We start from the raw sequence: 57,671 nt of genomic DNA on the forward strand, positions 1-57,671 counted from the left end.
TTCAAATAGATTAGTAAGCATGTTTTCGGGTATATTAGTCATCGGTAGGGTCCTTTCTCTGGTGGCTTCAGCAACCCCGAGAATACCCTACTTTTTTGTTGCCTGACTAGGCTACAAATCTTGGTACACAAACAATTTTACGCCATCCTTAATTACTCAAAAAAAGCTGTTTGGCTGGACTTTTTCCACTCAAAAGAACAAATCCCCTCTAATACATTCAGAAACCCGTTTTCGGTATTTCTTTCGGACAGACCGAGCTAGGTGACAATTGGCCAATTCGTATATCGTACATCCTCTCATGCGTCCGCTGCATCGCTTCTACGAATGGGCGATACGGCTGCTGACAGCCGTCCACGGCGCCGATCTGATAGTTCTCCCCGTCGAAGCGGCCTAGCACGGCCTGGTCGTTTAACTGAAAATAATGAACGCCGATTAATTCCGGTATGGAAGCAGCCTGCTCGACGAAATATTGATACGCCAGTCCTCGATCAGCCTGTGTCGGAACGGCGCGAATGCCGTATGCCAACATGCCGGCATCCGCCGCGCCGAAGTGGAATTCGCCGATCATAAGCGGCCTATTCAGCTTACTGCCGATACGCTCGATGAACGCCCGATCCGGTTCGAATTGATAGCAATTAATCGAGAACACGTCGAACGCCTCGCACCCTTCCAATATATCGTCGCTCCCTACCCAAGCATATCGCATGCCAAGGTTCAAATGATGCGGATCAACTTCCTTGCAATACTTGGCCGGCACCTCCACGTATCGCCGAATCATAAGACGATTGAATGCCGCGAAGTCTGCATCGCGATCAGCGCTATCAGGCAACGAGTCCATGTTTACGCCGTCGTACAACTGCTCGAAATTCCCGAAGCTGCTGCCCCATGCCGTGTTCAATGCAGCGACAGATGCATTGTATTTCTCCTTCATCCGATCTACGAAGCGTTCCTTGCTCAGGAATCGGACGGGCGATCTGAGCATTTGCTCAGTTAGATTTAACCCATCAACGAACGCCCACTGCGGCTCGTTCCGCATGAAGTACCCAATAAGCCGGCGATCGTCCCGCATTCCAATTAACTGATTAGAGAACAGCGCCGCATTGGCATCGTACTCCGGATAGAATACATCCGGGAAGTCTCGGAATATCGTCTTCGCCGTAGTAGGAAAACGTTCCATTGGATACACGTAAGGCAGCTCCGAGCTGCGAATATACTCGGCGCTTGACCAGTTGCCGATCGTATTCATCCCCCACGATTTCATCCGATATTCCGTCAGGTCCGTCCATCTGTCCCGCCACTGCGCGCCGAATGCGCGAATCAAATTGGCGATACCGAAGCTGTACCCGCGGCTGGACCAAGCGTCGCGGAACTCCCCCTCTCGTGCAGGAAGCTCCGGAACCAGAGGCTCCATGCCTTCGAGTCGAGCAGTTTCCGCTGGATGGATGCAGTCCATGCCTGTGCTGAACAAAGCATAGCCGTCCGGATCGACGAACCACCACCGCTCTCCGTCATGCTCCGTTCGGAAAAATCCGGATGCTTCGAATCGCAGTTTCTTCCAACCGCCGTAAGGCGAAAGATTCGTGCGAAGAGGGGACTCCTCGCTTGATTGCGATGTTTCCCATTCCTCTCTTAACGCGCGGATGAGCTGAGCTTCGCTTTGCATCTTCCCTTCCCATTCCTTACCCAGCAGCTGCCCCAGTTCATCAATATATGGCGAAGGTTCATATGCAATCGGCTCTACGGCTTGGCGCAACGTTAAACCGGATACTTCCACCTTTCGCGGCGTAACGGATGGAATCGTCGATAACGCGAATCGCACGATTCGGTTTCGGTCGACGAATGCATCCCCCCGGAGCACCGATTGCATGACGCCCGGCGAACGATCGAGGAACAGCTTCTCGCCGTTCAGCGCCGACAACGGCAGAGCTATTCTCGTTGTTACCCTCGGCAATATGCCGTAATGAACGGCAATCCATCTGCCGGATGCATCTTCGAACGTGAACAACACGACGAGGACGTCATGGGATTCATGGTAGACGTCGGCAGCCAAATACGCATAGTCCTCCCACGCATTGACGGGACAAGCCTCCGCAGCAAGCTGCAAACCGCCGCCATTCGGCGACGTTAGGATTCGAAACCCGCTCTCGCCCTCCATTTCCATAACCGTACCTGGTTCCGGACGGAACGCCTCTATCGGAATTTGAAAGTCCATTCGCGATCAGCTCCTTGTCTATTCTTTCACCGCGCCGAGCACGATGCCTTTGACGAAATATTTCTGTAGAAACGGGTAGACGAGCAGGATCGGCAGCGCGCCGATAAAAATTTGCGCCGCTTTAACCGTCCGCTGCGACAGGTTCTCCATATCCTGCGGATTGATGCTCATTTTGCTGAAGTCCTGCTGTACGACAACCGTTTGCAGGAAAGTCGCAAGCGGGTATTTTTTTGTATCCATCATATAGATCAGGCCGTCGAACCACGAGTTCCAATGCCCGACCAGCGTGAATAGCGTAATCGTCGCGAGCGCAGGCATCGACACGGGCAAGTGAATGCTGAACAAGATCCGGAACAAGCCCGCCCCGTCGATGAGCGCCGCTTCTTCTAATTCGGCTGGTATCGTACGGAAGAAGTTCATGAGCAAAATCATATTGTATACGCTAAGCGCTGTCGGCAATATAAGCGCCCAGATCGTGTTAATGAGATGCAGCTCGGTAACAAGGATGTAACCAGGAACCAAACCGCCCGAGAACAGCATCGTGAATACGAAAAACCACATGTAGACGTTGCGGCTCTTGAACGCGGCATTGCGCTTGGACAGCGCATATCCGGCAAATACGATCACCGCCATGCCGATTGCTGTCCCCAACAAAGTCCGGTACAGTGAATAAAATAAAGCCCGAATGAAAGCCGGATTATTGATCGTTTTCTCGTAAGACTCCAACGTGAAGTCTACCGGCCATAGATTGACGATATTCGCCGTTGCCGCCGACTTTCCGCTGAAGGATACGGCTAGCACATGCATAAGCGGCAGGATGCACAGCAACGATAGCGCGATCAGGAAGAGATGATTGAAGATGCTGAACATTCGATATCCGGTAGATTTGTGATACATTCGCTCTCTCCTCTTTCTTTAGAAAATCCGATAGTTGCCGAACCGGTAAGCTAATCGGTACGAGACGATAATCAGAACGAAGCTGATGATCGATTTGAACAGTCCGACTGCCGTCGCGAAGCTGAAGTCTCCTTTAAGCATCGCCGATCGGTAGACAAACGTGTCTATGACATCGCCTTTACTGTAGACGAGCGGATTATACAGGTTGAATATTTGGTCGAAGCCGGCGTTAAGGACATTGCCTAGCTGAAGGGTCGCCACGACGACGATGATCGGCAGCATGACCGGCAACGTTACATGGATCGTTTGCTGGAATCGCGTCGCTCCATCTACTTCAGCCGCCTCGTACAGAGCCGGATTTACGCCGGCGATAGCCGCCAAATAAATGATCATCGCGAAACCGAATTCTTTCCATATATCGCTGACTACAATGATGAATCGGAACCAATCACCATCTCCCAGGAAGAAGATCGGCGCCATGCCGAACCAGTCTGTCAGCATTCGATTCACCAAACCGCCCTTGACCGACAACAGATCGATTAAGATGCCGCCTAGAATAACCCATGACAAGAAGTGCGGCAGGTAGACGAGCGTTTGGATGCTGCGCTTGATTCCGACCTTGCGAACCTCGTTGAGCAGCAAGGCGATACCGATCGGTACGAACAATCCGAATACGATCTTAAGTATGGAAATAATAAGCGTGTTCCAGATCACTTGCACGGACTCGTCGAACATAAACAAAGACTCGAAATGCTTGAATCCTACCCAATCCGACTTGAAGAAACCAAGCCATGGCTTATAGTCCTGAAAGGCCATTACGAGCCCGAGTATAGGAAAATAATGAAAGACGATTGCGATAACCGTAGCCGGCAAGATGAGCAAATGCAGCGGCCATGTTTTTTTAAGTCCCCTTAACCATTTCGACTCCCTATTGATCGCGGTAGGCGTTGTCGCCTGCTTTCCAATCCCGCTTTCCATGCGTATTTCCCCTCTCTCATTTCCCATGATTGCGCATTCATCTACTTCTGCTACTATTATATCAACGGGCCTGGAGCCCACCTATGATAAGGTCTTAACATCTATAACCACTCTCATAACCTCTTTGGTTAAATCCGAAATAGGCGGTGCCCAGCGTGATAAAATATAAAATATTTCAAAAGCTGCTCATTATGCTTGCTCTGCTTCTTATTCCCGCAACTCTATTATTTGCCTATGCGAATGAAGCAAGTAAACAAGTAGTCAAGCATACGCTCGAGGAATCGGCGGCCAAGCAGTTGGAATTTACGATGGGGCAGCTTGAACAGTCGCTTCGCCAGCTCGAAACCCAGACGCTGATGCTTGTCAACGATTCCACGATCAGAGGTTATGCCAGCTCATCGGATTTTCCGGAATATTTGAACCACCTGTTCATGCGCAAAACGATCGAGGAAAAGCTGGTGCTGCAAAGCCAGGCCGAGCCTCTCATTTCTGAACTAACGGTACACTGGCCGTCCATTGAGGAATCGATTACATCGGAAGGCACATTGCCCTACAATTACGAGCAGCTCGCCAATAAGCCGATGAACCGGTGGATCGTAGACAACAACGAGGGCTTGCTTTCATTCCGCTTATTGTTCTCCTTCCCGGCGATCGCGGCGCCCGATCTAAGCAATACCGTATCCGTCGTCGAGACTGCGATATCAAGCCGTTATTTGACCTCCGTATTGACCGGGCTTGACGCATCCGGCAACGGCACGTCGTTTTTCTATTTTCCTGGCGCGGACATTATTCGGAGCAGCAACGTTGATATGGATTTGGCCATGCATTTAATCGAACAAGGCGAGCTCGATACCGACGCAATCACTCATCCGAAGCTTTCCGTTATGGGGGCGGACGGCGAGCAATATTTGGTTCAGTTCGTGTTCAGTCCTTCGCTCGGCGGTACGCTCGTCAGTTACATTCGGCTGGACGAGTTTCTTGGGCCGCTGCAAAAAGTGAACTGGCTTGTCAATGGAAGCCTCGCCTTCCTTGCCGTCGCGGGCATCATGATTTCTTATTTGTTTTACAGCCATTTCCGCAAGCCGTTCGGCTATCTGGTACGGAAGCTCGAAGCGCTGGGCTCCGGCGATTATGCCAGCAGAGCCACGGTAAGGACGAACAACGAATTCGACTATTTGTTCGAGCGATTCAACGAGATGGCCTCGCGCATACAGTCGTTGATCGAGAACGTGTACGAGGAGAAGGTACGGACGCGGGAAGCCGAGTACAAGCATTTGCAGTCCCAGATCAATCCCCATTTTCTATATAATTGCTTGTTCTATATCGTGAGCATGGCGAACAAATCGCCCGCGGCCGTCGTTTCGATGGCCAAGAACTTGTCCGAGTTCTACCGGTATATCACCCGCAAGGCAGGATCGATAACGACGCTCGAGGACGAAATCCGGCTCATCGAAAGCTATTTGGAGGTGCAGTCGCTTCGCAACAAGCGGCTGTCTTACGAAATCGATATCCCTTCCGCCATGCTTAACCTTTCGGTGCCGACCCTTCTGCTGCAGCCGATCGTCGAGAACGCGATCGTGCACGGCATCGAACAGAAAAGGACGTCCGGAAGAGTTCATATCGAGGGCATTGCGCGCGGCGACCAGTACTTGATTCACGTCGACGACGACGGTCACGGGTTGCCGGGAGAGAAGCTTCAGTCGCTTATCGATAGCGTACACGGCAGCAGCGTTGCCGGCGATGGAATGGGCTGCGGACTAAGCAATGTCCATAACCGGTTAATGAACCGATACGGCGGCCATTCCGGACTAACTTTCTCGGTCAACGAATGGGGCGGTTTGCGGGTTACGCTTCATCTACAACTATCGCATAGGGAGCTGGGTCAAAGAGATGAACGTCTTATTAGTGGATGACGAGGATTACGTGCTTGATTTTTTGGAGGAGCAGATCCCTTGGTCACGAATTGGCGATATAACCATATATAAGGCCGGCTCGGCCGAGGAGGCTCTCGAGATTGCCCGGAACACCGAGCTGCAAATCGTCGTAACCGATATTAAAATGCCCGAGACGAGCGGATTGGAGCTGCTCGCGGTATTGCGCGAAGACTATTCTGACCTTAAGGTTGTGCTGTTATCCGGTTATTCAGAGTTCGAATATGCCCGGAAAGCGCTGCAGCACGGGGCTGCCGATTATTTGCTTAAGCCCGTGACCGAGGATGAAGTCGTCTCCTGCTTGCAGAAGGTTCTAGTCCTCATAGACGAGGAGAAGAGGCAAAGCGAGCACTTATCGGCCGCTAACGACATGGTGAAACTGGGCATTCACCGCATGCGCGAGCATTTGCTGCTTGATCTGCTGCTGGGCCGCAAATACGGGCCGGATGAGATGCAGCGGCATCTGCATGCCCTTCAATTGCCAATCGGACCGGATGAGGAGTGCGCGCTTGCGTTGATTCGAATTGAAACGGGAAGCGAGGAAGCAACGCGGGAAGACTTCGAGCTGTTCAGCTACGGCTTGCTCAATATGGCGGAGGAAATTTTATACGGCAAAATAAACGACATTCCGTCCCTTTGGTCATGCAAAGATTCCTATCGATTCATTGTCCTGCTGCTTCCCATCCAACGATTCGGTTCACATGAGCATCTGCAGCAACGTACCTGCGACCTGCAGCAGGCCGTTCTGCAATACATGAAACGGCCCGTTTCCATCCTGCTCACGAGCGCTTTTCCCTACCGGCACGAGCTATATCGTCAATACCTGCTGGCACTTAACGGCTTCGGCCGTTCTATCGGAACGCGCAGCGGCGTCATGCGGACACTCGATCAAGATGAGCCACGGAAGGAGCTGAAGCCGCTCGTGCAGCTTCATCAGTCGCCTACCATCCAGCAGTTGATGGAGACCGGACGCTGGGAGGAAGTGAATCGCAAGCTGGAGCTTATTATGGCGGAGTTGAACAGTCCCCCTTGCCAATCGCAGCAGCAGCTTATGGAGATCGTTTATTACTTGTTCAGCAGCTTCTCTTACATTGCGCACAAACAAGGAGATTCGTTCGCCGACCTTGTCGGTCATCCCCTGCAGCCCGAATCGTTTTATTTCAAATCGACGGATGCGATCATGGAGTGGGCGTTATCGATCATCGACCAGTTCAAGCGCTCGCTGCAGGAATCAACCCCTAACCGCAACCATATTATTCGCCAGATCCATGAGTATATCGCGCTTCATCTGCACGAGGACGTCTCTCTCACAAGGGTCAGCGAGCATGTCTATCTGCATCCCGTCTACTTGTCCCGATTGTACAAGAAGGAAACCGGCGAAAGCTTGTCTACTTACATCCTGCGCGTTCGAATGGAGAAAGCCGCGGAGCTGCTCATGGGCACGAACAAAAAAGTTTCCGATATCGCCAAGGAAATCGGTTATCAGAAAACGCAATATTTCATCCATATTTTCAAAGAATTCCATCAGCTTACGCCTCAGAACTTCCGCAATCGATAATATGCAAAAGGGCTGCCCCCGTAGAATCAACTCCTCCGGTGCAGCCCCTGTTTTGTCTTTACGGATTCACGCTCTTATACCATTCGTTGATTTCTTTCTCGATTTGGTCGCCGCCTTTGCTCTTCCAATCCGCAACGAAGGAATCGAATTTATCGATGGACTCGTTGCCGTAGATGATTTTGGCGAACGTCTCAAGCTCCATCGTTTTCAGGTTATCGCCTTTGTTTCTCATCGTCTCGGTCGGCGCTCCCAAAAATTCGGTTGGCGCGTTGATTCCGGCCATTTGATAGTTAAGTGCTCCAGCACGTACCATCTCCGGATCTTGAATCATAATTTCTCTATGCGCTCTCGTGGTTGGCTCTCCGCCGTTAAACATGTAATCATAGTTCGCTGATCCTTGGAAAGGGATAGCAGGTACGTTCCAGAACAAGTTGTATTTGCTCGATGATGCAGCCGCCTCAAGCGGCGTCGGGAACTTCTTAGAATCATATTCCGGCTTGCCGTCGACGATCGCGTAATCGTAGCCTTCAAAAAATCCGTCCTTGAAGTCGCCGGTTTCGAATTGATTGTCGTAAATTTTGTCCATGTACAAGAAGAATGCGTCCATATGTTCGAAATCCTTGTTGAACATCATCACTTTGCCTTCGTTGATATAGCCGGTATAACGAGCCGATTTACCGTCCGATCCCGTCGGCAACGGGTACGCTCTTAGCTTCGCGTCCGGGTTCGTTCCCGCTACGTCTCCGAGCGGCCAGCCCATCGCCCAGAATGGAGCGGCAATCATGCCCGACTTGCCTTGGATGAAGCTTTCGGTCGCTTTCACTTCGTCAATGGCAGCTAGCTCCGGATCAAGGTAGCCTTTTTTATACCATTCTTGCAGCTTGCCTAGGCCGCTCTTGATTTCCGGCTGCACGGACCCGTATTTCAAGCTGCCGTCGCTTCCTTGCTGCCAAGTGCCGGGAATGAACTTGCCCGTATAGGCGCCGAAGACAAAGCTTACGTCGGACATCCAATTGGAGAAGCCGTTTCTTCCGGACAAGCTGAAGCCGAACGTATCCTTCGTGCCGTTGCCGTCCGGATCTTGATTGGTGAATGCGTCCATCACCGTTTCGAATTCTTCGATCGTTGTCGGAGCCTTCAGGTTCAGCTTATCGAGCCAGTCCTGACGTACCCACAAGACCGGATTCGTTCCGTCGCCAGCCGAGAAGATCGGAAGACCTAGAAGCTGTTCCCCCTTCTTCACTTGATTCAGCGATGCGTTGTTTTCCTCATACAGCTTTTTGATCCGATCGCTGGCATACGCTTCGAAATCCTTCGAGATATCCTTCACCTTGCCCGACTGAATGAGATCGGCAATCAGGTTCTGATCCTGAACGATGAACACGTCCGGAAGTTGATCCTGCGTCGTCAGGGAAAGTCTAAGCTTCGTATGATAGGCGCCATTATCGGTCGTGTTCCACAGATCCTTGATTTCGATGCCCAGCTTTTCCTTCGTCCATTTGTTGTGAATATTGTTGTTAATATCCTCGCCATTGATGAACGTATAATCGGAACCTACCGGACGAGCGGTCGTGATCGTAATCGGCGGTTCGAATTTGCCGTCGGCGTTTTGTGCGGATTCCGTACCTTCTCCGGTCGCATTGGAATTGTTTCCGGCATTATCGCTTCCATTGCCTGATGAGCATCCGATTACCGTAGTCATAATACCAATCATCACTAACGCGATCCATTTATTATTTTTCAAAACGATTCCCCCTCATTTTCATTTCTGTGTACAAAATAATCGTAGCAAAAGAGGCGAAATCGCGTATATGCCCTAATCTAAACAATCATAACCTCTATTCTATCATAGTTCGTTAACCCGCTATTTTTTGTGCCTTTACGACCGATTGCTGTGCATAAATAACGCTGCGATTTGGAACAACAATAAAGTTGTTCATGAATCAATCTTCTCTAAAAACGGAGGTGAATGGCACAATGTCAGGAAGAAACAATAAGCCCGATAACGATGGACCTTCCAGCAGCCCAGACCGCTTGGACCAATACGGCGACAAGCTTGCTTCCCGCAATGAAGAGGAATTCCAATCCGCAGTCGATGAAGCTTGCGAGACGGAAAACAAATTCGAACAATAAAAGCAGGAAAACCTCACTGCCCGTGAACCCAGGTTCGTGGGGATGAGGTTTTCTTCTTATTATGCTAGCCGAACGACACATCTTTAACGAAATCGTTCAGGTCGAAATTCCCGCTCTCCGCATCCGTTACGAGCTTATCGTTGATTCGGACATTGATGAAACGGATGTCTGCAGCGATCCGCTCTTCGTCAAATCCGTAAATGCGCGATGGATTCTCGTTGCGGCCGTTGTATGTAATATCTCGGAACTCCACGTTTTCGATGCGGTTTCCTGCTACCGGATTGTAATCCTTGTTCCAAACGACGCGAATATCGAATAGCTGACCGAGCTCGAAATCCTCAACGCGGATATTCGAGTATTTGACGTTCCGCACCGTATTTTTGTCCCCGGCATTAATCGCCATCGCCCCCCAATAGTTCGGCTGAGGCTCGTGATGCTCGAGAATATCTATGTTTTCGAAAACGATATTTTCAATTGTATCGCCGTTCTTATGATAGTCGCCGTGTGTTCCGATCATAAGCGGATGCGCGACGTCAGCCCAGAACGTCGAATTGCGTACCGTTACGTTGCGGGTGTCGCCGACAAAGTCCCATCTCGTTCCGTATATCGCGATGCTGTCGTCCGATGTGCGGAGGAATACATCATCGATGACAATATTCTCGCTGGCCATCATATCGATGCCGTCCGACCAGCCTCTCGTGCTGAACGACTTGAAGTTCTCGATATGAATGTTCCGAGACTTGCCAATATAGATGCTGTAATGCGGCGGATCGAGCGTAATGATGCCTTCGACCCTGATATCGCTTGAGAACACAATCCGTACGCCGCGGAATGCCGAGAACCGATGGAAGTCCGACAAGTAGACGATGCCCCTGCCCTTTATCGTTACATTCTTTACGTTGTCGCAGAGGAAAGAGCCTACCACGACTGCACCTCCTGCAACGTATACCGTTGTGCCGGAAGGAATGCGAAGCAGCGTTTCCTCCAAGTAATGCATGCCCGGCGCAAAATAGATGGTGTCAGGCGCCTTGCCGCTTGTTTCGTTTGGCGTTGCCGCCAGACGGTAAATATCTTCCGTCCGGTGAATGGCCGGCTTTAGCATAAGTACGTTCGGATCGGTTGGCTGCGGCGGAGCTTGATCGATCTTGTTCGCGAACACGTGCAGGTTCGCAAAACGCTCACCGTTCACTTCAATAGCTAGCTTGCGCGGCCGGTCCAGCTTGAAGATGACCCGATTTCCCTGCTGCTCGAAAGGAATTTCATACGATAACGGCCGGATAGTTACTTGTTCGACAACTAGATGCTTGGATAGGATAGCGACCTCTACTGTTCCATCCATATCGAAATAAACCATCGAAGCACGTCTCACGTTATGCATATCCACCTTCGCCTCGTAGACGAACAGCTCCTGCCACTCACCGCCCGGCACTCTTACACTCACCATAAAATCGTCGTTACTTGCCGCCCCCTTGGGCGCATCATATACGATTAGCTGATTCATCCTTTTGCCCTCTCTCTGCAATCGTTCATATTATCAACGTCCTCATGGATCGATGACAGCGCCTTCAATATCGGATATCGTGCATATCGACACGTATGCCATTACGGCTCATTCCTCCCATCCTGTTGCTTCTTCCTTCCCATTTTACTGAAACGATAGGATAGATCCTATTGCAATTTGCCGCGAATAATTGTAATAATCCAACTACCCGGAATCCAAGCAAATAGAAAAATGATGTCAACAGTCATCATGACGTAACCTGCTTTTCAAATGATTGAATATGTAAGCGCTGTACTTTAGGATTAAATTAGGTTTTGGAAGTGAACTATACCAACGAATAAATTAAAAAAATGGGAGGTTGCTGCATGAGTAAACTGATATCAGATAAACCGGCATCCGGTGGCGTTAAAGTTTCCGTTCAACGATTTGGCCGTTTTCTAAGCGGCATGGTCATGCCGAATATTGGCGCATTTATTGCTTGGGGACTCATAACGGCTTTATTCATACCGACAGGTTGGATTCCGAACGCAAGTCTGGCAACGCTTGTCGGACCGATGATCACTTATTTGCTCCCTATACTCATCGGTTATACCGGCGGTCAAATGATTCATGGCGTGCGGGGCGGCGTCATTGGTGCGGTCGTAACGGCAGGGGTTATTGTAGGATCAGATATTCCGATGTTTCTCGGCGCGATGATCGTTGGACCTTTTGCCGCATGGGTGCTCAAAAAATTCGATAAATCCATTGAAGGCAAAATCCCTTCGGGTTTCGAGATGCTGATCAACAACTTTTCTTCCGGCATTATCGGCGGTGGACTCGCGCTGCTGGCTTTCAAAGGAATCGGACCTGTAGTCGAAACCTTCAGCAAGCTGCTTGCACAAGGCGTCGAATTCCTAATTAACACGGGATTGCTGCCGCTCGCTAACATTTTGATCGAACCGGCAAAGGTGTTGTTCCTGAACAATGCGATCAATCACGGCATTCTCGGACCGCTTGCGCTTGATCAGGCATCCAAAGCAGGCCAATCGATCATTTACATGCTGGAATCCAATCCCGGTCCGGGTCTTGGCATCCTGCTCGCATACTGGCTCTTTGGTAAAGGCATAGTCAAACAGTCTGCTCCGGGCGCTGTCGTCATCCATTTCTTCGGCGGTATTCATGAAATCTATTTCCCTTACATTCTCATGAACCCGCGCTTGATTCTTGCCGCTATCGCGGGAGGCGTGTCAGGAACGTTCACCTTCTCCATCTTCGGTGCCGGTCTTGTCGCCGCTCCTTCGCCGGGCAGTATCATCGCCTACATTACGATGACGCCTAAAGGCGGCTTCCTCGCGATGTTTAGCGGTGTCGTAGTGGCCACGATCGTCTCGTTCCTAGTCGCTGCGCTGCTGCTGAAAACAAGCAAGCAAGCGGATGATTCAGAGAACGATCTTGAGCTCGCTGCGCACAAAGTTCAGCAAATGAAAGCTGAATCCAAAGGTACGGCAGCTCCGTCTGTTTCGCAGTCGGCGAAGCCAACGAAGGCGAAAATAAACAAAATCGTCTTTTCCTGTGACGCAGGCATGGGTTCAAGCGCGATGGGCGCTTCCATTTTACGCAAAAAAATAAATGCTGCGGATTTACCGATCACGGTCATTAATACGGCAATCAATGATATTCCGGCCGATGCCGACATCGTAATTACACACAAGACGCTCACCGACCGCGCGCGGCAAAAGGCTCCGGATGCGGAGCATATTTCGATCGATAATTTTCTCAAAAGTCCAGAGTATGATTTGCTCGTACAAAGACTAAGTTAATTCTACTCTACCTAACGCTGACAGAGTCATGTCGGCGTTATGCTCATTCCTCGGGAGGAGGATGATTCATATAAAAGCGTCTACCAGGCAGCGCCGTATTATTGTGCTTCTGCTCGAGCGGAAGCATGAAATCACCGTGGCCGATATAGCGGCTATCGTCGGAACGAGCACGAGGACGATCCATCGCGAGCTTAACGATATTGAACGGTTGTTAGCCGCAAACGGTATTCTTCTTCATAAAATTTCTGGACTTGGCATCCGGATCGAAGCCGACACGGATACACTGGAGTACTTCAAGCAATCATTCGACAGAACCGATTCATTCGAATATTCGGCAGAAGAACGGCAGGCCCTGATTCTCTGCAGACTGCTTGAGCATGACGAACCCATTAAGCTGTTCTCGCTCGCTCACGAGCTGCGCGTGACGATGCCGACCATCAGCCACGACCTTGATGAGCTGGAACAATCCATTATCAAGCAAGGATTAACCCTTGTCCGTAAAAGAGGCTACGGCGTTGAACTCATTGGCCCTGAAACAGCGAAACGTCATTTCATTAGTTTGCTTGCGCTCAATCTTTTTGACGATTCCGATTTATTCGGGCAATTCGCAGACCATACGGTTTCGCAGACCAATCCTGTAACGGCACAGCTTCTAGACATGATCGGCAAGGATAACTTCAAGAAGCTTGAACAGGCATTATGGGAGCTGAACGACGATTGGCCAAACGACTTATCCGAAGCCGATTACACCCGACTGCTTATTAAACTGTCGGTTGCGTTAACCCGAATAGAACACAACCATCTGATTCTATCGGACGATTATGGCACTGGCGGCGAAATCGGCTTGCTAAGAAGCCTGCTGGACCTGCTTGATATACAGCTTCCGTTAGAAGAACAACGATACCTTTCCCGATTGCTCGACAACAACGCTTTTTTTGAAAGCAGTCTCTTGATCCATCACGACGATATGTCAATTATCGAGTCTGTGACGCTGTTGATCCGTTACGCCCAGGATCATCTGCAAATACCGCTTTTGGAAGACCGCTCGCTCTTAGAAGGGTTAATTCAACATATAAAAAAGGCCTTTCAGCGGATTAGAGACGGCATCGCGATACGTAATCCGATGCTGGCGCCAATTAAGAAGGATTACGCCCAGCTATTCGCCACGGTCCGGCAAGGCGTGAATGAGGTTATCCCTTCAATTGTCGTGCCTGACGAGGAAGTCGGTTATATTGTTATGCATTTCGGCGCTTCCATTGAACGCGTAAAACAATTCCCGAGAAAAATTAGAGCTGTGCTCGTTTGTACGAGCGGCATCGGTTCATCTAAGCTGCTCGCCGTAAGAATAACGAAGAAGCTGCCGCAAATCGAATTATTGGGTCATTACTCTTGGTACGAAGCCGCACGACTGCCTTCGAATCAATATGACCTGGTCATATCGACCGTCGACCTGCCTTTGGATTCAGGCCAGTACATTAAGCTCAGCCCTCTACTTACCCAAGAGGAAACGGATAAGCTTCGCTCTTATATTGAGAGCACGACCTTAAAGAAGCTCTCTCACGCCGCTGAGTCAGAGCCGTCTATACAGTCGCCAATGGATCGTTTGACACTGCTGCAGCAATATTCCGGCAGCATCCTACGGCTGCTCGAAAGCTTCACCGTTCATGATTTGTCCATTTCGGAGCGGCGATTGAAGTTAGAAACACAGTTTCTGCCGATGATCTCGATGATTGGGAAGCCGGACATTTTGGCCCATAGCGAGAAAATAGCTGCGCAACTGCTGGCAAGAGAACAGCAAGGCAGTCTTGTCATTCCGGATACGGAGCTTGCCTTAATCCATACCCGAAGCGAATGGCTTCAAGAGCCGCTGCTCGCCTTGTACCGTTACGATCAGTCCCTGCTTCTTAACGATGATGAAACGATAAAGGTTAAACAAGTATTAATGATGCTGGGACCTTCCAAGCTGGATAAGTCCAGCTTGGAAGTGCTGAGCGAAATAAGCGCGATGCTGCTGCTGCCGGAAATGATTGCGATACTGGAAAATGGCGATAAAGCAAGCATCAAAGCTTTCATATCAAAGAAGCTGGAACAGTATATAAAAACAAAATGGATTGGAGAGAGTAAGCAATGACTATTTTAGCGAAAGAAAAAATCAAACTGAATGTAAATGTGAAAGACAAATACGAAGCCATTCGCATGGCCGGGCAACTGCTTGTTGACGCAGGACACGTACCTTCGGAATATATCGGCAAAATGCTTGAGCGAGAGGATGATCTGTCCACCTATATCGGAGGAGGTCTTGCCATGCCGCATGGTACGAATGAGTCGAAGGCTTTTATCCGCTCGACAGGCATAGCTATTCTTACTGTACCCGAAGGCGTAGACTTTGAAGGCGATGAACCCGCTCGATTAATTATCGGTTTAGCGGCGGTAGGTGACGACCATTTGAATATTTTGACGAACGTCGCTATGCTCGTGTCTGAAGAAGAGGATATGCAGCGCATTATGAATGCTTCTACGGAGGAAGAACTCATATCTATTTTCGAAGCGGGGATGCAGGAATGAAGGCCGTTCACTTTGGAGCCGGCAATATCGGCAGAGGTTTTATAGGTCTGCTGCTGCATCAATCAGGGTATGAGGTTGCTTTCGTGGATGTAAACGATGCTCTCGTTTCCCTCCTGCAGATGAAGCGGCAATATACCGTCAAGCTTGCCAATGAGCAGGCTGACACATTTCTTGTCGATCAAGTTACCGCCATTAACGGTAAACATCTATCTTTGGTCGCCAGAACGATCGCAGAGGCCGATCTTGTTACGACCGCCGTCGGTGTATCGGTTCTGAAGCATATTGCTGCCGCCATCGCTAAGGGAATCGAGCTTAGGTTAGCGGGCAGCCGGGAGCCTCTTCATATTATTGCATGCGAGAACGCCTTAGGCGGCAGTACGACGCTTAAGCATTTGGTCTATGAACACCTGTCGACTGAGGATCGGACGCTGGCCGACCGACTTGTCGCTTTCCCGGACGCTGCGGTAGACAGGATCGTGCCGCTTCAGCAAAACGAGGATCCGCTGCTGGTTACGGTTGAACCATTCTATGAGTGGACGATCGATCGTTCTATCGTGCTGCCCGGACATCAAGAAATCGGCGGCGTCCACTATGTGGATCAGCTCGAGCCCTATATCGAGCGCAAGCTGTTTACGGTCAATACCGGACATTGCTGCGCCGCTTATCATGGCTACTTGAAGGGCTATACGACTATCCAGGAAGCGATGAAGGACCCGACCATCGTGGCTGAGGTTAGAGGAGCGCTGCAGGAGTCCGGTGCCGCACTCATACAAACCTATCAATTCGACGAAGCGGCGCACTCGCAATATATCGAGCAAATACTTGAGCGCTTCATTAACCCTTATTTAGTTGACGAAATCGTCCGGATTGGCCGCTCACCGATTCGGAAGTTATCGCCGCAAGACCGTCTTGTGCGGCCGGCTTCGCTCGCTAACCAATGCGGGATAACCGTTACGCATTTGACCAACGCCATGGCAGCAGCCCTGCACTTCGACTATTCGGATGATCCGGAGGCCGTTGAGCTGCAGGAAGCGATTAAGAAACATGGCATTCATCAGACGATAACGGAGTATACGGGGTTAAGCGGGCAGAGCCCTCTTCATGCGCGTACGGCGGAGCAATATCAACAGCTGGGACAATGGGTCCGGCACGGAAAGGAATGATCGAACGATGACACAATCATTGAGAGGGATAGGCGCATCGCCCGGCATCGCGGTCGCACCCGCCTTCTTCCTTACTTCGGAGCGCTTCGTTCCGGTCCGGACTGCCGTTGCGGACGGGAAACAGGAGATTGCAAGGTTCCGTGAAGCTGTAGCCGTCTCCCGAGGCGAAGTGGAAGTCATCCGGGACGCCGCTGAAGAGCGGTTTGGAGCGGACAAAGCTGAGATTTTCGAAGGCCATCTTATGCTGCTTGAGGATCCGGATCTCATTGATGCCATTGAAGAGAAAATAACGGATGAAGCCATTAATGCCGAATTCGCGTTACATGAAACAGCTCAATCCTTTATTGAGCTGCTGCAATCGATGGAGGACGAATTGCTCCGCGGACGCGCGGTTGATATAGAGGACATTTCGAGCCGAATAATGAGTCATTTGCGAGGTGTTCCGCATATGGACTTGGCCAATCTAACAGAAGAATGCGTTATTGTTGCACGGGATCTGACTCCTTCGGATACGGCCCAGCTTAATCTGGCTCTCGTTCGCGGATTCATTACCGAGGTCGGCAGCCGCACCTCTCATTCCGCCATTATGGCCCGCTCGCTGGAAATACCCGCAATCGTAGGTGCAGGCGCAGCGATTTATGCCGTACCGGACAATACCGTCGTGATCATGGATGCTAATGAAGGACTCATCCTTATTAATCCGACTACCAATGAGCTTGAAACTTATCAAGTAAAGAAGCAACAGGACGATCAGCGAAAAATCGAATTGGCGAAGCTGAAGGATCAGCCGACGCTGTCCAGTGACGGCAAGCAGGTCGAGCTTGCGGCTAATATCGGTAAACTGGAGGATATTCAAAAGGCCATCGACAACGGGGCCGAAGGCATCGGACTTTTCCGCACGGAATTTTTATATATGGGCCGCAATTCTCTTCCTACGGAGGAGGAGCAGTTCGCCAGCTACAAATATGCGCTTGAGAAAATGAGCCCTAAGCCGGTCGTTATCCGGACGCTGGATATCGGTGGCGATAAAGAGCTTCCGTATATGGATCTTCCGAGGGAAAGCAATCCCTTCCTTGGACTTCGGGCGCTTCGTCTCTGTCTGGATAGACAGGACCTGTTCCGCACGCAGTTGCGGGCGCTGCTTCGGGCAAGCCGTTACGGCAACCTGAAAATCATGTTCCCGATGATCGCCGTGCTCGAAGAGCTGCTGGAGGCCAAGCGGCTGCTCGCGGAAGAACAACAGAAGCTAATCGCCGAAGGCGTACAGCTGGCCGAGCATATCGAAGTAGGCATGATGGTCGAAATTCCGGCCGCAGCCGTCTCTGCCGACTTGTTCGCTCCGGAAGTCGATTTCTTCAGTATTGGAACGAATGATTTGATTCAATATACAATGGCTGCTGACCGCATGAACGAAAACGTGGCCTATCTGTACCAGCCTTGGCACCCTTCCTTGCTGCGCTTGATTCGTCTCGTTATTCAAGCGGCGGAGACGGAAGGCAAATGGGTCGGCATGTGCGGCGAAATGGCGGGCGACGCTACGGCTATTCCGCTCTTGCTTGGTCTTGGCCTGCATGAATTCAGCATGAGCGCCGGTTCCATCCTCCCATCAAGGGAGCTCATTGGCCAGCTTGATCAAGCGCACTGGTCCGGTTATGCCGATCAAGCGCTTCGGATGCGCAGCACGCAAGAAATTACGCAACTTGTAGAACAGATGAGAAACGGAGTGAATTCATAATGGTCAGCAAAACCTTCACCATTCTTAATCCGACGGGCTTTCATGTCCGTCCGACCAAAACATTCGTGCAAACCGCAAGCACCTTTCCTTGCAAGATCACCCTTATCAATAAAGGCAAAAAAGTAAACGGCAAAAGCTCGCTGAGCATGCTTACGCTCGGTATCGCTGCAAACGAGGAAGTGACGCTTGAAATTGACGGCGAGCAGGAAGAGCAAGCGCTTGATGCGCTCGGCAAGCTGTTGACGGAAATTCACGAGTAGAGCAAGTTGAACGGATAGCGTTGCGGCTGTCCCGGCAGGTCATATTCGACTTGCCTGTGCAGCCCTTATTTCATCATGATGAAACAACTCCATCTCAGTATTGCCCCAAAGGGTTATGCGTTTTATGACCGGCTTATCGCCTTGCCGACCTCGACGCGGCGTACGAGTAGAGCTGCGATTGCAGCGCGTTCAGATACTCCGTCATACCTGCATCCTTCAGCTCACTCCTCATCTCGGCAAGCTCGCTGTCGATATCGACACTTACGCCGACGGAAAGCGGCTGCACGTAAGCTTGCCTGATCTTCTCCAATCGCTCCAGCTCTTCCGAAACAACGGACGTATCGAAGATGAAGCCTTCATACGGATCGATGCCGTTCGCTTCCGCGAGCTTCGGCCCTTCCGTTACCGTCAGCTTGTCGATGATAGACTGCCATTCACCAGGCGCTTTGGACGGATAAGACATATAGCCGTCCGTCAGTCCCGTCCATCCCGGCTTACGGTTCTGCTCCGGTATTCCCTCATAGGATACCCTTCCGTTGTCCAGCTTGTAGTTCTCGCCTTCAACGCCGTACATGAGCAGATCGTAATACGACTGATCGGTATGCGCCTTCTCCAGAAACTTCAGCGCCAATTGCGGATAGGACGAGTTCGAGCCGATCGAGATCATGCTCGACGAATCGACCGATACCTTCGGCAGGAAGACCGTCTCCGGGTATAAGTCGAACCCAATGTCCAACCAGCCGAACTGCTGCTCAGGATACCTCGCTTTCAATACGTCGATATAGTTGCCGGATACCGCGCCGAAATGGTTGCTGAATTCAAGCGGCTTCCTGTCGGCCTTCATGAGCTCGAACGTCTTGCTCGTCTCGTTGCCTTGGGAAGCAAGGATATCCCGGTCGACAACGCCGTCTTCGTACCATTGCTTCGCTTTGCGTACGATCTGCTCGTATTCCGGCGTGTCATACTTGCTCATGACCTTGTAGGGATCTTTCACCGGCGCTACCGCATAATCGTTTACGATCGTGTAGTAGTCGCCCCCTGCCAGCATTTGCCATAGCAGATCACCGTACCTTTTGTCGTTGATCATCGGCGTGCCCAGGTATTGCTCCTTCGCTTTGTATAAATATTGTTCCAGCGCCTCGAAGCTATCCATGACCGGAAGCCCCCATTGCTGACGCAAATCCTCGCGGTAGAGCACGCCTTGATATCCGGCACCCGGCTTGCCAAAGGATGGAATACCGTATAACTTACCATCCAGCATCGCTCGCTCCAACACGTCGCCGTAATGCTCCGCGAGCGCCGGCACCTCGTTCAGCATCGGCGCGAGATCGACGAAGGCGTTCCGCTTCGCGTATTGCTTGAAGTCAGTCCAGAAGCCCCCGACGTAGAGATCGTATTCCTTCGTCGCAATGGCCCTGCCGATCTCGTTCTTCTCCTCGCCCCAAGGAATGAAGACGAACCGAACGGTGATGCCGAGATCATCGATCGTCATGGCGTCGAGCTGCTTGTAGAAGCTGTCCATGCCGCTGGCAGGCTCTGTGCCCATCGTAACCGCCTTAAGCTCCACAACGTCTGTCTGTATCACTTCCCCAGCCTCGCTACGCTGCTCGGACGCAGCATCCGGCTTCCGGTCCGAGCACGCGGACATGACAATGGCAATACCGATGACTAGCAGCGACAGCCCAATTTTTCGCAATTCGGCAATTCCCATTCGATTCCCTCCTTTCGTTATTCCGGTCCGCTTCTCACGGCAGGAACGTCGATCGTGACGCATGTCCCGCCTTCAGCGATACTGCTGAACCGCAAAGTCGCGGGCTGGCCGAAATACAGCTCCAGCCTCTTCTCGATATTATGGACGCCGTAGCCGCTGCCTTTGTGCTTGCGTTGCGGCTGATCCTCACGCCGATAGCCGACGCCGTCGTCCTTCACTTCTACCAGTAGGCGGCCATTCACGATAGCGCCCGTAATTCGAATGACGCCCGTTCCGTCCTCTTTCTCGGAGATGCCGTGAATGATCGCATTCTCGACGAGCGGCTGCAGCGTTATTTTCGGAATAAGACAGTCCATTGCTTCTTCCGCGACATCGAAATCTATCTGGATCCGGTTTCTGAAACGTTTCATCTGAATATCCATATAAATGGCGCTGAGGCGAACCTCGTCCCTTACCGTGACGAAATCCTCCCCTTTGTTGAGAATAAGTCGATAATAGCCTGATAGCGCGTAGACGACTTGCTGAATATTTTCGCGCTCGCCCTTCTGCGCCATCCAGTTCAGCATATCGAGCGTATTATATAGAAAATGCGGATTGATCTGGGACTGCAGCGCCTTAAGCTCCGCTTCGTTCTTCTCTTGTCCCAGCTTGAATTGCTCCGCAAGAAGCTCCTGCAAGCTGCCTATCATATAGTTATAGCTGGAAATTAGCTGTCCAACCTCGTCCTTGCTCGGCGAAATGTCAAGCTCGTTCAGCCTGCCCTGGCGAACCTGGCTCATCCTGTTCATGAGCAGCAATATTCTGCGCGTAATCGACTTCGCCACCGGAAAAATAACGATCAATATAATCAATGTAATAATGGCGTACGTAGACAGCACCTGCGTCCGGATGTTGTGAATCGCTTCAGTCGCCGCCTCGTTCGATAGGACGGTAACGAGATACAGATTCGTGTTGCCGATCTTCTGCCCGCGCGCCAAATAAGTGCCGCTTGCAAGCGACACGCCCTTGAATGCTCCGCCGCTGTCTATCGGCTCCGGCAGATGCATCTCCTCGTATTCGGCTTCACCGGTGCTGGCAATCAAATCTCCATCCGCCGTCGCGAGATAGACCAATTGCCGCGGATTCGACTTCGTTAAGCTTTGCCTGATTTGATTCGTATCGATATTCAGCGTGACGATACCGACCGGCTCGCTTAGATTCGCCGGATTCCAAAGCAAGCGGCCAAGCGCCAAATATTTGCTCGGAACGCTCTCCGGCTCTTCGCGAACAACCCATGCCGACCTGCCGTTATTTGCATATACGCTCTTCACCCAGGGCATCTCGCTTACATCTCCTAACCTGCGAAACAACGTATCTTCACCGGTCAGAATGAAATCGTCATTGATGTAATAAACAATGCGGTCGAACTCGGAATTGCTCTCCATGATCTGCGAATAGGCAACAACGTTGTTGAAGACAGTCAACTGTTCAGGTATCTTCATCTCGGATGGTTTTTTGGACAATATCGCGTTCAAATCTTTGTTGACGATAATCATCGACGTCAGCTCTTCCAAATGATAAAACTTTTTGGATAGCGTAACGAGCATCTGCTCGTAATTCTGATTCTCTGCGTAGCTTTGCCCATCAACGGCCAGCTTGCGTATCTCGCCATAAGAGATGAAGAACGTAACGATAAGCGGCACGATGCCGACGATGGCGAACAAGATCATTATCTTCTTCCGCAGCGACATATCGTTCAAATAATCGATCAGCTTCATCGGTCAGCTCTTCTTCCGGTACTGCATCGGAGACAGATCGGTAGCGGCCTTGAAAACCTTGACGAAGTAGCTGGCGCTGGCGAAGCCGCATAGCTCGGCGATCGTATGCATCTTGTATTGCTCGTTCTCCACCAGCTTCTTCGCCAGATCGATTCGATAATCGCTAATGTATTGCTTGATCGAAGTGCCCGTCTCTTCTTTGAACAGCTTGCCTAAATAACTTGTCGACAAATGCATATGGCCGGCGATCATCGTAAGATCGAGATCGATGCTGCGATAATTAGCGGCAACATAACTCATTACTTCCCGCACAAGCCGTGAATACCCCGACGATTGCCGCTTCTCCTCCATCCATACCGATAGAACGGCATGCATGAATAATTCGGCGTTATCAAGCGTCTCGCATTTCTTCAAATAGTGTCCGGCTTCCGCGAAGCCATGCTCGTTCGCTAACGTCTCGACCAACTTGCGGTTGTCGCCAAGCAGCGAATGGGCCATCGTATCCAGAAGCGAAACCGCTTTATCCTTGGCCGGGTATCGCTTCCTTCGCATCGATGCGAACAGCTCTGCCAACCATTCGCTTAAGCCTTCCGGATTGTCCTTGCTTAATTTATAGAAAGCCGGTAGCGCACCGTTATACCATTCATTTCCTCCTGTATCTTCTACCGTATTGCTGCGCAGGCAGCGCACATCCGGCTCATAGAAGGAACGGTCTAGCGCCCTGCGCGCAGTCCGGAAGCTGCCCGGTATGGCATTCATTCCGCTTGCTTCCTCGCCAATGGCCACCGTACATGCCCCGTTCTTGCTAAGCCATCTATTAATTATGGAATAGAGCTGTTTATATTCATCGTTTTGACAAGCCACGATGATAAAGCAAAGCTTGCGATCCAACTGCTCGCCGATCACTTCAATGCCGTAGCCGCGCCAATCTCCTATTATAGATGTCAAATCCGCATTAGGCGCTTCGACAATGAAGCTAACATATCGTTTATAGGGGGGAAAACCCGTCTCTTGGCAAAGCCTTAGCAGTTCCTCCAAGTCCGCATGCTGGTCGCGCAGTAAGCCCGCCAGCTTCTGTCTCACCAACTCGTTCTTCTGCTTGTAAACGGAGCTCTGCGCCTGCTTCTCCTCCAGTGCACGAACGGACTTCAGTATGGCTTGCTCCACGTCTGCCAGCTTAATAGGCTTCTCAATATATTCCACAGCCGACAGTTTGATGGCGCTGCGCAAATATTCGACATCCATGTAACCGCTCATAAAAATCAATATGCTGCCCGGTGACTTCAGGGACAGCTTCTCGGCGAACTCGATACCGTTCAGCTTCGGCATCCGAATGTCGGTCAGCACGATATCCGGCCGATGAACCGTGCACATCCGCAGCGCTTCCGCGCCGTCTCCCGCGAGCAGCACGTCATGAATGCCGTATTGCTCCCAGTCGATGCTTTCCTTGAGCCCTTCTCTTGTATAATCATCGTCATCCGCTATTAACAATCTCATAGGCTACCACTACCACCTTCAACCCTGCTGCATTCATGATAACGCTTGCAATTTCTATTAATAGAATAACAGAAAAATAAAGCATCATCTATGCGCCATCATTGAATTCGTCCATGCAATACCGAGAAGAAGCTCACCCTTCCGCGATTGCGGAAGAATGAGCTTTTCACCCTATCGTTTAGAAATTAATTGCTTGCCGCACGGCGCTCTTGATACACTTTCGTCGCCTCGTCGAGAATTTCTTGGCCGCCGGCTTTCAGCCATTGCGCTTTGAAATCCGCGAACAGCTTCTCCACGTCGGCTGCGTTTTTGGCGATAATCGCCTTCGTGTAGAATTCGTCCTGCAGCGCCGACAAGTTGGCGTTGTACTTGCCTTTGCTCTCAAGCACCGTCGGTCCAAGCACGTCGGAGATCAATTCGAAGCCTTGGGTCAACAGTGCTTTGAAATCAAGCTTCTCCTGCGGCATATGGAACTTCCAAGTCGTCACGGCTCTCTCGATAAGCGGGTTATAGAAGCCGCCGATGCCCATCTCGTAACGCTTGTTGTTATCCGACAGGTAAGGCTCGATCAAAGCGGGAACGCCGTCCTTCATTTCATAGGAGACGCCTTCCTCGCCGAATGCAGTAGCTAAGTACGTCTCGTCGTTCATTGCGATCTCTTCAAGAATTTGCAGGATTTTGATTCGTTTCTTCTCATCCTTCTCTACTTGCGCGCCGAGCAGAAGCGGCGTTTGCAAAGCGCCGTTCGATAGCCCCATCGATTTGCCAGCCGGGCCGATCAAGCCTTTGCCGTAAGCCGGTTCGATGCCGTTGTCTTTGAACGTTTGCAATTGTCCAAACAGATGGTGGTACATGTTCGTATCGTTGATGCCGATTTTTTGGCTATTGAACTTCTGGCCCATAAGGCTATTGTCGTCCGTCATGAATTCAGGATCGATCAAGTCGGCATTGTACCATTTGTTAAGCAGCTTCGTCGCTTCGAGCGCTTGATCGGAGATGCCGCCCCAAGTAATCGTGCCGTCGCTTGCAGCAGAGAACACGTAAGGATTGACGCCGAATGCCGCATAGATCGGGTTGAACAGCTGGTTTCTGGCGTTTTTGCCGCGACCGCTCATGCCGTACGTATCCTTCTGCCCGTTGCCGTCCGGATCGTCGTTGCGGAACTTGGTCAGCACGTCTTCGAACTCTTCGATCGTCTTCGGCGCCTCGCTGTAGCCGATCTTAGTCAGCCATGCTTTGTTATAGAGCGGAATGAACCCTGTCGAGCCGTTAAGCCAAACCCGCGGAATGCCGTAGTTTTTGCCGTCGACGAGACCTACGTCCCATGCTTTCGGCTCCACGGACTCCACGTCCGCTATGTAAGTAGGCATGTATTGCTTGATTTCATCGACGGAAATGCTTGCAATAACGCCTTGTCTAGCCCAGTTGACCATGTCGGTCTCAGTCGGCGATTGCGGGAAAATATCAGGCACCTCGTTAGCTGCAATCTTCAGCTTCAAGTTCTCGTCCGTAACGCGCATGTTGATAATCTTCACGTTGTATTTCTCTTCGAGATATTTCTGAACGTAGTTGCCGTCTTCCGTCGGCACGTCCCACGTCGATCCAGCGAACGTAATTTCAACAGGCGCTTCTTCCTTCGGAGCGTTAGTCTCCCCGCCTGCATTCGACGGAGCGCTGCCGTTATTATTGCCGCCATTTCCATTGGACGAGCATCCTGCCGCAAGCAGCGAGAACGATAGCATGATTGCGATGCCTAGCTTCAAGCCTTGTTTCATTTCTTTTACTTCCTCCCTTTTTATGTTTAAGCAACTCATTTATTTAAACGGGGACAGCGAGTGCCCCCGAGTAAACCGAATCAACCTTTCAGCGAGCCGATCATCGTTCCTTTGACGAAATATTTTTGCAGGAACGGATAGACGACCAAGATTGGCAGCACGGCGAACATAACGGTGGCCGCCTTAATAGAGGATTCGTATCTCGTGTTCGCGATCGCGGATCGGCCAAGCGTCTCCGCGTCGGAGTTCGTGATGACGATTTCCCTTAAGAAAAACTGCAGGACTTGCTTGCCTTGATCGGAAATGTACAGCACAGCGTCGAACCAGGCATTCCAGTGACCGACGGCCGTCCATAACGCCAGCGTTGCGAGCACCGGCTTCGAAAGCGGCAGCACGATGCCGAATAAGATGCGGATATCATTAGCGCCGTCAATCTTGGCCGATTCCTCAAGCTCAGCTGGTATCGACATGAAGAAGTTGCGCAGGACAAGCATTGAGAATGTAGGAACGAGTCCTGGCAAAATGTACACCCACAGCGAGTCCATCAGACCGAGCCACTTCATCAGCAGGTACGTCGGCACAATGCCGCCGCCGAAAAACATCGTGAAGAGGATGATCATCGTATAGAAGCTGCGGTGCGGCAAATATGTACGCGATAACGGATAAGCGCAGAGCGACATTACGATCAAGGTTAGTATCGTTCCGACCACCGTCCGGAAGACGGAGTTACCGAAGCCTATCCAAATCTTCTTCTGCGACATCACCTGATTCCAAGCGGTCAGGTCAATATCCTTCGGATAGAGATGGAAGCCGAACCGGCTGGCTTCCGCCGGCGAGCTCAAGGAGATGGAAGTAAGATGAAGGAACGGATAGATCGTAACGGCGCATAACACCAGAAAGAAAATGACGAGCACGGTTTGAAAAATATTTTCGCCTACAGTTGGTTTCAATGTTGGTTTCTCCTTCCATGCGCCTGGCTACAGGACGCCTTCTTGTCCCAATTTCTTCACGACGTAATTCGTTGACAGCACCAGCATAATGCCGATGACATTTTTGAATAATCCAACCGCGGTCGTAAGCCCGAACTGAGCTCCCAGGATACCTGCTCGATACACGTAGGTGTCGATAACGTCGGCGACCTCATAGACGGCCGGGTTGTAAAGGTTGAATATTTGATCGAAGCCCGCGTTCAGGATGCCGCCGAGCGACAGAATGAACATAATGGTAATGACCGGAAGCAGCGAAGGTATCGTAATGTACCATATTTGCTTTCGGCGGTTAGCGCCATCGATAACAGCAGCTTCGTACAACGTAGGATCGATGCCGGACAGCGCGGCCAAATAAATAATCGTCCCCCATCCGATCTCCTTCCATATGTTCGTCGCTACGAGCGTAGCGCGGAAGTAGTTCGTATCGGCCAGAAAATAAATCGGCTCAAGACCTACCATCTTCATCAGAAAGTTGATTGGCCCTTCCGATGGCGACAGCATGACGATGATAATTCCGGAGAGAACGACCCACGAGAAGAAGTGGGGAATGTACGAGATCGACTGGGCGATCCGCTTGAACATTTTGAAGCGCAGCTCATTCAACAATAACGCGAGTATGATCGGCGCAGGAAAACCGAAGATGATGTTGTAGAAGCTAATCAGCAGCGTATTTCGGAATATGCGCATGAAGTCGGGCGATTGGAAGAACAGAAATTTGAAATGATCCAGACCGACCCACGGGCTGCCGATGATCCCGAGCCGTGGACTGAAGTCCTTGAAAGCTAACAATATGCCGTATAAAGGGCCGTAATGGAAGACCCCGTACCAGAGGATGACCGGGATAAGCATAAAAAACAAATATTTGCTTTTCTTATACTCTCTCCATGTGTGCCCCCATTTCGGGTCCTTTCGTTTTACTATTTTGGTGACGCTTTCAACACTGGCAGTACTATAATTATCCACAGCAAAACATTCCTTTCTTACAATCCCTAAGATGCAGTTCGGGTACTGGAAGGCGGCCATGAAGACCGCTTCGCCTTGCACGTTGTACCGCTTTCATAAGTTAATTGTAAGCGCCTCAAAAAAACGGGAATATAACAATTCGGCGATATTTATTGTAATTTTCGACGATGGCTGGCTTCTGCTCCGAAAAAAAAAAGGGCTGCTCCATGAGTACCTCATGGAACAACCCTGTAATCTCTCATTCGTATCGAAGCTGATCATGCTCAGCCATGAACCGCGACCTGCTCGCCAATCCGACTGCGAGTGATGCCGTTTCGCCCGTTTCTTTTTGCCGTGTTCAGCGCCTTATGCCAAATTCATCGCCTCCATAACGGACGAACAAATCGTTAGGGCTTTAACAAATAGTTTTAACATCTCTCTAATTATAGCGAAAAATTAACTATAGTATTTACATGCATCTTTTCAAGGTTCATAGAGAGTAGGTGTTCTCGCTTCATTCGTAATAGCTTTTTACGACGATATCCTGATCATAATTGCCGAAGCCCTTGCCATAAATCGTTAGTCCGCCGCGTCCGCGCTGGGAATCCTGCGCGCTTAGTCGAAACGTCCAGTGGCTGGCATCCAGTTGCAGCTGCCCGATGCAGGTGTCTGAAATCCGCAATCCGTCAATAAACGTGCCGCTCTCATTAATGCGCAATACTTTCATCAGTCCGTATTGATTGACGTCCGAATGCCACCATCTCGGGCTGAGTCTTCCTCTCGTTTCACCGAAGTCGCCCGGGCTTGTCCATGCTCCAATTGGCTGGCCATTAAGCGAGAATCTAATCTCCGATGGCCAATGCTCGTTAATATGTGGAGCCTCAGAGCCGATTTCCATCGAAATCTCGATCTCTCTCAGCATCTGATCCTTGAACAGATAGTTAGGTATTTTATACTCAACGAATCCGCGCGCAAACCATAGAATGCCCGCGTTAACCCGTTCGGGATCCATGAAGTAAGCCGGGTTATCGTATTGGCCGATCATTCTCTCTGTTGTTGCGATACCGCAGGTCGGCCATGCCTCGTAATCGGTATAATGGCCGACGGGAACGGACACTTCCTCATAGCCGCCCGAGGCTTGTTTGGCAGGAGTGAGCTGTATTTGCATGAAAGCCGTATTCACGAAGCAATACTTATACGTCCCCCCGCCTACCCGCCTCATTTTGCTGCCGACGATTCCCGCCTTCTCCAGCTTGCTCACATGGCTGCTCACAATCGCATTGCTTAGATATAGCTCGGACGCCAGCTCCTTAATATGCATTTCCCTTATGAACAGCTTATCGATTATATGCAGTCTGACCTCACTTGCCAACGCTTCATACACCTGAAGCGAAGCGGCGTTTGTCGACAGATACATGGATTTTATCGCCCCTTTAGAATACGCAATTTAGTTAATCCTAACGAATCGTATTGAAACATTTAATTCATTATGATACATATTAATTGTTAATTCAATCTTTTAGGATTCGTATTTTACTTTATTCAATATTTAGGAGGATGCATGATTATGTCCCTGAAATCAACTATGCTAATCGATAAAGATTTTGCTATATCGCCCGTGGATCCAAGACTCTACGGATCATTCATCGAGCATCTAGGACGCGCTGTGTACGGCGGCATCTACGAGCCGGGGCATCCGACAGCTGACGAGAACGGTTTCCGCCGCGATGCAATCGAAGCCATTCGCGCTCTGCAAGTTCCGATCATTCGTTACCCGGGCGGCAATTTCGTATCAGGCTATAACTGGGAAGACGGCGTCGGTCCGAAGTCCGAACGGAAGCGGCTGCTAGACCTTGCTTGGTGGACGACGGAGACGAACGAGGTCGGTACGAATGAATTCGCCGATTGGGCTAAGCTGGTCGGCTCGGAGGTCATGATGGCCGTCAATCTCGGCACGCGCGGTATCGATGCGGCAAGAAACCTCGTCGAATATTGCAATCATCCTTCCGGTTCGTACTGGAGCGACCTTCGTATCTCACATGGCTACAAGGATCCCCACAAGTTCAAAACATGGTGTCTGGGCAACGAAATGGACGGCCCTTGGCAGATTGGCGCCAAAACAGCCGTTGAATACGGCCGTCTAGCCAATGAAACCGGCAAAGCAATGCGCTGGGTCGATCCTTCGATCGAGCTGGTCGCTTGCGGCAGTTCATCCAGCGGCATGAGTACGTTCGCCGACTGGGAAGCGACTGTGCTTGATCTGACTTATGATACCGTCGACTATCTGTCTCTGCATGCTTACTACAACAACAATGCGGGCGATACGGCCAACTTCCTTGCCAGCTCGCTGAACTTTGACGCATTCATCGACAGCGTAGCATCGATCTGCGATTACGTGAAAGCGAAGAAGCGGAGCAAGAAGAAGATCATGCTCTCGCTGGATGAGTGGAACGTTTGGAACACGATTGGATCAAGCCGCGCGGATGAGCGGTGGCAAGTAGCACCGCCGGAATTCGAGGACGTATACACACATGCGGATGCACTCGCGGTTGGCTGCTATCTGATAACGCTCATGAAGCACGCGGATCGCGTAAAAATGGCATGTATTGCTCAACTGATTAATGTCATCGCGCCAATTACGACCGAGAACGGCGGACCTCTCTGGCTGCAAACGACTTATTATCCGTTCCTTCATGCTTCGGTTTACGGCAGAGGAACCGTCCTGCATGCCATTACCTCTTCGCCGAAGTATGATTCCAAGGATTACACGGATGTTCCTTACCTGGAAGCGATCAGCGTGCACAATGAGGAGACTGGAGAAGTGACGATCTTCGCCGTTAACCGCCATCTTGGCGAGAACATGGAGCTGGACGTCGACCTCCGCAGCTTCGGCCCAGTCAGCTTGATCGAGCATATCGTGCTGGAGAGCAACGACCTTATGGCCGTAAATACGAAAGAGAACCCGAACAATGTCGCCCCTCGCAGCGGCGGCAGCTCCTCCATCGACAACGGACGAGTGAAAGCGCAGCTTGCGAAAGCTTCTTGGAACGTGATCCGTCTGCAGACGAAAGCGAACTAACGATCTGACGAGCGGCTCCATATTCGCCTTTTGTATGAGGCAAATATCAGTAATAGTGAGTTGAACTCACTATTTCAGCTCCAATATACGGTATAACAAACAAATAGTGAGGCAAAACTCACTGCTCGTGAATCTAGGTTCACGGCAGATGAGAATTGCCTCACTATTTTGTGTGTATGGCATCTGATCCGATGATTATAGTGAGTTTTACCTCACTGTTAAGTGAGGTGCTTCATTCTTCTTATTTTTGTTCGGACTCGATATGGTTGGCAAAATAAGCGAATCGCTGCTGGCAGCGGCGTCCGCTGCTATCTTCGATCATCCTGCTGCTGTAGGACTCTTCGCGTTCAACGCAGGCATCTACTTCTTCGGCAACGTGACTTGCCGCTTTAGGACAACCCTTCATCCGATCGTTGTCACTATGTTGAGTGGAAATCCTCCAGCCAAATAGCCTGCAGCAGACAGAACAAGTACCTTTGAGTGGAAATCATACAGCCTAATTCCCCCATTTTGCTCATTTCCTCCAAAGTTGCCTCATTTGCCTGTATGAAATCCAATTGACAACTCGCTGATCGGCTCCTCAACGATTAAGCATAGCTCAAGGTCGGAATGCTTCCATACCTGCCGTCTACCGATGCTTCCTCCGATCGCAATGGAGACAACTCTTGGATCAGCCTCAAACGATTCGGCAATCTCTGCCGCCGTATCATAAATCCTCTGTCTCCAGTCCATGTCGGTTTCCCTTCAAGAAAGATACGTGAAGCTGTAGCTGCCAGAGCCTAGCTCCACCTGGACACCCGCGCCATCCTCGGCAGCCGACACTTGGTGGATGCCAGCCGCCTGCTCAGCAGGCACGCCGTTTTCCTGCAAGCCTTGAAGCTTCGCCCCCGGCAGAACGACAACACCGGTCGTGTTCGCCGGCACAGTGACCTGCACCTCCATCACGCCGTCCTCCTTCCGTGTCCAGGAAGATGCTACATTGCCATACATAGATTCCACGCTCGCCCGCACGAAGTCCAGCCCCGCACCAGGCTGCGGCTTGATATGAACCCGCTTGAAGCCAGGCAACGCTTCATCCGTTCCGATCCCTGCGACGTAACGGTACAACCATTCGCCGATTGCGCCGTAGGCGTAATGGTTGAACGAGTTCATGTCCGTGCTCCAGAAGCTGCCGTCCTCCTTGATGCCGTCCCAATGCTCCCAGATCGTCGTCGCGCCTTTCGTCACCTGATACAGCCAAGAAGGGTAATCTTGCTGGAACAACAGCTTATACGCCAGCTCGTTATGACCGTTCTCGGTAAGAACGGGATTGAGATATGGCGTCCCGACGAAGCCCGTCGTCAAGTGATCGCCCGATTCGGCGAGCAGCTCCTTCAGCTTCAACACCGCGCGCTCCTTGGCTGCGCCTTCCACAAGTCCGAACTTCAGAGCAAGCACCTGCGCTGTTTGCGTCGATACCGCCAGCCTGCCGGACGGCGTAACGAATTCGCTTTGGAATGCGCCGACTACTCGCCCGTGCAGATCGCGGTAATATTCCGCATCCTCCGAATGGCCAAGCACTTCTGCCGCCTTCCGTGTCAGCTCAGTCGAGTAGGCGTAAAAAGCGGTAGCTATCAAATCTCTGTCCGTTGCCCCGATATAGCTGTCCGGCTTGGAATCGAGACCCAGCCAATCGCCGAAGTGGAAGCCTGTATTCCAAAGGTACGGATTGCTGCCTTGTTCATGCATATAGGAAATCCACTTCTTCATGCTGTCGTACTGGTCGGCCAGAAGTCTCGTATCGCCGTACATCTCGTAGATCGTCCACGGGCAGATCGTCGCCGCGTCTCCCCAAGCGGCAGAGGAATGGTTCTTCTCGAGCGAATCTTCCGTATACGACCGCTGCAGATCCGGTATGAAGAACGGAATGCCTCCCTCAGGTGTCTGATCCACCTTCAAATCCCGCAGCCACTTCGTGAAGAACGGCGCCGTGTTCATCAAATACGAGGCCGTACGGACGAACATCTGCGCATCGCCAGTCCAGCCAAGCCGCTCATCGCGCTGCGGACAGTCGGTCGGCACGTCGAGGAAATTGCCTTTCTGCCCCCATAAAATATTGTGATGCAATTGATTGACCAATGGATCGGAGCACTCAAAATCCCCCGTACGCTCCATTTCCGAATGCAGCACAACGCCTGTAAAATCATCCGCTTGCACATCGTCGCCGAATCCCGTCAGCAGCACATATCTAAATCCTTGGAAAGTGAAATGCGGCTCGTAAGTCTCTTTCTCTCCGCCCTTCAGCGTATAGCGAACACGCTGCTCGGCCGTACGCATATTGTCCCGGTAGAAGTTTCCTTCGCTATCGAGCACCTCTGCATGCACCAGCTCGACTGTTCGGCCTGCCTCTCCCTGTACCGTGAAGCTCAGCCAGCCAACCATATTTTGTCCCATATCGAGAACGAGCTCGCCCTTCGGCGTCGTGAGCAGCTCGATCGACTTCAGCCTTTCAATCTTCGTGACCGGAACATTTTCCTGCGCGACGATGATGTCCTTCGAATGGTTAATGGTCACCGCTTGCTGCCACCCGTCCTGCGAACGATTCGTCCAATCGAGCTCCAGCCGCGCATCGTATTGCTCGCCCATGTAGATGTCCGACATTAGAATCGCGCTTTCCGCAGCCTGCCAGCTGTCATTGGATAATACATGCTGCTCCGAGCCGTCTTCATATCGAATATGAAGCTCCAGCAGCAACGCCCGGTTCGGGCCGTATATATTCTTCTGCTGTCGAAAACCAAGGTAGCCCTTATACCAGCCGCTGCCGAGCAACGCGCCAAGCGCATTTTCCCCGTCCTTCAGCAATCCGGTCACGTCATAGGTTTGATATTGCAGACGATTCCAGTAACTGGTCCAGCCCGGCGTAAAATAATGATCGCCTACGCGCTCGCCGTTCAGCTCCAACTCGTACAGACCAAGCGCCGTTACGTATATTCGCGCACTTGCGATGCGTCCGTTCACCTCGAAGAACGTGCGAAGCTGCGGCGAGCGGTCGTCGTTCTGCGGCATTAGCTGCTGCGGTGCGGTAATCCACTCCGCCTGCCACTGGCTTGCATCCGCGAGCCCCGTTTCGAAGAAGGCGGCAGTCGACCAATCCGTTCCATTGCCCTTCGCATTCCATGCCTGAACGCGGTAATAGTACCGATTACGCGCTTCTAACTTCAATTGATTCAGCTCGACATGGATGGACTGTGCCGAGTTTATTTTGCCGGAATCCCATAAGACGTTATCGAAAGAGCTGCCTCCCGCTACTTGAATCTGATAGGCTTCTTGCACGCAATCTCTTTCGTCGGACAACAGCTGCCAGCTAATACGCGGAGTAACGGACCAGTCGATGCCGATTGGATTTTCTTTGTACTCACAACGAAGTTTGGTTATTTGGAACATGTGAACGACTCCCTCACATAGATTTTTTATACGCTTTCAATTTATAATTATAAGGATCGTTGTCTCGCATTCACCCGCCAATGAAGACATCATATCCCTGAGATTACGCCATCTATGCAAGAGGGGGAGCGCAAATGAACCGAACGACTGAGCTTTTCAAAAATGAGCACTATTTGCAAAACCATTTGCATCTGTTCGTTAATCGAGCGACCGAGGACTTCCACGTTCCGTTTCACTCGCATGAATTCATTGAATATTGTTATGTGGCTCAAGGCAGGGGCTATCATCATATCGAGAATGAGACCTTCTCCGTTCATAAAGGCATGTTATACGTCATACCTGTCGGCGTCTCGCATGTGTTTCGTCCAAGCACGCCCGACTCGGCCAGCGAGCCGCTCATCGTCTACAATTGCTTATTCGATACCCGCATGATCGGGCGACTATCGCCTATTTTGCTGGATCGACCTGTTCTAGAACATTTAGAAGCGCTCGGCAGCAACGAAAAGATCAACACTTCCTCTTACTTCAAAGTGTTCGATCGTGACGGATCGGCTGAAAGCATCATGCAGCGACTGTATAGAGAAATGTCCGTGCCAAGCGTGGGATCGGCTACGATGCTGCTCTCGCTTGTCGGCCAATTGGTCATTACGGTATATAGGCTGAAATACGGAGAAGCGGATAAGAGGATGGTCGATGCTACGGATTTTACGAGCGTCATTCAGTATATCGAGCAGCATCTTTCGGAACCAATCACGCTGTCCGATTTGGCTCATATGTCCAGATGGAGCAACCGACATTTGCAGCGATTATTCGCGAAGCATTCCGGTCAGTCGTTTGGCTCTTATTTGCAAAATGCGCGCATCCATAAGAGCTGCGAGCTGCTTCGCGAATCGTCGCATAAAGTGAGCGTCATCGCCGAGCTTGTGGGCTATCGCGATATCGACTCGTTCAATGCCGTCTTCAAAAAAATTGTCGGGCAATCACCTTCGGAATATCGCAGCCTTCAACGCGGATAGTTAGAGCTAGTTGCTCAAATCGGGCGTATGTATCCCGTTCATTCGCCAACGCCGCCACCGATGACCGAACATAGCATGGAGAGAGAACGAGCTGTGCGCGGTTGACTGGCGCAGGGCAAACCTTAGGAAGGGATGCTGCTCTCTATGTTTTTTTGCTGGATCGGGAAGGTCGTCATCGTGAAGAATGAAGGCAAGATCATCTTTGGCAATTCGAAAATACTGAGGGTGAACGACACCTCCACCACCACTACCGGCGCCGGAGAATCGACTGAGGAAGAGGAAGAGACGACTAACCAGGACGCTGTACAAATACTTGCCAGCAGGAGATCAAAAAGGAAGAGGGCAACGAAAAGGAACACATCGACCAACAAGGCATCGGTCCCTTATCTTGCACCGAGGCTCCGAGCGAAACCAAACAAATAAACAACGCCCCGAATCCGATTCGGGGCGTTGCTTATTTGTATTACGGCGCTGCTGCTCCCAGCTCCGCAATCTGCTCGGCTGATAACGCCGCGTTATAAATAAGAAGCTCGTCGATCATGCCGGTGAACGGCGTATCCCAATAATTGACGCCTAGCGCGAACACCGCGTCATTCGATGTGAATACATCAGGGAAGCCCGTTCCCGTGAATTTCGCTTCGCCGTTTACATAAACCGTAATGCGTCCGTCTTCAACCGTGAACGCAACATGTGCCCATTCCCCGATCGGAATCTGTATGCCCGTGCTCGCGTCGTACCATGACGTGCCGGACCATAACATCGTCGGCTGCGAACTGCCAGGACCGCGCGGCACGAGACTGATCCAGCTGTTGCCCGACTGAGCCCCGAAAAATGCTGGCGTATACTGGCTTCCCTGCTGGACATATACGGACATCGAAACCGTATAGCTGTCGCTTGCAATGAGGCCGTTCGGCAGACGTATGCCCGAGCTGCCGTTGAACACTGCGGCTTGACCGGAGACGCCGTCGTCATAGGTGATCGCTCCGCCCGTATTGTCCGCCTTATTGCCCGTTATCGTACCTGACGAGCCGCCTTGTTCATCAGTCAAATCGCCCTCGAAGCTGTAATGGGCTATCGCTTCATCGACAACCTCCAACGTATAGGATGCGGATGCCCCGCTGCCGTCTGTCGCAGTTGCCGTAATGACCACGAAGCCGGCTTGAACAGCCGTTACCGTTCCTGTGTCAGCGTCAACCGTTGCGACGGTGTCATCCTCCGAGCTCCACAGCAGCTGCTGATTGCCTGCGTTTATCGGGGATACCGATACGCCAGACGGCGTATACGTATTTAGGGCGAATACTTTTTTGTCGGTAAAGCCGAGCTGAACGCTCTCGACCACAACGCTAGAATCGAATACCAGCTCATGAACCTCTTGCTGCGTTAAAATGCCTTCATAAATCCGAAGATCATCGATCAGACCTCGATACGGCGTATCCCACCAGTTCACCCCAAGGCTGAACGAGCCGTCATTGCCCGTGAAAATATCGGGGAAACCCGTGCCGCTGTATTTCAGTATTCCGTTCACGTACAGCTTGGCGGTGCCGCTCTCTACCGTGAAGGCAATATGCGACCACTGCTGTGCCTTAATCGTTAATCCGGCAGTCACGTCGTACCATTCGGTGCTGCCCGACCATAACATCGTCTGATTGCCGACGGGACCTTGCGGCAGAAGACTGATCCAGTTGTTGCCGTCTCTTGCCCCGAAGAACGCAGACGTATACGTATTTAACGTCTCTGGCCTCAACCATAACGAGACGGAATAGCTGTTGCTCGCGATGAGCCCGTTAGGCAGCTTGACGCCGGAACTGCCGTCGAATGCCGCCGCATCGCCGTACATTCCAGCTTCATACGTAATTGCGCCGCCTGTATTATCGATCCTGTTGCCAGTAATCGTACCTGCACCGAAGCCATCCAGCGATTCCGTTAAATTGTCTTCGAATTCGTAACGCGCTGCAAGTTCGGAAAGCTGAGAAGGAAGCACGTTAACTGTAAATACTCTCGTCCCTGTCTCGTCGCCTTTCGTAACTGTAGCGGTAAGCTGTGCCGTCGCAGATCCCGCATCCGCTTCCGGACGAGTAACAACTCCTTGCTCGGTTACGACTGACGAATTACTCGTCGACCAGCTAATCTGCGAATAGCGTGCGCCTTCGAGCGGAAGCGTTAAGTCGGAGACCACTTTCGTAAGATCACCCAACTGGATTCCCTTCAGCACATCGTTCACAAGCTGCTTGTCGGTGCGGTCACGAAGCTTGCTGCCCCAGATCAATGCGCCTTCGCCGGACATCGCCGTGAAAGTCATGACATAACTTTGCGAATCCGTATCCCATAGCTTCGCATATACACCTTTGTAGACGGTGCCGCCAATCGTCAATTCCGCGTAATAATCGCTCGTCAATTGCCAGCTTCCAGTCACGTCGCCGCTTATCGTGTTGTCTTCGTTTAAGCGAATGAGGATAGACTTCACCGTCGGCACCGCATTCGTTTTGCCGTGATTAAGGAATCGATATTCCCCTGCGATCTGTTTCTCGTTCACTTTGCCCAGCTTCTCGCCCGTATAACGGTAAGGCGCCACGATCGGCCAGTTATCCTCGTTCATGAACAATTGATGGACGCGAACCTCATGGAATTCGCCTGTTCCCGGAAAGCGCGTATGGAACACAATAAATTTTTTTCCCGTCTTCTCATCGAAATAAAGCGAGTTATGCCCCGAAGATACATAACCGGTGCCGATTCCCGTTCCTGGATCGCCTACTTTGCGTTCGAACAAATAGTTGCCGATGAGCTTGTTGCCATAAGGATCATTGTCCGTATTGCTCGGCAGTACGGCATCCTGATTCATTGCATCCGTGTATGGACCTTCAGGCGACGTTGCCCGGAATAGACGCATATTGTATGCACCGTCCGCTCCAAGCCAGCCATAGGTCACATTCAGGAAATAGTAGCCGGTCGCCTTGTCGTAGCGCACGTAAGGACCTTCTCCAGACTTGCCGTATCCTCCCGCAATCTTCGTTCCGAAGTAGCGGTCGATCAATCTGCCATCCTCCGTCGTTCCGTCCTCGCCTGGATAGATCGGCCTGCCTGTAGCCTTGTCGATGTCCAGCAGGAAGATGCCGCCCGACCAAGAACCGTACGTCATATGAAGCTTGCCGTCCGCGTCGTAGAACAGGTTCGCGTCGATCGCGTTCGGGTACATGCTGTTTTTGTACGAGCCGTCCCCGTTAAACCACGCAGTCGACTCCGTTAACACGCCGTCCTCAATCAATGACGGAATGTTCGTATTCGTCCATTTTTTATTAATAACACTGTCTTCGTCAGTAGCGTCTTCTTGAGTAAAGCCGGAATAAATAATCGTATCGACATATTCATATGGGCCTTCAATGTTCTGAGAAGCCGCAATTCCGATAGCCGAGCGGATATAGGTGGACGATACCGAGTAGTACATCAAGTAAGCGCCTTTCGAACCGTCTTCATTCAAATAGTCGGCATTCCATAATACATCCGGCGCCCAGACGGAGAAGCCGCCCAGATTGTCGGCGTCGTTCTCTCCCGCCCAGTCGAACGATTCCGCAAGATTGGCGGAGAGATCGCCGAACAAGGCGTTGCCCGTCGTCGCGTAGCCGTTCGTAAAGCGCGTCCAGTGCTGAAGATCGGTCGACTTCGCCGCTTCAATATGAGAACCGAAAACATAATACGTGTTGCCGGCCTTCACGATCGATGGGTCGTGAACGGATACTTCCCCGAACGTTGGAGCGGATGCGCCAGGCGTTGACGGAAGGTCGGTCGGCGTCTCGGACTGCTGATCCTTGAAGATCGGCTTCGACTTCGACCCGCCATTCACCGTTACGGTACCTAAGCCTGTAATGGTAATAATCGAATCCGTATCGATAAGCAGATCCTGAATGGATGTCCCTTGCTCGGCATGAAGCTTGATTTTGCGCTCGATGACGAGCTTGCGAATGATGCCTTGCAGCAGCTTTAGCTCAGACTCAGTTAGCGAGCGAGTGACAACTTCGCCGAAGCTGCCAGACAATTCCACGACTGCATACTCTGTAAGACCTTCCTCCAAAATAATTCTTTCATATCCGTTGCCCGTAACGTTATCGCCATTCTCCAGCTTCACGCCGCTTAGGACGAAGGTTTGCTTAACGTTCGTAGCACCGTTCACAACGATCCGAACCGTACCGTTCTTCTTGTCCACGATAATCGCTTCGATATCGGAGTCGTTAACGTGAATGCTGTTCGGCCCGCCGCCCGAAATGCGAAGCGATCCTTTGACCGTTACGTTGTTAAGCGTAATGTCGCCTTCGCCGACACCTGCGGTCACGAACAGGTCGCCTTCTATGACACTGTCCGAAAGTTCGACGCCAGCTTTGCTTATAACCGCGTTGCGAGTCGTCAGATTGCTGTAAGAACCAGCTATATTTATAATCTCGCCGGATAGGCTGCCGATCAGCTTGACCGCCTCAGCTCTCGTAATCGGGCTTGCAGGCCTAAACGTTTTGTCCGGGTAACCGCTTACAAAACCTTGCTCAACTAAAGCTCGAACGCTCCCCCTGCTCCATTTCGCAAGCTGCTCGATATCTGTAAGCTTATCGACCGGCTGCTCGGAAGGCGCAATGGAAAATACGTTCGTAAGGATCACCGCCGCTTCCTGGCGGTTGATCGTCATGTCGGGGCGGAACGTACCGTCATCGTAGCCTCGAATATATCCTGCGGCAACCGCCTTTTGAATATCGCCGTAGTAGCTGCTATCCGCCGCTACGTCCTTGAACGGAGCATTTCCCGTAGCCGTGAAACCGAAGACCCGATTAACGAGCGTTATGAATTCCGCTCTCGTAATCGATTGATTCGGCTTGAGGCTGCCATCTCCAAACCCTTGAATGAGTCCCTTCTCCTGCCACTCCGTCAACTCCTTCTCTGCCCAGTGATGCTCGCTGCCTGCAAGCCCGCTAGACGGCGAAGCGCCGATCAAAGCGGTCGGCAGCATCAGAACAACCGCAAGAAATCCGATCAATAGCTTTACAGCACCTTTTCTCATGTTTTTCCTTGTCATCATCGTTCTATCGTTCGCCTCCCTTAATAGTGTGCGAAATGCTAGTATGACGCCTTTGTTCATTCGAATCAGCTCACACATCCACTCCTTTCTGCTAGTTAAACGCTTACAAATTAACAAAGATGTTATTCCGATTATGAAAATTCAAATGTCAGGCGTTTAACGGCATGAAACAAGTTAATAAAAACATTAACTTGTTATTATTTATGTTACTGATTCATATCATAATCCGCCCCGCCTAACTTCGTCAAGAAAAAAAGAACAGCCCATCAGGTCTAAGATAGACCTAATGGGCTGTCCTTCTTGCGCGTGCTCGAACGGCTCTAACCTTTGAGTCCCGTCGTACTGATGCCCTCGACGATATACTTCTGGAAACCGACGAAAATGGCAAGCACCGGAATCAGCGACAAGACGGACATCGCGAACACCGCTCCCCAATCGGTTTCCATCGTGGGGTTCGACATCGATTTGATTGCTAGCGCCACCGTCGCCAGCTTCTGCGAATTTAAGTACAGGAACGGGCTGAAATAATCGTCCCACGTCCAATAAAACTTGAAAATAGCAGCCGTGACGAGTGCCGGGACGATAAGCGGAAGCATGATACGGATGAAGAAGCCGAATCTTCCGCAGCCGTCTATCCGTGCCGATTCATCCAAGTCCAGCGGAATGCCCCGCATGAATTGAATCATCAGGAAGATGAAGAAGGCGCCTCCGGCGAAAGACGGTACGATCAGCGGCAGATGCGTATCGATCCAATCCAGCTCCTTGAAGAGCAAATATTGCGGAATGATTAGCACTTCGCCCGGCAGCATCATCGTAAGCATCATGCATACGAACCATAACGAGACGCCCGGAAAGCGGATCCTTGCAAACGCATAGGCGGCTAGCGCCGACGATGCAACTGTTCCGATGACAGACAGAATAGTGACGATCGCTGAGTTTTTGAAGAAAGTAACGAACGTAATGTCCGCAAAGCCTTTCAGCCCTTGGGCATAGTTGTCTGCATGCAGCGTATGCGGTATGAGATTATGGGCTTGGACGAAGATATCGCTTGTCGGCTTGAACGAGCTTGAGACGAGCCATAACAGCGGATAGATCATCGCAAGCGCGAATAACCAAGCTCCCGCGCTGAGCGCGATCGAGCCGATCCGCCATTTGTAACGAACGGTCATGAATTCCCCTCCCGATGCTCATAGTAGACCCAGAATCGCGACGAACGGAACAAAATACCCGTCAGCACCGCGACTGTAAGCAGCATCACCCACGCCATCGCCGATCCATAGCCCATATGAAGGAAGCGGAATGAATTCTCGTACAAATAAATGACGTAGAACAGCGTCTGGTCATGCGGTCCGCCGCCTGTCAGTATCATCGCCTCCGAGAATACTTTGAAGCCGCCGATAATGCCCATAACGAGGTTGAAGAAGACGACAGGCGTCAGCAGCGGCAGACTTATTTTCCAGAAACGCTGGACCGCGTTCGCCCCGTCTACCTCGGCGGCTTCCAGCAGGCTTGCCGGAACTTGCTTCAGACCAGCCAAGAAAATAAGCATCGAAGCTCCGAACTGCCAAGTCGCAAGCAGTATAATCGAATACAGCGCCGTCGAAGGGTTCGTGATCCAGGAGATGCCGACATCTATGCCTGTTATCGCCTCCACGGCCGAGTTAAACGCCCCTTCAATTCCGAACAGCTGCCCCCACATAACGATGATTGCCACACTGCCGCCCATAAGCGTCGGCAAGTAGTACATCGCGCGAAGCCAACTCGAGCCCGCTAGCTTCTGATTCAGCAGAATCGCGACGGCAAGCGCAAAGCCTAAGCGGATAGGAACGGATAACAGCACGTACATTAACGTGACTGCAATAGACTTCGCATAACGCGGATCGTCTCCGAACAATTGCTTGAAATTATCGAGCCCGATCCATTTCGGCGCGGACAATATATCGTAATCGGTGAATGACAAATACAGCGAAGCCAATATCGGGAATAGCGAGAACAGCAGAAACCCAACTAGCCATGGCAAAATAAATAGATAACCCGAGACCGTATCGGAACGGTTCAATCGCGATTTTACAACCGCCTTCATCTTAAGCACTTCCTCTCCGAGCGATGTCCTGGAATGAAATCGGCCCCTTCCCTTAATGGGCAAGAGGGCCGATGACCGCCAAGCAGCGCTATTGCCAGCTGGCTACTTGCTTAATATTTTGCTCGCTTCCTCACGGAATCGCGTTGCCCCGTCAGCCGGTGACAGCTTCTCGTAAAAGATTTCCGAGGCGATGTTCTTGAATGCCGCGCCTACCTCGCTTCCCGCTGCCGGAGCCGGAGGGTCGATCGGTGAGCCTTGTTTCTCCACTTTCGCCAAGAAGTCGACGATCTGCTTTTGATTTTCGCTGAACGTACCTTCCAGTCCCGCGAGCACCTTCGGATTATAAGCGAAGCCGAAGTAGCCGTTAAGCGACTTCGCCGCTTCGATATTATTCGTATAGAACTCGATGAACGTCGCTGCCTCGACAGGATGCTTCGACTTCGACCATACCCCGTGGAAGAAGCTTGGCTTAATGTAAGCGCCCTTCGTCGGACCCGGGAAGAACGAGAAGCCGACTTGCTTGCCGAGCTGCTTCACGAATACGTCGCTATGGCTGTTGCTCCAGTAGCCGTAGCCGCCGAACGCCGCTTGGCCTTTCGGGAACGGTCCGTCCTCAAGCGCCTTGATTTCCGATTCAACCGCAATGCTGGATAGAAGCCCCTTCTTCTGCAGGCGAAGCTGCGTATCGAAGAAGGTTGTGAACAAGCCGTCATCCTCGTAGCCTAGGCTTTTGCCGTCGGCGGCATACAGCTTGGCGTCATTTTGACGCAGCCAAATTTCGAATTGGGATTGGCCATAGTGGGAATCGCCCGCAATGTTCAGCTTGTCCTTGATCGTCTGCAAGTCTTTCTCGTATTGCTCCCATGTATACTCGCCTTCCGGCAGCGTCACTCCGGCTTCCTTCAACTTATCGGGATCGTAATAGAGCACGAGAGCGTTGTTGCCGATATTAATGCCGTACAGCTTCCCGTCAACCCGGCCAACGTCGATATGCATCGGATTAATGCCTTCGAGATCGATTGTCTTATTCGCCACGAAATCGTCCAGCGGCGCGAGCAATCCTTTGCTCACATAGTTGTTGATTTGGGAATAGTCGGTCCGAATGACGTCCGGCAGCGTATCCGATGCCGCTTGAACGAGAATCTTGTCGTTATACTCGCCGCCCGGCGCATATTCGGATTCCACGTTAATATGCGGGTATGCTTTCTCGAACAGCTCGACCACTTTGTTATGAGCGTCGATCGTTAGCTGCGTGCCTGCCCAATAACTAACGCGGATGGTGACGTCCTCTTGGGGCTTCTCCGTCTCGGCTGCGGCGTTGCTTGCAGCTGGATCGGAGGGCTTCGGCGAGGATCCGCTATTGGAGTTGCCTCCGTTATTTTGACCGCAAGCGGTAAGGGATAAAGCTATAAATGCCGATAAGGCAATGGATACGAATTTGGATGCTCGCTTCATACTACCAACGCTCCTCATAGTCTAGTGATATGGTTTAGTTGCTATACGATTCGATCGCGCCCCGCTGCAATAGAACGGTCGCTTCGTTTCTGAATCGCGTCGCGCCCTCTTCGGGCGTAATTCTTCCGAACAATAACTCGTTATGGAGCGAGCCGTACAAGCTGCTCACCTCGCCTCCGACCGATGGCTGCGGCGGATCGATTGGATTTCCTTTGCGTTCCACCAAAGTTAAGTATGCAAGCACATTGCGCTGCGTCTCGGAGAGCGAATCCTTGATACCCTCAATGACGCGAGGGTGATAGGGCAGCCCGAAATAGCCGTTCAATGACTTGGCAGCCTCCATATTGTTCGTATAGAAGTTAATGAACAGCGCAGCTTCGTCGGGATGCTTCGATGTGCTCGCGATGCCGTGGTAGAAGGAAGGTTTGATGTACATGCCTCCCTCACCCGAGCCGGGATACATCGCCAGACCAACTGGGAAGCCTAGCTGCTTCTCCATAATATCGATATGATTGCTCCAGTAAGACAAACCTCCGAAAGCGCTTAACCCTCTCGGGAACGGTCCGTCATCCAATCCTCGCACGTTTTGCTCCAACGCCGTTGGCGTCGTCAGCTCTTCCTGCTGCAGCCGCAACTGCCTTTGGAAAAAGATCGTAAACAAGTCGTCATCGTCATAGCCAAGACCGTCCTGCTTCTCGTTGTACAAGGTCAATCCGTGCTGCCTAAGCCATATTTGAAAATGGTTGAAGGTTAAGTGGGTATCTCCATACACGCCTCCGACTTGCTTCAACGCTCGCAAGTCCTCCTCGTATTGCTCCCATGTATAATCCGGTCCCGGTGCAGCCACTCCCGCCTTCGCAAGCAGGGCCGGGTTATAGAACATGACAAGCGCGTTATTCCCTATATTGAGGGCGTACGTCTTGCCCTTTTTCGTTGCTCCGGCATTATGCATCGGGCTAACGCCCTCCAGATCGATCGCTCCCGAATCGATATACTCGTTCAGCGGAAGCAGGAGTCCTTTGTCGATATACCTGGAAATATTCGAATAATCGATACGGATCACGTCCGGCAAGCTGTTCGAAGCTGCCATGACGGCAAGGCTTCCCGAGTAAGCGTCGCCCCAGAAGTACTCCGCTTTGATGCGGATATTCGGATAAGCCTCCTCGAACATCCGTATGACGGCGTCGTTTTTGTCCACGGTAAGCTGAGAACTCGCCCAATATGTCATGCGTAGAGTGATTGGCTCGCTCTCCTTGGACGTCTCGATAGAGGACATGCGGCTAAGGCCTGTGCCCGCTTCCGTGTCCTGATAGTCCGTGCATGCGGCGAGAGCCGCAGCCAGTATTAGCAAGATGAAGATACCTACAGCTCTCTTTATCACGACCATAAGATTAAGTTCCTTTGCGCTTTGCGTTTGGACTCTCGCTTGGGCTTGCTTCTAGCTGTTCGAAGGCGGAGTCTGCGGCAGTTCCCCGATTGCGTTATTGGCTAAATTCGTTAGTACGGCATCATCCATCGGCGGATTATGCAACCCTGCCCTAACGTCGCGGTACATCCGCTCTAACGGCAAGCTGCGCGACAAGCTCAGCGCCCCGACGATTCTCATCGCCTGATCGACGATTCGAATAGCCGCGTTCGTCGCCGTATACTTCGCAAGACCAAGCTCATGCTTCATGTACGCGCGGCTGTCCGGCTCCTTGTCCCAGCGGTCCGCCGTATGGAACAAATAGCTTCTAGCGGTTAACAGATCAGCTTCGATCTGCCCGATCTGCCGCTTAATATGCGGGAGCTCGGCGATCGGCACCGTCAACGAATTCGGCTTGTGCTTGCGAGCGAATTCGAGCGCGAAGTCACGCGCAGCGTGGGCAATTCCGAGGTAGCAAGCCGGAATGTGCAGCAGCGTCGCTTCTGTCGGAACAGGTGCGGCCGTGACCGGATCAAGCCCTCTTATCGTGTCCTCGTCCGGAACGAATACATCCTTCAGCACGACGTCATGACTCCCGGTAGCACGCATTCCAAGCGTGTTCCACGTCTCCTCAATGACAATGCCGGCACCTTGGCGAACGAAGAAGAGACCTACCTTATCGCTGTCCTCGATAGCTGCCGATACCGTAAAAAATGTAAGTACCGGGCTCAGCGTGCTATATGTCTTTCTCCCGTTAATCCGCCATCCTCCGGCAACACGGGTTGCAGTCGTTTCGGGCCTGCCTCCGCGGCTCGGACTTCCTGTCGCAATCTCGCTTATAAGTTCGTTAATAACAGCACCGCTAGCCACTGTCTCCCGGCATAATTCCGCGAATAGCTTCTCTGGCCAAGCCCTGGATAGGCGCAGTTGAAGAAGCAGACCGATATGCCAGCCGACGGCGAGCGCCGTCGAGCCGTCTCCCCTTGCCAGACGTTCCTGAGACAACACCATTTCGTAAGCCGACCCTTCTTCACCGCCGAATGCATTCGGGACTGTCAGCTTCAAGTACCCGGATTGCTTCAGGTCCTCGAAGTTCTCGAACGGGAAAGATCCCTCCAGATCATGTTTGGCAGCTCTCTGGGCGAACCGCTCCGCAAGCCAGTCTGCCCTTGAGGCTATATCTTCTTCGCGCTTGTTGCGTAGGAATGGATCTGGACGATCTAGTCGGGTCATAATTGAACTGACCACCTTTCTTTCTTTTCTGATGTGTTTACTAGGGTTAATCTAATCATAGTAACTTTTCCAGCTTCGTTATAGGTAAAAACCCGATCACTTTATTGTAAAAAACCGATTTCATTTCATCTGTATGCTGAACTTCTTCCGGTATTCCGCAGCGGTATAACCGGTCGTCTTCTTGAATACGTTGGCAAAATATTGCGGGTCTTGCTCGAAGCCGCAGCGTTCGGCAATTTCATACATTTTCAGTTGTGTCGACATCCTGAGCAGTTGCTTGGCTAAGTCGATTCTGAGGTTCGTCAAATATTGCGTATACTTCTCCCCCGTCTCGAGCCTGAACTGCTTGCCCAAATATTCGGAGTTCATGAAGAGATAATGCTGGGCCAGCCATTGCAGCGACAGCCTGCCATCTTGCAAATGCTCCGCTGTCAGCCGCTTCATATGATCGATCAGCTTCGACTTCTTGTCAAGCTTGCCCGGAGGCGTCTCTTGCTGCCGTGTGTCATCCGTTCCTTGTCCGGATTGCTCCAGCTTGCGCAGCATGCCCTCGATCTCTTTCTCCCTCGCATGATAAACGCGCAGCTCCGCAATAACCTCCCGGAGCGCATCCATTATTTCCTGTTCATTGCTTGGCTTAAGCACATAGTGCTTGACGCCGTATTTCATCGCTTGCGCAGCCAGCTCGAATTCGCCGTATCCCGAGAGCACGATGAACTTCGTATCCGGCAGCGCGGTCTGCGTCCGCTCTATTAATTCCAAGCCGTTCAGCTTTGGCATTCGAATATCCGTAATGACGATGTCCGGCTTCAGGCTTCTGATCTCTTCATAAGCCTGCAGGCCATCCGGAGCCGTTCCTGTGAGCGTGAGACCAAGCTCCTCCCATGCGACCGTATCCGCCACTCCATCGCGAATATGCCTCTCGTCGTCGGCCAGGTACACCTTATAACCGTTCATGGCTCCCTTCACCTCGCATTCGTCCTCATAGTCTGCTGCTCATTCCTAACCGGCACCGAAACGCGAACAATCGTCCCCTCATCGATCCCGTTATGTATACTTATGCCGTATTCCTCTCCGAATAACAGCTGAATTCGATTATGGACGCTGCGAAGCCCTATGCCGCTTCCTTGCGGGCGCGCGCTTCCGGGCTCCGATTCCGCATCTGCCAAGTAATCGGGGTTCATGCCCGGCCCATGATCGGCAATCCATAAGTCCAGGCGATCTCCGAATTGCTCGCCGCTTACGGATATGTCGCATATTCCCGTTTCTTCGTCGACGCCGTATTTGACGGCATTCTCGACAAGCGGCTGAAGCAGCATGCTTGGCAGGCGAAGGTCCTGCAACTTGGGCGGAATATCGATCCGATAACGCAATCTGTCCTCAAAGCGAAATTGCTGTATGGATAAATAGTTGTATAGCAGCGTAATCTCATCCTTCACCGTCACCATTTCTTCGCCGCCGATCGTGCCGCGGAGCATATCTCCAAGCGCTTTGACCATATGCGAAATGTCCTGCTGGCCTTTCCTTCTCGCGAGCCAGTTGATTGAATCAAGCGTATTGTAAAGAAAGTGAGGATTAAGCTTAGCTTTCAACGCCTCGTACTGCGATTCCTTCAAATGAATTTGCTTTATATAATTTTCTTTAATTAACAGATCCAAACGATTCGTCATTTTAGCAAAATTAATCGTGAGCAGCCCAATCTCGTCCACGTTCTTCATCGTCTCGGAGCGTCTAGTCGCGAAATCGCCTCTCTCGACTTGCGTCATTCTCCGCGTTAATTCCTCTAGCGGACGCGTAATGCCACGGGAGAACGAGAGTCCGAACACGATTAATGCGAGCAAAATGCAGCCATATAGAATAAGCAGTATTTTTTTCATATATACGGCTTGAGCGAACACCGACTCGTAAGGGACCAAATGAATGAACGTCCACCCTGTATAGCTCATTGTGAAATAAGCGGCCAAATAGTTCCGATCTCCGGCACGAAGCTTGCCGTATCGATTCGCCATTCCTTCCGCCGAGTAATCTCTCTTCGGCAAACCGGTGGCCGCGATGCGCTCCTCGTCCGGAAATATCGGCTCCTCTCCGTCCTGAATAATAAGCGAGGTGTCATAACTTGTGCTTTTCCGATCCGAGCGGTTGACGATTTCATCGGCATTCGCTCTAATCACAAGCGTGCCCAGCTGCTGCAGATCCATATGCTTCGTCGCACGAATCTGCCTCAGCGACAGTATCTTCGCTTGCTCTCCGCCGCCTCCGGTCCACACGCTCGCTCCCGCTCTGTCGGCGGCTACGCTTATCATCTCATCCGTATGGGCAGGCACCGGCGTATTTGCAAGCGACCCTGCTAAGTATTCATTCCCATTGGCGTCCACAATGGCAATCGATGATATGGAATACTCATGGAACGGATAGGAAAGCAATTTCTGCTTCAGCCGGCTAACAGCAAGGAAAGTATCGTATGTACCTGAATCTGTATCGTTTTTCAATCGGAATAAGCCTTCCTGTATGTCGGGATCGCTCGCGATCGTTACCGTCAGCTTATCGATCTCGCGCAGTTTCTCCTCAATGCGCTCCGAATAGAGATAAAGCTTGTCGCTCGCCTCTTGGTAGACCAGCTGCTCATAGAGCGATTGCGTTCTTTGGACGTACAGCAGCCCGAGCAAGCTGCTCGTGACCGCCCCGATAATGACGAAAGCAATCAATTTATGCCATAGCTTGAACCTTTTCACGTTCCCACCCGCTAATTCATACTAATCCGATATACTTTAAAAGAATTGTATCAATGCTCTCAGCGAGGTGTCAATAAAAGGTTACGTTTATACAGATAACGAGCCAATGCGTGTCGCTCGTTCCCCGTTGTATATTCTGCAAGCGAAAAAGCCTCCGACTCCACAAAAAGTGGCATCGGAGGCTTTCTTTTAAAATAATTATCCGTTAGCGTTCAAACGCTTAAGCAGCTCGGCTTTCTGAGCTTCGAAGCCTGGCTTGCCCAGCAAAGCGAACATATTTACTTTGTACGCTTCTACGCCCGGCTGGTCGAATGGATTAACGCCGAGCAGCAAGCCGCTGATGCCGCATGCTTTCTCGAAGAAGTAAACCATTTCGCCGAACGTATATTCATTAAGCTCATCTAGTTCAACGATCAGATTCGGCACTCCGCCGTCAACATGAGCGAGGCGTGTTCCTTCAGCCGCTTTCTGATTCACTTCATGCATCGTCATGCCGGCGATGAAGTTCAACCCGTCCAGGTTGCCCGCATCTTCCTCGATCGTCAGCTCAATGCGCGGCTTAGCGACAGCCAGAACCGTCTCAATCAGATCGCGACGGCCTTCTTGGACGTACTGGCCCATCGAATGCAGATCCGTCGAGAAGTCAACGGAGGCTGGATATAGCCCCTTCTGGTCTTTGCCTTCGCTTTCGCCGAATAGTTGCTTCCACCATTCGGAAACATAGTGCAAGGACGGTTCGAAGTTAGCCAGCAGCTCGATCGTTTTACCTTTGCGGTAGAGCGAGTTGCGAACAGCCGCATATTGATAGCTCTCGTTGGAAGCGAGGTCCGGATTGCTGTATTTCTTCGCAGCTGCAGCCGCTCCAGCCATCATCTGATCGATATCGAGTCCAGCAACCGCAATCGGCAGCAAGCCTACAGCCGTAAGTACGGAATAACGTCCGCCAACATCGTCAGGGATTACGAAAGTTTCGTAGCCTTCTTCGTCTGCCAGCGTCTTAAGCGCGCCTTTCGATGCATCGGTCGTCGCGAAGATCCGTTTTTGCGCTTCGTCTTTGCCGTATTTTTTCTCCATATAATCACGTAGAATACGGAAAGCAACGGCTGGCTCAGTCGTCGTACCTGACTTGGAGATGACGTTCAAGGAAATATCTTTGCCCTCTAACAGCTCGAGCAGATGCGTAATATACGTCGAGCTAATATTTTGACCGGCAAAATACACCTGCGTATTCCCGCTCATCTGATTGTGGAACGTATGGGATAACGCCTCGATTGCCGCTCTTGCGCCTAAGTACGAGCCGCCGATACCGATGACGACCAGCGCCTCGGAGTTGCTGCGAATACGCTTCGCAGCCTCCTTGATTCTAGCAAACTCTTCTTTGTCGTATTGATGCGGAAGATCGACCCAGCCTACATAGTCCGAACCGGGGCCTTGCTTCTCGTGAAGCATGCGGTGGGCGGTGCCGACGAACTCGCTGAAGTAATCAACCTCATGCTGCCCGATAAAAGATAATGCATTGGAATAATCGAATGAAATCGTCATTTGTAACGTCTCCTATCCGCATCTCAATAAATGCTTTTTCTATTATTGAACCGCTTTTTTCCAGTCGGCAGCGAATTTCTCAAGGCCTTGATCCGTTAATGGGTGCTTCGTCAATTGCTCGATTACGCTGAACGGAATCGTTGCAATGTGCGCGCCTGCCAAGGCTACGCGAGTAACATGGTCAGGGTGGCGAACCGATGCTGCGATAATTTGAGCATCCAGGTTGTGTACGCGGAACAGCTCGGCGATCTTCGCAACAAGCAGCACGCCGTCTTCGGAGATATCATCCAAGCGGCCAAGGAAAGGCGAGACGTAAGTAGCGCCTGCACGAGCAGCCAGAAGCGCTTGGTTCACCGTGAAAATAAGCGTTACGTTTGTTTTTACGCCTTTTTTCGTAAGGTAACGGCAAGCCTCAAGACCTGCAAGCGTCATTGGAAGCTTGATCGTGATGTTCTTGTCATAGTCATTGATCTTAATAAGCTCATTCGCTTGCGCAATCATTTCTTCAGCCGTAATCGCATCAGGCGTTACTTCAGCGGATACGGATTCTACTTCAGGTACTTCCTTCAAGATCTCTTCGATGCGGTCTTCGAACTTCACGCCTTCCTTCGCAACGAGGGATGGGTTAGTCGTAACGCCGGAAAGAACGCCGATCTTGTATGCTTTCTTAATATCAGTCAGGTTAGCTGTATCGATAAAAAATTTCATAGTAACGACCTCCGATTATAGTTGGATTAGTTCGTATTACTTAAGCAATTCTTTCGTCAAGCGAACCACATTGTCTGTGGAGAACCCGAAATATTCCATAACTTGCGGCCCTGGGCCGGATGCGCCGAACGTGTCGATCGACAACACTTTGCCGCTATGTCCCGCGTAACGCTCCCAGCCAAGGGAGATGCCCGCTTCAAGCGTCAGACGTTTCGTTACCGAGTCAGGAAGCACGCTTTGCTTGTACGATTCCGACTGGCGGTCGAATAGCTCTCTGCTCGGCATAGCTACAACGCGAACCGATACATTGTCTTTCTCCAGCTCAGCCTTCGCGCTAACTGCCAGCGATACCTCGGAACCAGTAGCGATCAAGATAACATCCGGCTGTGCATTCGTTTCTTCTAGAACGTAAGCGCCTTGGGATACGGCTTGCACGTTGCCTTTCGTTTGCTCGAAGATCGGCAGGTTCTGTCTGCTCAGTACGAGGGCAACAGGACCATCGTTTTGTTGCAAAGCATATGCCCATGCGTTTGCTGTTTCATTCGCATCCGATGGACGGATAACCGTAAGACCCGGAATCGTGCGAAGCGCAGCCAAGTGCTCAACAGGCTCATGCGTAGGACCGTCTTCGCCGACAGCGATGGAGTCATGCGTGAACACGTAGATGACAGGCAGCTTCTGCAGCGCAGCCAAACGAATCGACGGACGCAGGTAGTCGCTGAATACGAAGAACGTGCTGACGAAAGGCTTCACGCCGCCGTGCAGCGCCATACCGTTGCCGGCTGCGCCCATCGCATGCTCACGAACGCCGAAGTATACATTGCGTCCCGCATACGATTTCACTGCGAATATGTCTTCGCCCTTCATATCGGTCATCGTGGAGTGCGATAGATCGGCGCTGCCGCCGAAGATCGAAGGAACAGTCTTCACATAATGATTGATCGCTTCGCCGCTTGCTACGCGAGTCGAGATCGATTTCGAAGAATCGAAAGTAAGAAGGTTAGCTGCGTCGATCGTTACAGTGCCCGCGATAACTCCCGCTAGCTCCTTGCCTTGCTCAGGGTATTGCGCCGAATAGGATACAAGAAGCTTGTTCCAAGCTGCTTCCTTCGCTTCGCCGCCTGCTTTGAGCTGTGCATAATGAGCTTTTACTTCTTCAGGAACGGTGAACTCTTCTTCGTATTTCCAGCCGTACACTTCTTTCGTTGCTTTCGCTTCTTCCTTGCCAAGCGGATTGCCATGTACTTTATTTGTTCCCGCAGCTTTGCTGCCATATCCAATAATCGTACGAACTTCGATAAGCGTAGGCTGCGATTCGTTCGCCTTCGCTGCTGCTAGCGCCGCTGCGATTGCCGCAATATCGTTGCCGTCCTCGACGCGCAGGTACTGCCAGTTCGCCGATTCCGCTCTCTTCTGGATATTTTCGCCGAACGACAGATTCAATTCGCCATCGAGCGAAATATCATTCGAATCGTACAATACAACGAGCTTGCCCAGCTTCATATGGCCAGCCATGGACATCGCTTCGTAAGAAATACCTTCCATTAAGCAGCCGTCTCCGACTAACGCGTACGTGTAATGATCGACAACAGGGAAGCCGTCTTGGTTGAACTTCGCTGCAAGATGAGCTTCAGCCATTGCCATGCCTACTGCGTTCGCGATGCCTTGGCCGAGCGGGCCTGTTGTTGCGTCTACGCCGTCCGTGTGGCCGAATTCAGGATGGCCAGGCGTCTTGCTGTTCAGCTTGCGGAATTGCTTCAGATCGTCAATCGATACTTGGTAACCGGACAAGTGCAGCAGGCTGTATAGAAGTGCCGAACCGTGTCCTGCGGAGAGGACGAAGCGATCGCGGTTGAACCATTTTGCATGGCCTGGATTATGGTTAAGGAACTGCGACCAGAGCGTGTACGCCATAGGCGCTGCTCCCATCGGCAATCCCGGGTGACCCGAGTTCGCCGCATTGATTGCATCAATGGAAAGCGTACGGATCGTATCGATCGAAAGTTGTTCAATGGTTTGTGTGATAGGCATATTGTTTTCCTTCCTCTGCTTCATTATTTTGTTCCAGCTTGGAATCGAACCACCAGTGGAAGCCATCCTGCGCAAGAAGCGCATTGGCCTCGGCTGGTCCGTAAGTGCCCGATGCATACTTATGAAGAGGTACGAGGTTCTCCTCGAACGCTTCCAGCACCGGCTGAACCCATGCCCATGACAGCTCTACTTCGTCCCAATGCGCGAAGAAAGTAGCGTCGCCATGCAAGGCGTCTTGAATCAAGCTTTCGTAAGCTTCGGGGAAATCGTGATCGCCTGGATTAAGGTCGATCTGGATCGGTTTGAATTCCCCTTTGTTCTCGGTATCTTTCGTATTTATTTGAAGCATAATCTTCTCATTAGGACTCATCTCAATTACGAGAAGATTAGGCGCTGCTTGCTCATTCGCAGATGTAGAATGTTTCAGCGGCTCGCTGAACTCGATGACGATCCGCGTCGACTTCTCCTTCATTCGCTTGCCTGTACGGATATAGAACGGAACGCCGCGCCAGAACGAGTTATCGATCTGCAGCTTAGCGGCGATGAACGTATCGTTCATCGATTCGGGCGCAATGCCGGGCTCGGAGCGATAATCGACGACCGGCTTGCCATTAATGGTTCCCGCCGCGTACTGGCCGCGGATAAGGCTTGCGCTCACGTCTTGCTTTTGTACCGGCTCGAGCGCCTCCATCACCTGCTTCTTCTTGAACCGCACGCGGTCAGCCGCGCTTTTGCTTGGCACTTGAATGGCCGTCATCATAAGCATTTGCAGCATATGGTTCTGGAACATGTCCCGAATGGCGCCGACATGGTCGTAATAGCCAGCGCGTTCTTCAACGCCTACTGTTTCGTTAGCCGTAATCTGCACGTTCGCAATGTAACGATTGTTCCAGATTGCCTGGATAACCGGATTCGTTTGCTGCAACGCTTCAAGACGCTGTACCATCGGCTTGCCGAGGTAATGGTCGATGCGGTAAATCTCTTCTTCCGCGAACGAATGGCTCAGCTTCTCGTTGAGATCGCGCGCCGATTGAAGATCGTGGCCGAACGGCTTCTCGATAACGAGACGTTTCCAGCCTTCAGCGGAACCAAGTCCGCTGCCTTGAATATGGGATGCTATTTTCTCGAAATATTCCGGTCCTACGGAGAGGTAGAATAGACGATTCGGTGCGGCGCGAAGCTCTTGCTCACGTTGCTCAATTAGCAGCAGCAGCTTCTGGTAATCTTCCTTGCGATCTATATCGAGGACGCTGTAGCGGAAGGCTTGCAGGAACTCGTTCAGTAGTACTGGGTCAGTGTCTTTGCGTCTGGAGAAGTCGCGAATCGATTGCTCGACGTTCGACCGGAACGTCGCATCGGTCCATTCTCTTCTTCCAAGACCGAATATTGAAAAGGATTGAGGCAGATTCTTATCAATAAACAAATTGTATAAGGCAGGGTATATTTTTCTTTTGGCTAAATCCCCTGTCGCTCCGAATAGAACGAATGTAGTTGGCTCCATGTTCCTTTCTCCTTCCAAATGTGCTATTGCGGCTTATGTAATCGCTAATCCGCATGCACTGGTTTCTTTTCTGTAATTCCACTATAATACGTTTAACAGCCATACAAGTAATTAATATATTTCACAGGAGCTATAGATGGTGTCTATGACCAACAATTATGAATTGTATAAAGTTTTTTATTGGGCAGCCAAAACGGGCAGCTTGACGCAAGCCGCCAAAGCGCTCTACTTGACACAGCCAAGCGTCAGTCATGCAATCAAGCAGCTGGAGGAAAGCTTTGGCCTCACGCTGTTTTACCGCACATCCAAGGGAGTTGCGCTGACACAAGAAGGAACAATCCTATACTCCTACATCGAGCAATCTCAAGTGCTCATCTCGCTCGCCGAGGAGAAGATGGCCGCGCTTAAGAACCTTGATAGCGGCGAGCTGCGCATCGGCGGCAGCGATTCGCTGTTCAAGCATTATTTGCTGCCTTATCTGGAAGAATTCCATCTCAAGCATCCCAGCGTCAGACTTCATTTGAATCACGGCACGACGCCGGAGGTCATTACGTTCTTGAAGGAAGGGCGCATCGATCTTGGAGTCGTTCGTATGCCGATCGTCGATCCGCAGCTTGAAGTGAGGGAGAGCATTCAACTGCAGGATTGTTTCGTTGCGGGTTCTCGCTATTCCGAGCTGAAGGGCGTCGTCATGACGATGGATCTGCTGCTTCAATATCCGGTTATTCTATTCTCGCGCAACAGCCGGGCGCGGATGGCGATATCGGAGATTTTCCAAAACTACGGCTACAATCTGAAGCCGGAGATAGAGGTCGGCAGCGTGGATTTGCTGATCGAGTTCGCCAAGCGGGGACTAGGCATCTCTTACGTGACGAGGGAGTTCGTGAAGAAGGAGCTGGAGGAAGGATCGCTCTTCGAGATCCAGCTGGATGTAGAACTCCCGCCTGCCCATGTCGGTCTCTTGACGATCCGCAACATGCCGCTGTCCAGCAGCTCTCGCAAGTTTATAGAGTATGTGCGGTAAGGACGATAGCAATTTGTTGATTTATGTCATATTTGATGAAACTACTAGGAGAGAACCGAAGTATATAGTAAACTGATAAGGAAAATATTAGTAGGAGGGATTGAGGTTGAGTACATCCAGGATTTTAAAATGGATTACCGGATCGTTAGAGGCCATTCTTGGCATTCCGATACTTGGAGCAGTTATAATCATAAGTTTTATGTGGATCCCACTTGTAATAATGCTAATTCTACATATAATCACTTTGGCTATATCCATAAAAAATAATGAACCCTATCACGGATCAATATTAGGAATTGTAGCATCCGTTATTGGATGGATACCATTCGTAGGGTTGACGCTGCACATTTTAAGCGCTGTATTTTTGATGATTACCGCTGCTTCAATCAAAAATAAAAACAATCCCCCTATCCCTCCTCATCCTTATGAATTTTAATAATCAGTGTTTTGATTGGATTTCATACAATCAAAACGCTGGTTACGAGACGGTATCCAAGTTTGATTGGATTTTGTGCAGGCAAATGAGCACTTTAGGCAACCGGAGGCTAAAATCGTAGGCTTTGACTGTATGTATTCCACTCAAACTTCCCCTTCCCAGCGAATCCGGCTAATTAGACTGTATGAAATACAGGCAAACGTAATATCAGTAGAAGCGAAAAGGCCTTCGTCCCAGGGAATATAGGACGAGGCCTTTTATCATGCCAAGTTAATCGCTTTAATCCGATCGATCGGGACCTTAGGCTGCCGATCTTCTGTCAACAGACCGTTCACCTCTTGCTGCACGTCGGTGACCTGCGTATAACAATAGCCGCAAATGTAATCGATATCCTTGATCGCTTGCGTAATGCTTTGGAACCGTTCGAAGAAAGCTTCCTCGCCTTCGACTTGATTGCCGTAGCCCCAGCCCGCTTCCGTCTTAAAGGCAATGCCGCCGAACTCGCTTACGATAATCGGTTGTCCGCGATATTCGTAGCCTTGCGCCATCGCATACCTCCAATTCATATGAGAGATTTCGTTGCTCGTTATTGCGTCCTTGTCAGCGTAACGCTTGCTGAACTTGACGCCCGATTCCTCATAATCATGCAAGGTGATAATATCGGAAATCGTATGCTCCCATCCGTCATTGCATACAACTGGCCGATAAGGATCGATTGATTTGGTCAAATAATAGATCGCTTCCGTGAACTGCTGCTGCTTGCGGTCGACGAACACGTTGCCGATCCCCCATGACTCATTGAAAGGGACCCATGTAATGATGCAAGGATGGTTATATTGCTGTTGCACAATTTCCAGCCATTCTTTGGTGAACCGATCTACTGCCAGATCATTGAATTCATATGTGGCTGCCATCTCCGACCATACCAATAAACCTTTCACGTCGCACCAATATAGGAAACGCGGATCCTCGATCTTCTGATGCTTGCGTACGCCGTTGTAGCCCATCGCCAATATTTTGTCGATATCCTCGATGATTGCTTCTTCGGAAGGCGGCGTCAGATGACTGTCCGTCCAATAACCTTGGTCCAAGATCAACCGCTGGTAGATCGGCGTGTTGTTCAGCAGCACTTTGCCCTTCTGGATAGACACTTTGCGAAGCCCGAAGTACGAATGCACCTGGTCTACAATAGAATCTGACTGCGTCAAGACGAATTCCACCTCATAGAGCTTCGGATGCTCCGGACGCCATGAATCTACCTTCCACTCCCGCGTTTCGCTGATCAATTCCACGCTTGCCGTCAACTGCGAGCGGTCCACCGTCACGCTTGTTTCCTTCACGAGTCGGCCGTCCATCCTAATCGTCGTCGTCAACCGCAGATCGGCCGATGCATTACCCTCGCGAAGCCGATAATCGAACCGAACGGAATTCGTATCGAGATCCGGGGTGATTTTGACCGATTCCAAATGCTGCTCGGCCACGTACTCTACCCACACGGTCTGCCAGATGCCCGTCGTCTGCACATACCAGCAGCCAAAGTTCTC

42 protein-coding genes (1 of these 42 running past the window's edge) are annotated in these 57,671 nt (G+C 51.2%); 13 read left to right on the top strand and 29 right to left on the bottom strand.

Annotated features, from left to right (window positions below; translation table 11 throughout):
* Positions 1–217: 217 nt before the first annotated feature.
* The 3 genes from AC1DF0_RS00005 to AC1DF0_RS00015 are packed head-to-tail and all read right to left on the bottom strand — an operon-like array spanning position 218 to position 4,087.
* Complete coding sequence (locus tag AC1DF0_RS00005) at positions 218–2,212, bottom strand: hypothetical protein (RefSeq protein WP_477572646.1); 1,995 nt, start codon at positions 2,210–2,212, stop codon at positions 218–220.
* An 18-nt stretch (positions 2,213–2,230) separates the two neighbouring features.
* Positions 2,231–3,109 carry a carbohydrate ABC transporter permease gene (locus AC1DF0_RS00010; protein WP_442050946.1) on the bottom strand — a complete coding sequence of 293 codons (879 nt, stop codon included), beginning with the start codon at positions 3,107–3,109 and terminating at the stop codon, positions 2,231–2,233.
* 18 nt (positions 3,110–3,127) lie between these two features.
* Positions 3,128–4,087, bottom strand: coding sequence for an ABC transporter permease (locus AC1DF0_RS00015; protein WP_477572647.1), 960 nt, complete (start codon positions 4,085–4,087; stop codon positions 3,128–3,130).
* Between the two features lie 155 nt (positions 4,088–4,242).
* On the opposite strand from AC1DF0_RS00015, the gene AC1DF0_RS00020 reads away from it, so the two are divergent.
* Both AC1DF0_RS00020 and AC1DF0_RS00025 read left to right on the top strand, forming a co-directional pair.
* Positions 4,243–6,000: a sensor histidine kinase gene (locus tag AC1DF0_RS00020; RefSeq protein ID WP_477572648.1), complete on the top strand. Its 1,758-nt coding sequence runs from the start codon at positions 4,243–4,245 to the stop codon at positions 5,998–6,000.
* Entirely contained in the window at positions 5,978–7,576 is a 1,599-nt protein-coding gene (locus tag AC1DF0_RS00025) for a response regulator transcription factor (RefSeq protein ID WP_477572649.1), read from the top strand. Before AC1DF0_RS00020 ends, AC1DF0_RS00025 begins: the two co-directional genes overlap by 23 nt.
* 58 nt (positions 7,577–7,634) lie before the next feature.
* On the opposite strand, the gene AC1DF0_RS00030 is transcribed toward AC1DF0_RS00025, so the two are convergent.
* Complete coding sequence (locus AC1DF0_RS00030) at positions 7,635–9,320, bottom strand: extracellular solute-binding protein (protein WP_477572650.1); 1,686 nt, start codon at positions 9,318–9,320, stop codon at positions 7,635–7,637.
* 233 nt (positions 9,321–9,553) lie between these two features.
* Here AC1DF0_RS00030 and AC1DF0_RS00035 point away from each other — a divergent pair, with 233 nt between their 5' ends.
* A complete protein-coding gene (locus AC1DF0_RS00035; protein WP_477572651.1) occupies positions 9,554–9,709 on the top strand; it encodes a hypothetical protein in 156 nt (51 codons plus the stop codon).
* 64 nt (positions 9,710–9,773) lie between these two features.
* Here AC1DF0_RS00035 and AC1DF0_RS00040 read toward each other — a convergent pair whose 3' ends face one another.
* Entirely contained in the window at positions 9,774–11,210 is a 1,437-nt protein-coding gene (locus AC1DF0_RS00040) for a glycosyl hydrolase family 28 protein (RefSeq protein ID WP_442050941.1), read from the bottom strand.
* Between the two features lie 365 nt (positions 11,211–11,575).
* On the opposite strand from AC1DF0_RS00040, the gene AC1DF0_RS00045 reads away from it, so the two are divergent.
* The 6 genes from AC1DF0_RS00045 to AC1DF0_RS00070 all read left to right on the top strand — a co-directional run bounded on the left by AC1DF0_RS00045 (position 11,576) and on the right by AC1DF0_RS00070 (position 18,732).
* A complete protein-coding gene (locus AC1DF0_RS00045) occupies positions 11,576–13,009 on the top strand; it encodes a PTS mannitol transporter subunit IIBC (protein WP_477572652.1) in 1,434 nt (477 codons plus the stop codon).
* Between the two features lie 61 nt (positions 13,010–13,070).
* A complete protein-coding gene (locus AC1DF0_RS00050; RefSeq protein ID WP_477572653.1) occupies positions 13,071–15,140 on the top strand; it encodes a BglG family transcription antiterminator in 2,070 nt (689 codons plus the stop codon).
* A complete protein-coding gene (locus AC1DF0_RS00055; RefSeq protein ID WP_442050938.1) occupies positions 15,137–15,574 on the top strand; it encodes a PTS mannitol transporter subunit IIA in 438 nt (145 codons plus the stop codon). The genes AC1DF0_RS00050 and AC1DF0_RS00055 overlap by 4 nt, the downstream gene beginning before the upstream one ends.
* Entirely contained in the window at positions 15,571–16,737 is a 1,167-nt protein-coding gene (locus AC1DF0_RS00060; RefSeq protein WP_442050937.1) for a mannitol-1-phosphate 5-dehydrogenase, read from the top strand. Before AC1DF0_RS00055 ends, AC1DF0_RS00060 begins: the two co-directional genes overlap by 4 nt.
* A 7-nt stretch (positions 16,738–16,744) precedes the next feature.
* Complete coding sequence (gene ptsP, locus AC1DF0_RS00065; RefSeq protein WP_442050936.1) at positions 16,745–18,472, top strand: phosphoenolpyruvate--protein phosphotransferase; 1,728 nt, start codon at positions 16,745–16,747, stop codon at positions 18,470–18,472.
* Positions 18,472–18,732: an HPr family phosphocarrier protein gene (locus AC1DF0_RS00070; protein ID WP_442050935.1), complete on the top strand. Its 261-nt coding sequence runs from the start codon at positions 18,472–18,474 to the stop codon at positions 18,730–18,732. The genes ptsP and AC1DF0_RS00070 overlap by 1 nt, the downstream gene beginning before the upstream one ends.
* 133 nt (positions 18,733–18,865) lie before the next feature.
* Here AC1DF0_RS00070 and AC1DF0_RS00075 read toward each other — a convergent pair whose 3' ends face one another.
* The 7 genes from AC1DF0_RS00075 to AC1DF0_RS00105 form a co-directional block, all read right to left on the bottom strand.
* A complete protein-coding gene (locus tag AC1DF0_RS00075) occupies positions 18,866–20,443 on the bottom strand; it encodes an extracellular solute-binding protein (protein ID WP_477572654.1) in 1,578 nt (525 codons plus the stop codon).
* A gap of 17 nt (positions 20,444–20,460) precedes the next feature.
* Positions 20,461–22,200: a sensor histidine kinase gene (locus tag AC1DF0_RS00080; protein ID WP_477572655.1), complete on the bottom strand. Its 1,740-nt coding sequence runs from the start codon at positions 22,198–22,200 to the stop codon at positions 20,461–20,463.
* 3 nt (positions 22,201–22,203) lie between these two features.
* Positions 22,204–23,697, bottom strand: coding sequence for a response regulator (locus AC1DF0_RS00085; RefSeq protein WP_477572656.1), 1,494 nt, complete (start codon positions 23,695–23,697; stop codon positions 22,204–22,206).
* A 185-nt stretch (positions 23,698–23,882) separates the two neighbouring features.
* Positions 23,883–25,472 (bottom strand): extracellular solute-binding protein, encoded by a 1,590-nt coding sequence (locus AC1DF0_RS00090; protein ID WP_477572657.1) that lies wholly within the window; start codon positions 25,470–25,472, stop codon positions 23,883–23,885.
* Positions 25,473–25,552: 80 nt separating this feature from the next.
* Positions 25,553–26,422, bottom strand: coding sequence for a carbohydrate ABC transporter permease (locus AC1DF0_RS00095; protein ID WP_477572658.1), 870 nt, complete (start codon positions 26,420–26,422; stop codon positions 25,553–25,555).
* Between the two features lie 27 nt (positions 26,423–26,449).
* Entirely contained in the window at positions 26,450–27,424 is a 975-nt protein-coding gene (locus AC1DF0_RS00100) for an ABC transporter permease (protein ID WP_477572659.1), read from the bottom strand.
* Positions 27,425–27,917: 493 nt separating this feature from the next.
* The gene (locus AC1DF0_RS00105; RefSeq protein WP_477572660.1) at positions 27,918–28,820 is read right to left on the bottom strand and encodes an ArsR/SmtB family transcription factor; all 903 of its coding nucleotides are present in this window, start codon (positions 28,818–28,820) and stop codon (positions 27,918–27,920) included.
* Between the two features lie 150 nt (positions 28,821–28,970).
* On the opposite strand from AC1DF0_RS00105, the gene arfA reads away from it, so the two are divergent.
* Positions 28,971–30,482, top strand: a complete 1,512-nt coding sequence (gene arfA / locus AC1DF0_RS00110; protein WP_477572661.1) for an arabinosylfuranosidase ArfA — start codon at positions 28,971–28,973, stop codon at positions 30,480–30,482.
* A gap of 241 nt (positions 30,483–30,723) precedes the next feature.
* On the opposite strand, the gene AC1DF0_RS00115 is transcribed toward arfA, so the two are convergent.
* The 3 genes from AC1DF0_RS00115 to AC1DF0_RS00125 all read right to left on the bottom strand — a co-directional run bounded on the left by AC1DF0_RS00115 (position 30,724) and on the right by AC1DF0_RS00125 (position 33,905).
* Positions 30,724–30,888 carry a hypothetical protein gene (locus tag AC1DF0_RS00115; RefSeq protein WP_442050926.1) on the bottom strand — a complete coding sequence of 55 codons (165 nt, stop codon included), beginning with the start codon at positions 30,886–30,888 and terminating at the stop codon, positions 30,724–30,726.
* 128 nt (positions 30,889–31,016) lie between these two features.
* Complete coding sequence (locus AC1DF0_RS00120) at positions 31,017–31,214, bottom strand: hypothetical protein (protein WP_442050925.1); 198 nt, start codon at positions 31,212–31,214, stop codon at positions 31,017–31,019.
* 12 nt (positions 31,215–31,226) lie between these two features.
* A complete protein-coding gene (locus tag AC1DF0_RS00125) occupies positions 31,227–33,905 on the bottom strand; it encodes a family 78 glycoside hydrolase catalytic domain (RefSeq protein WP_477572662.1) in 2,679 nt (892 codons plus the stop codon).
* A gap of 134 nt (positions 33,906–34,039) precedes the next feature.
* On the opposite strand from AC1DF0_RS00125, the gene AC1DF0_RS00130 reads away from it, so the two are divergent.
* Positions 34,040–34,921, top strand: coding sequence for a helix-turn-helix domain-containing protein (locus AC1DF0_RS00130; protein WP_477572663.1), 882 nt, complete (start codon positions 34,040–34,042; stop codon positions 34,919–34,921).
* A gap of 122 nt (positions 34,922–35,043) precedes the next feature.
* Here the strand turns inward: AC1DF0_RS00130 and AC1DF0_RS00135 are convergent, their stop codons facing one another.
* From AC1DF0_RS00135 to zwf, 13 genes are all read right to left on the bottom strand, one after another.
* Positions 35,044–35,292, bottom strand: coding sequence for a hypothetical protein (locus AC1DF0_RS00135; RefSeq protein ID WP_442050922.1), 249 nt, complete (start codon positions 35,290–35,292; stop codon positions 35,044–35,046).
* 92 nt (positions 35,293–35,384) lie between these two features.
* The gene (locus AC1DF0_RS00140) at positions 35,385–39,977 is read right to left on the bottom strand and encodes a LamG-like jellyroll fold domain-containing protein (RefSeq protein WP_477572664.1); all 4,593 of its coding nucleotides are present in this window, start codon (positions 39,975–39,977) and stop codon (positions 35,385–35,387) included.
* Positions 39,978–40,297: 320 nt separating this feature from the next.
* Entirely contained in the window at positions 40,298–41,146 is an 849-nt protein-coding gene (locus AC1DF0_RS00145; RefSeq protein WP_477572665.1) for a carbohydrate ABC transporter permease, read from the bottom strand.
* Positions 41,143–42,060: a carbohydrate ABC transporter permease gene (locus tag AC1DF0_RS00150; RefSeq protein ID WP_477572666.1), complete on the bottom strand. Its 918-nt coding sequence runs from the start codon at positions 42,058–42,060 to the stop codon at positions 41,143–41,145. Before AC1DF0_RS00150 ends, AC1DF0_RS00145 begins: the two co-directional genes overlap by 4 nt.
* 102 nt (positions 42,061–42,162) lie before the next feature.
* Positions 42,163–43,515 carry an ABC transporter substrate-binding protein gene (locus AC1DF0_RS00155; RefSeq protein ID WP_477572667.1) on the bottom strand — a complete coding sequence of 451 codons (1,353 nt, stop codon included), beginning with the start codon at positions 43,513–43,515 and terminating at the stop codon, positions 42,163–42,165.
* Positions 43,516–43,549: 34 nt separating this feature from the next.
* On the bottom strand, positions 43,550–44,902 hold the full coding sequence (locus AC1DF0_RS00160) for an ABC transporter substrate-binding protein (RefSeq protein WP_477572668.1): 1,353 nt from the start codon (positions 44,900–44,902) through the stop codon (positions 43,550–43,552).
* Between the two features lie 51 nt (positions 44,903–44,953).
* A complete protein-coding gene (locus tag AC1DF0_RS00165) occupies positions 44,954–46,153 on the bottom strand; it encodes an acyl-CoA dehydrogenase family protein (protein WP_477572669.1) in 1,200 nt (399 codons plus the stop codon).
* 120 nt (positions 46,154–46,273) lie between these two features.
* Positions 46,274–47,110 (bottom strand): response regulator transcription factor, encoded by an 837-nt coding sequence (locus AC1DF0_RS00170; protein ID WP_477572670.1) that lies wholly within the window; start codon positions 47,108–47,110, stop codon positions 46,274–46,276.
* 8 nt (positions 47,111–47,118) lie between these two features.
* Positions 47,119–48,885, bottom strand: a complete 1,767-nt coding sequence (locus AC1DF0_RS00175) for a cache domain-containing sensor histidine kinase (RefSeq protein WP_477572671.1) — start codon at positions 48,883–48,885, stop codon at positions 47,119–47,121.
* 198 nt (positions 48,886–49,083) lie between these two features.
* The gene (locus AC1DF0_RS00180; RefSeq protein WP_477572672.1) at positions 49,084–50,427 is read right to left on the bottom strand and encodes a glucose-6-phosphate isomerase; all 1,344 of its coding nucleotides are present in this window, start codon (positions 50,425–50,427) and stop codon (positions 49,084–49,086) included.
* Between the two features lie 42 nt (positions 50,428–50,469).
* A complete protein-coding gene (gene fsa / locus AC1DF0_RS00185) occupies positions 50,470–51,135 on the bottom strand; it encodes a fructose-6-phosphate aldolase (protein ID WP_442050912.1) in 666 nt (221 codons plus the stop codon).
* A gap of 36 nt (positions 51,136–51,171) precedes the next feature.
* Positions 51,172–53,166, bottom strand: coding sequence for a transketolase (tkt, locus tag AC1DF0_RS00190; protein WP_477572673.1), 1,995 nt, complete (start codon positions 53,164–53,166; stop codon positions 51,172–51,174).
* Positions 53,144–54,667, bottom strand: a complete 1,524-nt coding sequence (gene zwf, locus AC1DF0_RS00195; protein ID WP_477572674.1) for a glucose-6-phosphate dehydrogenase — start codon at positions 54,665–54,667, stop codon at positions 53,144–53,146. The genes tkt and zwf overlap by 23 nt, the downstream gene beginning before the upstream one ends.
* A gap of 145 nt (positions 54,668–54,812) precedes the next feature.
* On the opposite strand from zwf, the gene AC1DF0_RS00200 reads away from it, so the two are divergent.
* Both AC1DF0_RS00200 and AC1DF0_RS00205 read left to right on the top strand, forming a co-directional pair.
* Entirely contained in the window at positions 54,813–55,691 is an 879-nt protein-coding gene (locus AC1DF0_RS00200) for a LysR family transcriptional regulator (RefSeq protein ID WP_442050909.1), read from the top strand.
* A gap of 106 nt (positions 55,692–55,797) precedes the next feature.
* Positions 55,798–56,127 carry a hypothetical protein gene (locus AC1DF0_RS00205; RefSeq protein ID WP_442050908.1) on the top strand — a complete coding sequence of 110 codons (330 nt, stop codon included), beginning with the start codon at positions 55,798–55,800 and terminating at the stop codon, positions 56,125–56,127.
* A gap of 260 nt (positions 56,128–56,387) precedes the next feature.
* Here AC1DF0_RS00205 and AC1DF0_RS00210 read toward each other — a convergent pair whose 3' ends face one another.
* Positions 56,388–57,671: the 3' portion of a glycoside hydrolase family 2 protein gene (locus tag AC1DF0_RS00210; RefSeq protein ID WP_477572675.1), read on the bottom strand. Its footprint extends 486 nt past the window's final position; the window shows 1,284 of its 1,770 coding nt (coding positions 487–1,770); its start codon lies off the right edge, out of view; it ends in the stop codon at positions 56,388–56,390.

This window comes from Paenibacillus sp. 05T425, assembly GCF_056396205.1.

What these genes read in the sequence shown, in the direction of transcription:
- AC1DF0_RS00050 (WP_477572653.1), top strand. Translation starts at nt 13,071, where the DNA reads ATGATTCATATAAAAGCGTCTACCAGGCAGCGCCGTATTATTGTGCTT.
- AC1DF0_RS00105 (WP_477572660.1), bottom strand. Translation starts at nt 28,820, where the DNA reads ATGTATCTGTCGACAAACGCCGCTTCGCTTCAGGTGTATGAAGCGTTG.
- arfA (WP_477572661.1), top strand. Translation starts at nt 28,971, where the DNA reads ATGTCCCTGAAATCAACTATGCTAATCGATAAAGATTTTGCTATATCG.
- AC1DF0_RS00145 (WP_477572665.1), bottom strand. Translation starts at nt 41,146, where the DNA reads ATGACCGTTCGTTACAAATGGCGGATCGGCTCGATCGCGCTCAGCGCG.
- AC1DF0_RS00150 (WP_477572666.1), bottom strand. Translation starts at nt 42,060, where the DNA reads ATGAAGGCGGTTGTAAAATCGCGATTGAACCGTTCCGATACGGTCTCG.
- AC1DF0_RS00075 (WP_477572654.1), bottom strand. Translation starts at nt 20,443, where the DNA reads ATGGGAATTGCCGAATTGCGAAAAATTGGGCTGTCGCTGCTAGTCATC.
- AC1DF0_RS00060 (WP_442050937.1), top strand. Translation starts at nt 15,571, where the DNA reads ATGAAGGCCGTTCACTTTGGAGCCGGCAATATCGGCAGAGGTTTTATA.
- AC1DF0_RS00200 (WP_442050909.1), top strand. Translation starts at nt 54,813, where the DNA reads ATGACCAACAATTATGAATTGTATAAAGTTTTTTATTGGGCAGCCAAA.
- AC1DF0_RS00055 (WP_442050938.1), top strand. Translation starts at nt 15,137, where the DNA reads ATGACTATTTTAGCGAAAGAAAAAATCAAACTGAATGTAAATGTGAAA.
- AC1DF0_RS00120 (WP_442050925.1), bottom strand. Translation starts at nt 31,214, where the DNA reads ATGGACTGGAGACAGAGGATTTATGATACGGCGGCAGAGATTGCCGAA.
- AC1DF0_RS00005 (WP_477572646.1), bottom strand. Translation starts at nt 2,212, where the DNA reads ATGGACTTTCAAATTCCGATAGAGGCGTTCCGTCCGGAACCAGGTACG.
- AC1DF0_RS00090 (WP_477572657.1), bottom strand. Translation starts at nt 25,472, where the DNA reads ATGAAACAAGGCTTGAAGCTAGGCATCGCAATCATGCTATCGTTCTCG.
- tkt (WP_477572673.1), bottom strand. Translation starts at nt 53,166, where the DNA reads ATGCCTATCACACAAACCATTGAACAACTTTCGATCGATACGATCCGT.
- zwf (WP_477572674.1), bottom strand. Translation starts at nt 54,667, where the DNA reads ATGGAGCCAACTACATTCGTTCTATTCGGAGCGACAGGGGATTTAGCC.
- AC1DF0_RS00115 (WP_442050926.1), bottom strand. Translation starts at nt 30,888, where the DNA reads ATGAAGGGTTGTCCTAAAGCGGCAAGTCACGTTGCCGAAGAAGTAGAT.
- AC1DF0_RS00155 (WP_477572667.1), bottom strand. Translation starts at nt 43,515, where the DNA reads ATGAAGCGAGCATCCAAATTCGTATCCATTGCCTTATCGGCATTTATA.
- AC1DF0_RS00015 (WP_477572647.1), bottom strand. Translation starts at nt 4,087, where the DNA reads ATGGAAAGCGGGATTGGAAAGCAGGCGACAACGCCTACCGCGATCAAT.
- AC1DF0_RS00070 (WP_442050935.1), top strand. Translation starts at nt 18,472, where the DNA reads ATGGTCAGCAAAACCTTCACCATTCTTAATCCGACGGGCTTTCATGTC.
- AC1DF0_RS00170 (WP_477572670.1), bottom strand. Translation starts at nt 47,110, where the DNA reads ATGAACGGTTATAAGGTGTACCTGGCCGACGACGAGAGGCATATTCGC.
- ptsP (WP_442050936.1), top strand. Translation starts at nt 16,745, where the DNA reads ATGACACAATCATTGAGAGGGATAGGCGCATCGCCCGGCATCGCGGTC.
- AC1DF0_RS00130 (WP_477572663.1), top strand. Translation starts at nt 34,040, where the DNA reads ATGAACCGAACGACTGAGCTTTTCAAAAATGAGCACTATTTGCAAAAC.
- AC1DF0_RS00125 (WP_477572662.1), bottom strand. Translation starts at nt 33,905, where the DNA reads ATGTTCCAAATAACCAAACTTCGTTGTGAGTACAAAGAAAATCCAATC.
- AC1DF0_RS00085 (WP_477572656.1), bottom strand. Translation starts at nt 23,697, where the DNA reads ATGAGATTGTTAATAGCGGATGACGATGATTATACAAGAGAAGGGCTC.
- AC1DF0_RS00025 (WP_477572649.1), top strand. Translation starts at nt 5,978, where the DNA reads ATGAACGTCTTATTAGTGGATGACGAGGATTACGTGCTTGATTTTTTG.
- AC1DF0_RS00160 (WP_477572668.1), bottom strand. Translation starts at nt 44,902, where the DNA reads ATGGTCGTGATAAAGAGAGCTGTAGGTATCTTCATCTTGCTAATACTG.
- AC1DF0_RS00035 (WP_477572651.1), top strand. Translation starts at nt 9,554, where the DNA reads ATGTCAGGAAGAAACAATAAGCCCGATAACGATGGACCTTCCAGCAGC.
- AC1DF0_RS00140 (WP_477572664.1), bottom strand. Translation starts at nt 39,977, where the DNA reads ATGATGACAAGGAAAAACATGAGAAAAGGTGCTGTAAAGCTATTGATC.
- AC1DF0_RS00180 (WP_477572672.1), bottom strand. Translation starts at nt 50,427, where the DNA reads ATGACGATTTCATTCGATTATTCCAATGCATTATCTTTTATCGGGCAG.
- AC1DF0_RS00040 (WP_442050941.1), bottom strand. Translation starts at nt 11,210, where the DNA reads ATGAATCAGCTAATCGTATATGATGCGCCCAAGGGGGCGGCAAGTAAC.
- AC1DF0_RS00010 (WP_442050946.1), bottom strand. Translation starts at nt 3,109, where the DNA reads ATGTATCACAAATCTACCGGATATCGAATGTTCAGCATCTTCAATCAT.
- fsa (WP_442050912.1), bottom strand. Translation starts at nt 51,135, where the DNA reads ATGAAATTTTTTATCGATACAGCTAACCTGACTGATATTAAGAAAGCA.
- AC1DF0_RS00045 (WP_477572652.1), top strand. Translation starts at nt 11,576, where the DNA reads ATGAGTAAACTGATATCAGATAAACCGGCATCCGGTGGCGTTAAAGTT.
- AC1DF0_RS00165 (WP_477572669.1), bottom strand. Translation starts at nt 46,153, where the DNA reads ATGACCCGACTAGATCGTCCAGATCCATTCCTACGCAACAAGCGCGAA.
- AC1DF0_RS00080 (WP_477572655.1), bottom strand. Translation starts at nt 22,200, where the DNA reads ATGAAGCTGATCGATTATTTGAACGATATGTCGCTGCGGAAGAAGATA.